This is a genomic window from Cognatishimia sp. SS12 (genome assembly GCF_028369055.1).
In the GTDB taxonomy this organism is placed as follows: Bacteria; Pseudomonadota; Alphaproteobacteria; order Rhodobacterales; family Rhodobacteraceae; genus Cognatishimia.
This window is the reverse complement of record NZ_JAQNCZ010000006.1, coordinates 112953-169667: the sequence shown is the minus strand read 5'-3', so window position 1 is coordinate 169667 and position 56715 is coordinate 112953. Positions and strand designations below refer to the sequence as shown.

Below are 56715 nucleotides of genomic sequence, written 5' to 3'. Positions count from 1 at the left end.
TGCAAGAACACTGTTTCTCAGGGAAAGAAAAACCGCGCTTTAACCATTTTTTGTTCTTTATTGGCAAACGTTGGCAAAAAATTAACCCAAGGACCAATATCCTTGTGAGCAGGTAGCAGAATGCACCTGGAACCTCTCAGAATGGAGAAACAGCAATGGCTGGATCCCTGACGCATCTTGACGGCCATCAGGCCGCCTTGGCAGCGGCAGAGCGGATTTCAGAGCTGCGCGCCACCGCGCAGCGTGATCCGTATCTGCAAGCGGTGTTACACTCCGCGCAGGCCGTACTTGGCACTTTGACCGCAAATTCCGCCGGACCCGCGACGGACTTGCCCCATGGCGACGTATCACAAACAGGTGCGGCGCAGCCCCGGCACGTGAAAAACCGGGCGCATGGCGCGCGCGTTATTCATTGATCTGGGGCACGGGGTCTGACCCCGTACCAAGTGCAACCAAACGCTGAGGAGGCCCGGCGAAACGCTCAACCCCAAGTATTTCTTGAGTTTTTTGCCATCCCGCAACCAAGGACAAACCGCGCTATTCTTGACACATACGCATGTTTCTATATATAGTGCGTCGCGAGACAGGACAAAAACCATGGCTGTAGAAAAGAACATGGATACTTACAACAAAGATATCAGCAACGCTGTTGCACAGGTTGTGGCGGCTTATGCCCAACGGGGGGATGCCTCCACCGAGAATATCGTGGAGCTTGCGCGCCGCCTGATGCCGATTTTTGGCGCGGCCCAACCGCAAGCTGACACCCAAACCGCATCCGCCGCCGTAAAAATCGCGGCAAGCGCCAGCATGACCCCGGCCCTACCGCTGGACCAGGCGGTGACAGAGGACAAAGTGTTTTGCCTCTGCTGCGGGCGTGGTTTCACCATGCTCAAACGCCACCTGAATGCCGAACACGGGCTCAGCGAAGATGATTACCGAAAGGCTTTTGGCCTGCCGGAAACCATGCCGCTGGTTGCCCCCAGCTATTCGGATCGCAAAGCCGCCTATGCCAAAGAGGTCGGCCTTGGCAAATACAGCCGCGACGCCGGCCTGGAAGAGACCACCCCTGCGCGCTAATGCCCGCGCGGGGTTTCCCCTGCCTTAATCTTGACTTAATCGCGCCCTTCTGAGGGCATTGTTGCTGTTCATATCTCATCCTGACCAATAATGCGCAGAAGCGCGTGGGTGGAAAAGCCGGGCCAACCGGCGATCACGAGGCAAGAGATATGGCAGACGCTACAGTTAATATCATTCGCAAAGTCGAAATCATTGAAGCTGGCGGCCACCACGGCGGCGCGTGGAAAGTGGCCTATGCGGACTTCATGACCGCGATGATGGCGTTTTTCCTGCTGATGTGGATCTTGTCTTCTTCGGACGAACAAAAACTGCGCGGCATTGCCGAGTATTTCACCAATGCGACTCTGCCCGGCGGCAGCGGTGTTCTGGATGGGGCCACGCTTGGCCCGCCCGGCACCTTGACTGCTTCCAACGGCTCCACCGTGGCGCGCGGCGCAGAATTTGGTGAAGTGGACGATCCCTCCCCTGCCAAATGGGAAGTGATGGACACCACCCCAACCTCGGACCCTGAACAGACCAAAAAAGGCAGCCAAGAAGGCCACCATGAGAATCCGGCCGGTGGCGCGGCCAGCGCTGTGATGCTGGCAGAAACCAAAGCCGATGCCGTGACCAACGACACCGCTTCGGGTCAGGCGACCGAGGTCAGCGATGGCCAAGACCCAGAGCAAATCGGCGGCGCTGCGCAGCTGCAATCTCAGGCGGAGGCGGCCGCAGACGCGGACAAGATGACGCCCGACGCAACGCTGAACGCAGCCGGGGATGTGGATAACAACCACCCGGACCACGCGGCGGACATCCAGCGCTTTGAAGAAATGAAGGCCGAAATCCTGCAGGCCATGCAGGCCAGCCCGGACCTTGCGCCACTGCAGCAAAACCTGATGTTTGAAAAGACACCAGAAGGCCTGCTGATCCAGATTATCGACCAACAGGGACAGCCGATGTTTGCCAGCGGCAGCACCACGCTGACCCCTGCGACACAGAAACTGATGGCGCTGTTGGGCCAATCCCTCACGGAACTGCCCAACAACATGGTGATTTCCGGTCATACCGACGCTGTGCCATTTAGCAACCGCAAGGCCTATGACAACTGGGATCTGTCGTCCGATCGCGCCAATGCGATGCGCCGGGTGCTGCTGCAAAGCGGCGTGCCCCATGAACGGATCACTCGTGTTTCAGGCATGGCTGACACGCAATTGCTGAAACCCGAGGCCCCCAACGATGCCTCAAACCGCCGCATCGAAGTGCTGCTGGCTTATGAGAAACCCGCTGCGCCCGAGGCCGCGCCGATGCGGGCCGATACCCCGGCCCCTGCGGCAGAGCCGGCCCCGGCCCCGATCGAGGTGGAACAGGCCGCTGCACCCGAAGTGCCCAGCGTTGCGGCAGAGTTGGCGGAAGAAAACACCGTCACGCTGCTGAATGAAGAAGTATTCCAGAACCTGCGCAGCGCCCTGCGCTAAGCACAGCCCAAGACTCTAAAAGCCGCCCAGATCCGGGCGGCTTTTCTATTAAAGACGGTCGCTTTGCATCGACAGGCGGAATTGGTTCCAGTCCACTTTGTTGTTTTCTGATTTCTGCTCACCTGACCCGTTGGGAAAGGCGCTCATGATCAGAAAAATCGCCAATGTCGTGGCGGTTGTCATTGCCAGCAGGCGCATGGCGCGGGTCCGGCGCAAGCCGCCCCAGAAACCGCGCGCCGGCTTTTGCGCCGCCGCGTCCGATTTGGCCGCATCATAGAGCGGCGTTGGCGTGCTGACCTTTTGCTTTTCGGGCAGCGCAACATAGGCGTATCCAGCTTCGAAAGTGACGGTGACTTCGCCCAATGCACCTTCGAGTGCCCCGCGCAGCAGGTCTGGCATGCCCGCGCGGGCCATGCGCAACGTCGCCGGCACCTGCGCTTGTCCGGGCAAGGCTATTGCCACCAATTGGTGATCATCCCGCAAGAAAAGCGTGCGCGCATCGGTAATCTCGACAGCTGGGCCCGCGCCGCGCGACAGGGTGATCCAGCGGTCATCCCGGTGCAAATGATAGGCCCCCGGCGGGGTATCAAGCGCAATCAATTGGTCTGCCGGGATGAACCCGGCGGCCGGCGGCGCAATCGGCGCGGTGCCTGTTTCTGCAAATTCCTGCACAGTCGCGGCGGTGGGGGCATCGGACCGGGCCGCTTCGCGCATCAGATCAAAATGCAATTTCCGCATTGGGGCGGCGGGCACCGCGGGCTTGTGCCGACGTGATGAAAACTGCAGACCGTCCTGCCCTGCTGTCGGCTCTGCCCAGGCAGAGGCAAAGGCCGGCATTTCATCCGCAGCCGTTTCGTGATGTGTAGGCATCAGCTGGCCGCGTTCTGGCGTGCCCTCAAATCCAAGGAAGGCCACGGGGTCCAGCCCCTCTTCCAGCGCATAGGAAAAATTCGCCGAATAATCCTGCGCATCTTCCAGCAAGCCGGGGCTGTCAGCGAGCAAGGCCGCCAGGCTGCGCTCGTCCGAATACTTGAGACCGCGTGATGGAAACCCCGGCACCGGGGGATAGATGCTCAGCTCTTCGGGGCGCAAGCCCAGATGTTTGCGCAAGCGCTGCGGGAAGCTGCTGAATTCTTCCTGACGGAACATCAATAGCTGGCAATCCCCGCTGGGCATCAGGCAAACGGCGAGGCGCATGTTCATCGGCCAGGTGCGATGCACCTGTCGAAGGTCATCTGACTCCAGCAAAACTGCCATGATCTGCTCATTTCCGGCCATGCTCGCCCCCAAGCGTCGCGATTTTTAATCTAATATACTTGAAGTTTATGCTTGCTACGTAAATTTATCCATATCTATTCTTCAATCTAAGATAGTTTTTCCGCACTATCCTGAACAAATCCGCTTTAATTCTTGCTCACACCCCCTCGCTTGTGGCAAAAATATGGCAAGAGAGCAGCCCGACGCGGCACACGTCACAGATAGCGAAAAAACATGAACATCATTATTGGCTTTATTCTTGTTGTGGTTCTCGTCTTTGGGGGCTTTTTGCTGTCGGGCGGCGAAATGGGGCCCATCCTCCATGCGCTGCCCTTCGAGGGCATGATGATCGGCGGGGCCTCGCTGGGGGCGTTTGTTGCCGCAAATTCATTTGGCGACGTGATCGGCACATTCAAGGCGGTGCTGAAATCCCTCAAGGGACCGAAGTGGAAGCAAAGCGACTATATCGATCTTTTGAACCTTATGTACGGGCTGACCAAGATTTATCAGCGCGACGGTATTCTGGCGCTGGATGAACATATTGAGAACCCGAACGAGAGCTCGATCTTTTCGCAATTCCCGCGCATTCAGCACGATCACTTTGCCATTGATTTGATCACCGACAGTTTCCGCATGCTGGCGCTGCAATTTGATGACCCGTTCCAGACCGAAGATGTGATCAACAAGAAACTGAAAAAGCACCACCACGAAGCGCTGGCCCCCCCGCATGGGTTGCAGACCGTAGCGGATGGTTTGCCCGCGATCGGGATTGTTGCGGCGGTTTTGGGGGTGATCAAAACCATGGGCTCGATCGACAAACCCCCTGCCGTTCTGGGTGAAATGATCGGCGGTGCCTTGGTGGGGACCTTCCTTGGGGTTTTCCTCGCCTATTGTTTTGTCGCACCGCTGTCCTCGCGCCTGACCGCCATCGAAGAGCAGGATGGCGCATTTTACAGCGTGATCCGCGATATCTTTGTGGCGCTGCTGCAAGAACATTCGCCCACCATCTGCGTGGAAATCGGGCGCGGCAACATCCCCTCCACCCTGCAGCCATCGTTCTATGAAATGGAAGAGGCCCGCCAGGATCTGGCCGAGGCCTGATGCCGCAACGTCGCCGCATCAAAGCGCTGCAGGTGCTGCAACGCCTCAAAGAACACGAATTGGACCAGCACGCTGCTGAGATGGGCGAGATACGCGCCCACCAAGCGCAGCTTCAGACCGAAATCACGACATTGCAAACACGGCTTGAGACCGAGGCGCAGATCACCGCACCGGAATCCGCGCCTTATCTTGCCGGGTTTCTGAATGCGGTGAACAGCCGCCGCGCGTTTTTGGACGCTGAGATGCACAAGCTGGACCAGAAAGCCGCCCAGATCGAAGGGCGGCTTTTGCAAACCTATACCGAAGCGCGCAGCAACGAATCCGTGCTGAACAAAACCCTGCATACGCAACGCCGTATCGAGGATATGGCAGAAACGACCGCGCTAGAGGAAATTGCCCGCACCCGCTATCTGCGCCAAAAGCGGGGCGACGTTTAGGCCGCGTTGGCCAGACCCTGCGCCCAAAGCTCGCGGATCTGGGTCGACAGGCTGGTTGGGTCAAACGGTTTGGCAATCAGCCCCAACTCCAAAGGTCCAATCAAACTGTCTTTTTCAGATTCGCCCACTTTGGCCGTCATGAAAATCGCCGGGATCGTTTCGTAACCCGGCAGCTTGCGGATTGCTTCCAGCGTTTCCGGGCCGGTCAGGCCGGGCATCTGTACGTCAATCAGGATCAACTCTGGTTTGAAATCTTCGATGATCTCAAGCGCGACAGTGCCCAGCTCGGCCTGCGCCACCTGAAAGCCGCCGATCAGCTCTAGCGCCATATTGGCAATTTCGCGGATGTCCGCTTCGTCTTCGACATGCAAAATTCTGGTCAGTTCACTCATAATCATATCCTCATCTATCTTTTATTAACCACGCGCGCGACGGCGGGCTTTGCCACGCCCTGCCCCGGAGGGCCGCGCAAATTTCGAGACAACGCCGCGTTCCGCTTCGGGGGCTTCGACCTGTGTCACCATCAGGACGATAGGCAGATCGCTGGGCAGATCCCCCTCAAGGGTGGGCACCAACATCAAACAATGGGCCAGCCCGATTTTGTCGAAATGCAGGATGGCCTCGTAAGGAGAGTCATCAACCATCACCAGCGCCTGCGCCACATCCTGCACCTGTGTCAGATCAGCCCCATCAATGCTGAGCGATGGCATGTCGCTGGTGCCGATGCTCAGCATACGCAAGGCGTCGCGATGGCCCAAGCCCGGGCTTTGACCCAACCAATTTGAGGCCATGTTCGCCTTAAGCCCATTGAGCATCAGCGCGTCGGACATGGACGGCTCGGTCGCATTGGCTTGAATCACGGCGACGTTGAGGTTGCCGATTTTCTTACGCTCCAGCAGGTCTGTCACCAATGCGCGCCCAGTATCTGACAGCCAGTTGAAGACAGTGGATTGGCCAACCACGCCTTTGCCACTGACGACCTGACTGACCGAAACGGTGCCAGATTCGATTTCAGCCTCAAACCCTGCGGATTGCAGCTGCGACAACAAAAGACGCAGATCGGCAGAGCCAGAAGCGGCCGGTTGCGCTGCGTGCTGATCGGCATCAAGCCCCATGCCGCTGAACGCCACGTCCTCTGCCTCATCAAACGGCGTCAATGGCACAATCTCTTCGTTGATCAGCCGCGGCAGATCCACAAAGAATTCTGTGCCCACCTCTTCTTGGCTGGCAAAGAAAATTGCGCCTTCGTGACTTTCAACAATCAGCTTGGCAATCGAGAGGCCGAGGCCGGTGCCGCCTTGCGAGCGGGTATCGCCCATATCCGCCTGGGTGAATTTGTCAAAGATGGTGGCATGGGCGGATTTTGGAATGCCACAGCCAAAATCGCGGATCGACAGCCGCATGCGACCACGGTGAATGCGCAGGGCCACGATCACCTCGCTACCCTTTTCAGAGAATTTAGACGCATTGGACAGCAGGTTGTCCATGACCTGCGCCATGCGGTTTTTGTCGCCCATGAAAGAAAACCCATCCGGGTCCTCATCGACATTCAGGCGCAGGGTCACACCGAATTTCTCGGCGTAGAACTTGTTGGCCTCCAGCGCTTTGTCGATCACCTCGGTCAGATCCAATGGCTCCATCTTGAAGTCCATCTTGCCCGCTTCGATTTTTTCCATGTCCAGAATGTCATTGATCAACATCACCAGACGGTCGCAGTTGTTGCTGGCCATGCTGATCATCTTGTTCATCTGCTCAGGCATTTCGCCAATCGCACCAGAAAGGGCCAGACCCAGGGCGCCTTTCATCGACGTCAATGGCGTGCGCAATTCATGGCTGACGGTGGCAACAAATTCATTCTTCGCTTTCTCGGCCACCTTGCGCTGCGTGATATCGCGGTAGATGGCGATAAAGCGCGGCTCATCGTTTTCCGGCTGGACGTATTCAAGGCTGATTTCATAAGGCGTGCCGTTCTTGGCCGTCACCTCCCAGGTGACGCGGCGCTGCGGGCCTTCGACCAAAGCCTTGCAGCGCAGATCCAGCGCATGCATGTCACTTTCGGTGATGAAATCCTTGACCTTCTTGCCCATCCACTCGCCGCCCATGCGTTGGCGAATAAGCCGCTCGCGCGCAGCCTTGTTGCAATAAAGCATTTCCAGCGTATTGGGCCGCATGACCACAACCTGATCTTCGATCAGCTCCAGGCTGTCATGGAACCGCGAATCCGAAATGCCCTTGCGGGTCTGCGTCATGTCGGTGGCGACCAGGGCAATTTCCGACAGCTCATTGCCGGCGCCAGAGACCGGGATCACCGTACATTGTGCCCAGGCGGCTGACCCGTCTTCGCGCAGGATTTTTAGCGGCCCATCCCAGGGTGCGCCGACCTGCATCGCTTTCATGATATCGTCGTGCAGGATCTCTTGTTCGCGCTCATCCAGCAGATCTGCCAAAGGCATGTTCAACAGATCCGCGCGGGCGCGCGCCGTTGTCTTGCAAAAGCTTTCGTTCACATGGGAAATACGGCCTTCCAGATTGATCATGCAGAACACGGTGTGTTCCTCAACCGCGCTGCGATAGAAGATCTTGGACCGGATTTCAGAATCCAGAATATTCTTGCGTTCTTCGGCCAGCATGATGTTCCGGCGCAGCTGTAAGATCAGGAACAGCAGCGACAGGATAATCGCCGAGACAACGCCAATGATGGCCCAGCGATAGGTGCGATAGATGCGGCCCGCCGCCTGCATCAAATAGTTTTCATAGGGGCGCACCCGCAATGAGATCAGAAGATCATGCACAGTCTGATAGTTTTGCGGGGCTTGCCAGACGACGTTGCCGGCATTGCGCGACTCAACGCTACCTGCATCGATGTTGAGAAAAGAGTTGATGATGAGCGCCAGCGCGCCCTCGGGCACATTGGGCTGCGCGGCCAAGACCCACTCCGGGTAAAGCGGGGTCGAGACCCAAAACGGATAGCCCGGATGATCCGCGGCAGAAACCGGGGCAAAATCATCCAGGCGAATGGCCCCTTCGGCGGCCAGCTGTTCCAGCACGCCCGCCGGTACAACGCCCGCATCCACAAGACCGGATTGCACGGCGTAGATCACTTCGCGTTGGTTGCCGCCAGAAAAGATCAATTCGCCCAGCAACGCCCCTGGTTCGGTGCGATGGCGCCGGAATTCCTGCGCCGCCAGCCACCAGCCACTGAAATCATTTTCAGCCACCGCCATCACGCGAGCCCCCTGCATATCGCTGATACGGCGCATGGGGCTATCGGCGCGGACAAAAATCGTTGCGCCAATTTCAGAATAGGTGCGCCCCTGCCAAATCCGTGCCTGGGAGAGCACAGCCCGCACGCCACTTTCGACCTCGGCGGCGACGAAATGCGCGGGGTTTGTCAGCGCCAGATCCAGCGACCCATCAGCGACGCCCTGCGAGAGGCTTTCATGCGACTGCGGCGACATGACAAAACGGTAGGGTGTTTCCAAATAGGCCGCTTCGCGATTGAGGAAATCAATCGTTGGGCGCCAAGCCTCTAGGGCACGTGTGGCCCCCTCGGTACTGAGAACACCCAAAGAGAAAACCTGCGTGCTGGCATCAAACTGGTTGTCCTGCGCCGAGGCCGCCGTGGCGCGCACCACGAGCGTGACGGTCACCGCCGCCAACATGACCCAGAAACCAAACCAGCGGCTTAGGGCTTTTGCGTTCCGCCAAAAATTTGTGTCACGACGCATCCACACTCTGCTCCATCTCATCGAGAAGCGCGTTCAGAAGTTCGTCGACAAAGTCGGTGTTGAGGGGGCGCGGTCCCGCGATCACGGTATCAATGTGCTGTTCCAGCTGTGCCGCAAGGGCACCCATGCGCGGTTGCCCGACGCTGCCACAGATTCCGTGAAGTTTATGGGCTTGTGCGCGAATTTCCAGGCAGGCGGATTCTTCCGTCGCTGGATCTTCTAGCCGTTCCGAGAGAGCGCAAAATTCTTCGATGCGGTCATCCAAAGATGAAATGAACCGCTCACGAATGCGCGCAAGTCCGGCCTGTAAGACAGCCGATTTATCTGCGTCCATTCCCTGCATCATTCCTGCTCTCTACCCAAACGACTTATACCTCAACGCTCTTCTGGCGCTGATTTTTCTTGCCATACCCATCGTTACCACGAATGACGGCAACAATGTGGCAAAATCCGCCGAAGAGATTAACAGGTGGTTAACAATTCACCGTCCGATGCGCTGTTTCTTTTGGTGTGGTGCACCAAGGTCACGCGCAAACCCTTGAAAAATGGTGTCTGAATGCGATGGCCATTCGCAGCTAGGTCACGCCGCGAAGGCCGATCGGCCGTTTCCCGAGCGTTGACCTGTGCTTGAAGAGACTTCGTTCAGCTTTTCCACCGCCCGATCCAGGAAACGCAGATCTCCACGTTTCTCAAACAGCTTGGGCGCTGCAATTTCACCGATCTGCGCCGAGAAGCCTGTCGCCACCTCTTCGCAATAGACCAGATCCGGGTCGTTCAGCATCATCACAAATTCATCATGCATGCTGTCTGCGGTCGGCAATTTGTTCTTGGCACCGACACAGACAAATACCCCACCGCCGATATAGGACAGAAAGGCCTGCGCCCCGACCAGAACATCTGAAATCACCTCTGCCACATCCGTGACCACATAAGTGAATTCTTCGATGTCTGATCCGGCATGCACCTGCTCGAGTTCCGGGATGCGAATGGCGAATGCGCCCATCGCAAATTGTTTCTGTTCCAGCATCAGCAAAACATAATTGTCCAATGCTGCGCTTTTGACCACGCCGCGCACATCTTTGACTGTGACGGGTGTCGCAAATGGCGGCTTGGGCGCAGCCGCAGCAGCCGGCGCAGCCGCCTGCGCCGCTTGGGCCTTGCGCGCCTCTGCCTGCAGGCGATCCGCCAAGCGGATCCGCGTCATCAGTTCGGTGGTGTCAAACGGTTTGGTGACATAATCGGTCGCCCCCGCCATAAAGGCCCGGTCGACATATTCTTTGTTGTTCATCGCGGTGATCATGATCACCGGCGTGTTGCGATAGGCTTCCATTTGGCGGACATGCTGGCACAATTCCGTCCCGTCCATACCCGGCATCTGGATATCGAACATGAACCCTTCGAACGGCGTTGGGGACGCGGCAATTTTCTGCAGTGCATCTTCACCACTCTCCGCCAGGGTCACATCCGTATAGCCATGCGCCTCTAGCGTGGCAGAAAGGATTTCCCGGATCAGTTCGTCATCATCGACGGCAAGGATCTTCATGTTTCTCTCCAGTCGCGTTCATGCGGTTCCGCGCTTCAACGCCTTCTGCGTCTCTCAGCTGTCCCATAACATGCACCATAATCAATGGCATTCAACCGTAGGGACAGAGCTTTTTGTCTTATTGTTCCATTTACCAAGACAATTGTGGCGCAAATGGGGCAAACTTTTGGATTGAATCGATCAAAGGTTAAAAACATTAAGGCAGTGTTAACGCTGGTGCAGCTGCCTTTGAGTTTTACACATGAATATCAGTTGGTTAATGAAAAATGAACTTTGCAGAAACGGCGACGCATATCTATACCAAGGGTTGAATATGTGCCTAATTTCTAGTTTTCCCTGCGCCAGAAACGATTCAGCCAAAGGTTGATTCGTCTCATGATGAGACAAATGCTCTCAAAAAATCCAAATTTCGTTGCCGCGCAGGAAACAATCCACCACGCTTGCACGAGAATTGATTAGGAATCAGCGTCAAACAGACCCGGTGCCAGATCTTCCCAGAACGCAAAGATCGCGCTGGCATTCAGCGCAGAATTCCAGCCGTGGGCGCGAAACGCCTCTCGCGCCAGGTCATCTGGCAGACTGGCCATGAACAAACGTTTATCCGCATCGCGCTGCGTCGGGTTCCGGCGTGCCACGTGATCGGCCACAATCGCAAATTTGCGGCCACGTTCGGCGCGCTCTACACGGCGGTTTTGCAAATCGCGGTCGGCCTCGGCCGCTTGCGCCTTGCGGTCAGCGGCCCGTTGCAGCGCCGCATCCGAGGGGGCGGCGACGGGTTCGACCCCGGAACTGGGGCGATAATCGTCCCTGAGGGCGGCGGTCAAATACCCCACCTTGGATTTCACGGAGCCCTGCCCCTTCATATAGGTCAGTTTTTCGCTGACATAATCCGGGCCATGTTCGGCAATCCACTGGCGCGCCAGACGGTCAGACACGCCCTGCGCGATCAAGGCTTTATATACAGGCAGGTTGCGGGTGCCATCGCTGTCATCAATCTGGAACATAGCCAGTTGCGGATTTTCCTTGATCAGAAACCGGATGTCCGTGACCGCCCTGCCCTTTTTCTGAAACTCCGGCGTGATTTCGATATCGGAACTTTTGTTCACCTCAGCGACGGCGGGTTTGATGATCTTGGCATTCAGATGTTTGAAGCTCTCATAATAACTAGAGCCATCCACCCCCATCAGTTTGCGAAAGGTCTCAAGGCTCCACCAGCCGGTGCTGCCGGTGCGCACGAACCGGTAGCAGTTCTCATAAAGCGCCAGCCCATGGCCGGAGCTGAAATTGCGCTGAATATGCACGTTGATCAGCGCGTAGATCTTCGGATCATGCAGTTTCTGCGCCAGCGCCGGAGAATAGGCATATTCACACACACCGTTTTTCAGCTTGGCAAAAGACAAAAGAGAGCTGACCCCCCACTCCTGTTTACCGTCCTCATCCAGCATATCCCATTCGGCCACCGTTTCGGCGAGGGTGCGCAGGCTGGCGCGCAGCGTGTCAAAATCGTTGGAGTTATACCCGACCATCATTGCCAGCGTGCGCGCGTCAATCGAATGGCTTTGCGCCGAGGTCAGCGCATCATAGGCATTCAGCAACAGCACGTTGGAAAGTTTGCGCTGCAGCAGGCTGAGTTTTCCGCTGATATGAATGGCGGCGACATTCTTTTTCACCGTCTCACGCCGCAGGGGCCCGGTGAGGTTATCCATATCGATCTGGGTCTGTGCCATGATTCTGCGCCACTCGATTTTTGGGTATTATCAATGACACATTAGGTACCCCGCTGCAAGGATAACATGGGTTCTTTAGCACATCCCGCAAACGGGTACCCAAGCGAATCTACGGAGTCGCCACGTTCGAATCACGTCGATATGCGCGCAATTATTGACTCCTCGGCCGCGCTTTGCGGGTGAAATCGGCGTCATTTCGCCCCTGTTTTAGGGTATTCGAGGGAGAAAACCACTAAATATAGCAGTCCTGCGAATCGGATCCCATCATCCTGTAGTCGGGTACCTTAGGTCCCGTAAGCTGGTACCTTTGATCCCGGAATCGGATACCCGTGGTCCTGTTCTAAGGTCCCCAAAGTAATTTAAGCTATTGATACTTAACAGATAATAATAGGCAAACCTCTTAAAGTCCTAAAAGGAATTAAACCTTTTGGTTGCGTGATTTTGAATTGAATAAGGATAATAGAAATAGGTTTCGCGGCGAAACCACCGCATATTCTCTGAAATCAGGCATGCAGGCCAACCTGATGCTGGCTCGATTGAGAAATGTGCGCTATTCTCGTAGATATCATAAAAACAGGCATACATTTTACGAGGCACCGCAAGTGAGCAAAGCTCCCCAACCTCCTCTTCCTCCGTATCTCAATCTTGATCCGGAAGCAGCAGCCAAGAAACTCCCTGATCCTATCGACACCACACGATTCGCAAAAGCGGCCGCGTTTTGTGCCAAAGGGCGCGAAGATATGGCCCGGCGCGGCTATGCGCCTGATGGGGAAAAACGGCTGAGAAAATTCTCGACCTGGGAAATCACCAAATATCTTATCCCGGTCGCCCCCGCGCATCTGCGGCGGGTGCTTAAGGCCCATCCAGACTTGCCGCAGGGCGAAGGGTCTGGCGGATCAAAGTGGTTCACCCTGGAAGAAGTGCTGACCCTGCGCAATCACTTTGCCAACGAAGGTGTCAGCACCAAAGAATACCTGCCCTATAAACCCGAGGGGTTGCCGGCCAAGGTTGTTGCGGTGGCCAACTTCAAAGGTGGCGTTGGCAAAACCTCAACTGCGGCGCATCTCGCGATGTCCGCTGCGCTTGATGGCTATAAGGTGCTGGTGATCGACCTGGACTCCCAAGGATCGATGACCTCGATCCTTGGCGGCACGGTCCCGGATGAATGGTCAACGGTCTTTCCATTGATCGCCAAAGATTATGCCAAGGCCGTGGTTGCCGAGAATGAGGTGCGCGCTGCCGGGGGCCAGGCCGAAATACCCCTGGATGAGACCCTGCAAGAGGCGCTGAAAGTGACCTCCAAAGATGTCATTCAGTCCACCCATTGGCCCAATATTGATCTGATCGGTGCGCAGCTGAATCTCTATTGGGCGGAATTTCAAATTCCAGTCTGGCGCATGGGGCTGCGCAATTGGCCCCTGTGGGACGGGCTGACCAATTTCCTGAACGACGAAAAGGTGCTGGACGACTATGACATCATCTTTCTGGATACCCCCCCTGCCCTCGGCTATTTGACGATCAACGGGCTGGCGGCGGCTGACATCTTGCTGGTGCCGCTGGGGGCCTCGTTTCTGGAATTTGACTCCACGGGCCGTTTCTTTGACATGCTATATTCGACCTTTGCCAGCATCGAAGATGGTGAAAATGCCGCCGCGCGTGCGGCGGGGCTGCCAGAGTTGAAATTCGAATGGGACGTGGTGCGGGCGATTGTCACCCGCTTTGACGCCAGCCAGCAGACCGATATGGCCAATGTCATTCAGGCCTATTTCGGGGATTTCATGAATGCCTATCGTCAGGACTATACCGCGCTGGTTGGCCAGGCGGGCGAGCAGGTGAACGGCATCTACGAAGCCGACTATCGTGATTTCAACCGCGAGACATATGTGCGTGGGCGGGAAACCTTTGATCGCACCTATGCGGAATTCAAAGAGTTGCTGATCGGCAGCTGGTGGCGAGATGCACATATGGAGGGTGAATAATGGCACGACGCAGACGGCTGGAGGCACCAGACCAATCCGAACTTGCGAAACTGAATGAGGGTTTCGCTGCGAAACCTCCGCTTGGGCAATCCATGACTCCGCCCATCGCCCAGGTCGCGGGAGAGGCCGCGGCACAGGCCGCAATGGGCGCAGTGACGGATCGTGTGGCCGCCGCAAAAGAGGCATCAGACGCGAAAAAATGGCGCGCAGCGGAAACTGGCGGTCATGCGGCTGTACAGATCAGCATTGATGATATCCAGAGCGGCTATCTGCGCCGCGATCGTTTGCATGACAGCGCAGAAGAGCGGCAGGAATTGCTCGGCTCCATCCGGCAGAATGGGCTGCGCACGCCCATTGAGGTCATCGCCACGGATGACGGCTATGGTTTGATTTCCGGGCATCGTCGGCTTCAAGCCTTTCGCGCGCTGGCGTCAGAGGATGCGGCGTTCCGCGAAATCCCGGCATTTGTGCGCCGGCCAAGAGACAGCGCAGCCGCGTATCTGAACATGGTTGAGGAAAACGAAATTCGTGCCAACCTCAGCCACTATGAACGTGGCCGCATTGCGGCCCTTGCAGCGCAGGGTGGGGTGTTTGACAGTGTGGATGCCGCTGTATCCGCATTGTTTGAGCAGGCGTCAAAATCCAAGCGGTCAAAAATTCGCAGCTTTGCCGCAGTGCATGAGGCGTTGGGGGATCTGTTGCAATTCCCGACTGAGATGACAGAGCGCATTGGCCTCAAGGTGGCCGCCGGGCTACGCGACGGGGCGCAGGGGCAGTTACGCGAGGCACTAAGTGCGGGCACAGCGCAGAACGCCAGTGCAGAGCTGAAGCTGCTAGAAAACGCGCTGACGGAGGTGCCCGCCGAAAAAGACCCGCGGCGCGGGGGGCGTCCGTCTGAGGTGGTGAAACTGGAGCCTCTGATATTGGCGGACGGCGGCATGCTGCACGCACAAGTGACGGCGCAGGGCCTAAAGCTGGAGCTGAAGGGCCGGGCGCTGGACCCAGACGAGGCGCGCCAACTGTTGACGACGATACAAGAGGCGGTTGAGGCGATGGGCTAATTGTAGGGGGTTTCGCCGCGAAACCCCCAGCTTCTCTCACAGTACCCCCAAGTGGCGCACATTTAAGCCGTTTTTTGTTCTTTAAAAGCGCAACTGATTGACCACTAATGACTAAAGCGGCTGCACAAAAATCCTTGTCAGCCGGGGGCCCGCCGGATGGTGGCCACCAGTTCCGCGACTTTGACGCCAAATTTCCGCATATGGGATCGGTTGAGGATGGTGCCATTCTCCGTCAGATACATCCAATCCGTGACCGACAACACATGACCGCCAGCATCCGCTTCAAGGCGAAGCCGGTAATCCATACGCGCGGTGGCCCCTGAGGTCTCTCCGGTCATCTTGCCAACAATATCCGCCGCAGTGCCCCAGAACCGCCCGTCATTGCCTGTCGAAAGTTCCCAGCGGCGGGTCTGCGTGTCGCCACTGGAAAAGGCGAAAGCTTCGTTCAGAGTGCCCCTTGATCCATCCCAAGTGCCCTGCATATCAGCCACAAAGCGCGACACCACCGTGCCGCGGGGGCCAAAAATCACCCCCTCGGAAATGAGATTGCCCGACAGGTGTTCCCGCAATTGCAAATTCGGCCCTGTGTCTGCGTAGTCCGCGCTGCGCTGGTTGGTGAAGCCGAAGGAGGGCAGGCGGTTCGTCAAACAATTAAGCATGGGCCAGCTCCACTTGTACGACATCGGTTTGGCCGACGGCAAAGGATGCGGCGCAGATCTCTAGGTAAAATTGCCAATTGCGCAAGAACGCCTGATCATGGCCAAGCGCCAGCACCTTTTCGCGCTGCGCCATCAGCCGTTCGGCCCAGACCCGGCAGGTGCGCGCATAATCCTGCCCGAACGCAAAATTGTCGCGCACCTGAAGCCCAGCGGTGCGGGCCTGATCGGCAATCACGGCATCAGACAGCAACATGCCGCCCGGGAAGGTGTATTGCCGGATATAGTCTGATCCGCGTCGATAAAGATCGAAATAGGAATCTTGGACCGTAATCGCCTGCACCAGCGCACGGCCCCCCTCAGCCAGCCGCGCCTTGAGGGTGGCAAAATAACTGGGCCAATACCGCTCACCGACCGCTTCGATCATTTCAATAGACACGATGTTGTCAAAGGTGCCCTGGATGCTGCGATAGTCCTCAAGCCGGATATCGGCGCGGCCATCAAGCCGCGCATCGGCATAGCCCTTCTGGCTGGGCGAGAGGGTCAGGCCTGTCACATGATGGCCTTGATCAGCCGCGCGTTCGGCAAACCCACCCCAGCCGCAGCCGATCTCAAGGATGCGTTCGCCATCCGCCAACCTGCTGAGCACGCGGTTGTTCTTTTTGGCTTGCGCGCGCTCTAAATCAGTCTCTGTTCCGGCGAAAAGCGCTGATGAATAGGTCATACCCGGGTCGAGCCAGAGCTGGTAAAACTCATTGCCTACGTCATAATGCGCACGAATGTTGCGCGAGGCCCCGCTTAATGAATTCGCCCGCAAGAGCCGATCAACCACCAGAAACTTGAACCGGTTGAACGCACTTGGATTGGCGAAATCGGAAAAGGTATCAAAATTGCGCAGCGCAACAGTGACGAGTGTTTCGATGGACGACGTTTCCCAGAGGCCGGCAACATAGGTTTCGCCAAGTCCCACATCACCACGTGCCGCCATGGCGGATATGACGGACCAATCCCGGATATCCATATCCGCAACCGGGCCGGTGGTGCCGAACCTGTGCAGGGCTCCATCAGGCGTTTTGAGAGAAAGCTGCCCATAGGTGATCCGGTCACAACAGCTGAGAAATTCGCGCTTTACCGCGTCGGTGAGTAGGGTCATCAGCTTAGGTCCTTTTTCGGCGGGGTGGGGCGTGTGCGATAGCGCGCGCCCTGTCGTTTCAGTTTGAGGGCTTGCCAATAGATCAGCGCGATGGTGCGCACGGGCCCGAGCGGGCGGCGCAAAAGCGCGCCCAATATGGCCCGGTTGTTCAGGGGGCGGCGCGGCCCGGTCAAATGGGCATAAAGCGTTTCTGCGCCGTTGTAATGGATGATCTGAATTCGGATTTTTTCATCTAATATACTGAATTTAAATGAATATTCGCCCGCCACTTCTTGAAACGGCGACACGTGCATCTGTTTTTTGGCCGTCAGGGTCATGTCCGGGGTGATGTCTGCGAAATCTGGCGCGTGGCACAGATATGAATGCCGGTCGCCAAAGGTGTTGTTCACCTCGGCGATTACGGCGCGCAGGGCACCGTCCTGATAGGCCAACCAAAAACTGATGGGGTTGAACACATATCCCAGAAAACTTGGCTGGGTCAGCAGAAGGACCTTTGCATCCGGCAGCCCGGCCGTCGCCAAGACCTGCTCTGCCCAGGCAGCGCCGGTGCCGTTGCCCCGCGGACCACCATGATTACGATCGCTCACACCTACCAAATTTGCCCGGTTGCGCCCGAACAAAAGTGGAAATTGCGCTGCGTTAGGGTCGATTAGGACGTAATCGACACTATAGGTGAAACTGCGCGTCAGCGCGCCTTTACGGCTGTGCGTCGTGCGCGCAGGGATGTGCTGCGGACCCATCATGCGGCAAGCATCCCGTGTCGCTGCGCTGTGATCATGCGGGCCACGCGCACGGCGCTGGCAAAGCCGTCTTCGTGAAACCCATGCCGCAGATAGGCCCCGGCAAACCAGGTGTTGCGTGTCCCTTGCAGCGCGGCAATCTGATCCTGCGCGCTGAGCGCTGCGCGATCAAACACCGGATGGCGGAAGGTCTTTTCGTCGTAAATCAGTCTCTGATCCACGGCTTTTACGGGGTTCAGAGAGACAAACAGCGGATCGCTTTCCGGGATATTCTGTAACCGGTTCATCCAATAGGTCACGCCGATAGCCGGGCGCTGATCAACGGCGTCGGCTTTGTAGACCCAGCTGGACCAGCAAGCTTTGCGGCGGGGCATCTGCCGGGTATCGCGGTGCAGGATTATGTGGTTGTCCTGATAGCGCAAATCGCTGAGGGCAGCGGTTTCGCGCGGACTCGCGTCTGCGAGCAGGCGCAGCGCATCATCAGAATGGCAGGCCATGACAATGTGGTCGAAATGTTCAGGCTCGGCGCGCGCCGTGTGGACACGCACCCCATGGGTTTCACGCCGCACCGATGTGATCGCCGCGCCTGTGCGCAGGGTCACGCCGGAATTTTCCAGATGACGAGCCAGGCGGGTGACATATTCGATACTGCCGCCTTTCACCGTCCACCATTGATGTTGGCCCGATGCGCTGAGCAGGGCGTGGTTTCGGAAAAACCGCACCAGCGAGCGCGCCGGGAAGGATTGGATTTCTTCGGGTGGGGTTGACCAGATCGCACCGCAGATCGGGGTTAGGTAATAGCGGCGGAACCAGTCGCCCAGCTTCATGTCCTCGATTAGCTCGCCGATGGTGGTGCTGTCGCTGTCTGCCCGCGCTTCTGCGCCGTTGTTGAACCGCATGATATCCCGCAGCATGCGAAAATAGGCCGGGCGCAACAGGTTGCGCTTTTGTCCCATCACTGCTGACAGATCACGCAGCCCGTATTCCACGCGGCCATCATCCACGGTGGCACCAAAGCTCATGTCGCTCTTGGTGACGGGCACGTCAAGCTCGCGAAACATGCGCGTCAGATGCGGATAATTCACATAGTTGAAAACGATAAAGCCGGTATCCACGGGCTGATCGCCACGCAGCCCGGCCATGACGGTGCGGGCGTGACCGCCCAGACGCGGGGCGGCCTCGTAAAGGGTGACGGAATGATCACGTGACAGCAGATAAGCCGCCGCCATACCGGAAATGCCGCCACCGACGATTGCGATGCGCTGCGGCTGACGGGACGGGGTATCAAATGACATAAAGGCTCCTGCTGTTTTATTGAATCTACGGCAAAAAATTTATTTCGGATCAAAAAAATGATCCAAATCTCGACGGGTCGCGTAGAGAAGGTATGCTGACCTTAGAACAAAGCCACCAAGAGACGTTGCAAACTGAGCCTGCGGTGCTGGCTCGGGCGCAACAGAACCGGGAAAACGTGGAGCAAAAGACACAGCAGGGATACTCTGAACAGACCGTGTGGATGCTCGCGGTCAAGATGCAGCGTGATCGCGCGGCTTTCTGCAAGCTGTTTGATTATTACGCGCCGCGTCTAAAGGGGTTCGTGATGCGCTCTGGTGTATCTGGGGCCCAGGCCGAAGAGATTGTGCAGGATGTGATGCTGACGATCTGGCGCAAAGCCGGGCAGTTTGATCCGCATCGCGCGCAGGTCAGCAGTTGGATTTATCAAGTGGCCCGCAATCGCCAGATTGATGTGCTGCGACGAGAACGCAGGCCGATGCCCGAAGACTTGGCAGAGCCTGATCAAGCAACAGAGGATGCCAGCCAGATCCTCGCATTGGAACAAGAGGCGCAAAGGTTGCGCCTGGCGCTTTCCCGGCTGAAGCCGCGGCAACGTGAGATGGTGGAAAAGGCATATCTTGGGGAATTGTCCCATGCGGAGATTCAGGAAGAAACCGGCCTGCCGCTTGGCACCATCAAGTCGCGGATCAGGCTTGGCCTGGAAAAACTGCGTCATGAGCTAAAGGAACTTAGATCGTCATGAGTGAGATCAGACATCATATCTCAGAGCCGCTGATTGCCGCTTATGTTGCGGGCAATGTGGCACAACCCTATGCGTTGGTGATCGCGGCGCATGTGTCCATGTGCGAAGAATGCCGCGCCCGGATGGCGGCGCATGAAATGGCGGGCGGTGCTGTGCTTGAGGCGACCGATGGTCATGTGATCTCCACCGATCTCAGGGCGCAGGTGCTTGACGCATTGGATCATGCGGCCCCGAATGAGGCGCAGGCCTATCAGCGGTCGGGCATTTTTCCGGCGCCCGTGATGGAGGCCCTCAAGGGCAAGCCACCCAAGTGGAAATCGCTGGGCTTTGGTGTGCGGCAGTCGATCTTGCAGTCTGGCGATGACGGGTCTGTGCGCCTGCTTTACATCCCGGCGGGGCAGGAAATGCCCAACCACAGCCACGATGGGCTGGAGTTGACCTTGGTTTTGCAGGGCGCGTTCAGTGACGAAGATGGGCGGTTTGGTGTCGGCGATGTTGAGGTGGCCGATGATGACGTGGATCACGCCCCGGTGGCCGAAGCCGGCGAGGCCTGCATCTGCCTCGCCGCGACCGGCGCGCCCTTGAAATTCCGGTCATGGATGCCGCGTTTGTTGCAGCCTTTGTTCCGCATCTAAGCTGGTGCAGACACAAAAAAAACCCGCAGCGTCCGCTGCGGGTTTTTCTTTGGGATTGTGGCGCTGATTTACAGCAGCGCGCCCATTGCACGACCGGTGTCGATCATACGGTTGGAAAAGCCCCATTCGTTGTCATACCAGCTGACCACGCGGATCAGACCCTCTGACGTCACAGAGGTCTGCGGTGCTGCAAAGGTCGAAGAATGTGGATCGTGGTTAAAGTCGATCGAGACCAGCGGGCGATCTTCGTAACCCAGAACGCCCTTCAACGCGCCTTCGGCAGCTTCTTTGATGGCGGCATTGATTTCTTCGACGGTTGCGGATTTCTCAGGCACAAAGGTCAGGTCAACCAGCGATACGTTCACGGTTGGCACGCGAATGGCGGACCCTTCCAGGCGCCCCTTCAGATGCGGCAGCACTTCGGAGATTGCACGCGCTGCGCCAGTTGAGGTTGGGATCATCGAAACCGCCGCCGCGCGAGCGCGGTAGAGATCTTTGTGCGCGGCGTCGTGGGTTGGCTGATCACCGGTATATGCGTGGATGGTGGTCATGTACCCGGTCTTGATACCAAAGGTGCTGTCCAGAACCTTGGCCACAGGCGCAAGGCAGTTGGTGGTGCACGAAGCGTTTGAAACGATCACGTCGTCTGCGGTCAGATCCTGATGGTTCACGCCATAGACAACAGTGCGGTCAACTTCTTTGCCCGGGGCAGAGATCAGCACGCGCTTGGAGCCGTTTTTCAGGTGTTTGGCCGCTGTGTCGCGGGAGGTGAAAATGCCGGTGCATTCATAGGCGATGTCGACACCGTCCCATGGCAGTTCTTCGGGGTTGCGGATCGCTGTCAGTTTGATGGTCTGGTTGCCAACGGTCAGCGTGTCGCCATCGACAGTGACCTCGGCATTCAGGCGGCCATGCACGGAATCAAAGCGCAACAGATGGGCCAGCGTCTCGGCAGGGGCCAGATCGTTGATGGCCACGACTTTCACGTCGTCGACGCCATTTTCAATGATAGCGCGCAGTACATTGCGGCCGATACGGCCAAAACCGTTGATAGCGATGTTCAGGGTCATTTTAGTCCTCCGAAGTGTTCCAATTCGTCGTGCGCACAGCCTGCGAGACATGTTAGCGTTAACGTCGCTGCACCGTTATCGCTAACGGGTGCATTTTGCAAGATGTATTGCGCCGGGCAGAGATTTCCAGTGTTGGCGCGAAATGCGCCTTGATGTTTTGGTGCCGCTCGCAGACGATGCCCGCATGACAAAACGGCTCAACCTCAAGGATGTCGCGCAGCTCGTCGGCGTCAGTGAAATGACGGCGAGTCGCGCTTTGCGTGGGGCCCCAGACGTTTCACCCAAGACACGCCAAAAGGTCGAAGAGGCCGCGCGCTCCATCGGCTATGTGCCCAACCGCATCGCGGGTTCACTGTCGTCTCAGTCCGTCAATCTGGTTGCAGTGGTGGTTCCGTCGCTCAACAGCTATGTGTTTCCCGAGGTTCTGTCGGGGATTTCGTCGGTTCTGAAGTCCACCGCGCTGAAACCAGTGGTTGGCGTTTCGGGCTATCGGCTGGATGAGGAAGAAAGCGTGATCCGCGAGATGCTCAGCTGGCGGCCTTCGGGCCTGGTTGTGGCGGGGCTTGAGCATTCAGAAAGTACGCGCAAAATGCTGCGCAACGCGCATTGCCCGGTGGTTGAGGTGATGGACACCGACGGCACCCCGGTCTGTCACTGCGTGGGGGTGTCCCATATTGATGCCGGCCGCGAGATGGCAGAGCAAATTCTCGCTCGGGGCTATCGGCGTATCGGCTTTATCGGCACCAAACTGCCGCAGGATTTCCGCGCCTTGAAACGCCTGAAGGGCTTTGAAGAGGCTCTGCAGGCGGCCGGTGTGCACCTGGCGGACAGGCAGCAGGTGTCTGGGGATTCGACAATACAAAATGGCCGCAGGCTGACAGCCGAAATGTTGGCCCGCACCCCTGATTTGGACTGTGTCTACTATTCGAGCGATGTGATGTCGGTGGGCGGCTATATGCATTGTCTGGCCGAAGGGCTGTCGATCCCGGATGATTTGGCCCTCGCCGGGTTTAACAATCTGCAAATTCTCGAAGGGTTGCCCCTGTCGCTGGCGACAACAGATGCCTGTCGCCGCGAAATTGGCGTGCGCGCCGCAGAGATTATTCTGTCGCACAGCGATGCGGCGGCATCTGGATGGGTGTTTGAAAAGCTGCAGTCCAAAATCACGCTTGGCGGATCGCTGTAAGCGGAAATTGAGCGGTTCGCAATTTTCGGGAATCATCCTAGGCTGAAGATGATATGACGGAACCGCCCGCCAAAAAGCAAAACGATCCGAATGCGGCCCAGGATGGTCCGGATGCCTATGAGGATGGGATCCTGCCGCCGCCGATATACGACGCCCCTGTGACGCCCGAAGAAGACCTTTGGTTTCTGCCGGGTCCCATCGAAGAATTTGAACCCGGCGCAAGCCCGTTGTTGTATGACCGGCGGGACACTCAGAAGGGACTGCAAAAATGGCATCTCGCCGAGGCGGCGCATTATCGCGCTTTGGTGCGGGCCGCCGAAGCTCTGGCCCGTTATGCCGAACGGCTGAAAACGTTGCCCTCAGATCTGGTGGAGCGTGTCGCGCTGCAGAGCGTATCGGCGATTTTGCGCAGCGAAGGGGTCTGGCAGGCACCTGAACATATCGCGCTGTTCCGGGCACTTCGAATCGGCTCCCAAGAGGAAACGCGCGACCTGGAACGGGCGTCTTGGGCGGTCAGGCGGCTGGTCGCGGGGCGTCGTGATGACCCGTTTGATGATGGTTTGCATCGGTTTTTGGGGCGCAAAGCACTGGAGGATCCCAGTGATTTGCCCGGTGAAGGCCAAGCGGCCGGGCCGGAATTGGCGGCGCTTGGGGCCACGTGGCAGCGGCTTTTGCAAGGGGCAGGGGAGTTGCATCCGCTAACCCGCGGGGCCTGTGGTTTGTTTTTGTGGCGGCGTTTGAGTGTCACATCAATCGACATGGCGCTCGAGCCGATGGTGGCCATGTCTTTAATGGCGGCCGGATCGCAAGCCCCCTTTGCGCCAATGCCCGATTCTTTGCCGCAATTGCATGCGCGCGCGCAGGATCCGGAAATATCATTAGGCCTTTATTATCAAACGGTTGAACAGGGCGCGCTTGCGGCGCTGCTAGAATTGGACCGTTTGCAGACATGGCGCGAAAAAGCGCGCGCCGAAACTGCAGATTTGCAAGGGCGGACGCCCGCGCGCATGATTGATGCGGCGCTGCGATTTCCGGTGTTTTCCGCCGAGCTGGCAGCGCGCATGGCGGGCTGTTCCTTGATGTCGGCGCGGCGCAATCTTAACCTTTTTCAGGCGCGCGGGCTGATGCGCGAAGTGACCGGCCAGCAGCGCTATCGGTTCTGGGCGGCGCAGCTTTAGGTGATCGCCCACTTGACGGATCGTTTTTCCTGCCCAACAATCTAGGAGTCGCGACTCTCGCCGCTGCAACGACTGGGGCGAAACGCGCACAGCTGCTGAGGCAGAACTATTTCACAGGCATAGGCTGCGCTATTTGCGCTGACTTCCTTCGGGCATGAGATTTAGCCGGGGAGGGAAGGACTTGCGTGTTTTTACCATTATCGGGCCGTCTCAAACAGGTAAGTCAACTTTGGCCGCGGCATTGGCGGGGCTGGAGGGAACCCAGAGCAAGAAGTTTTCGGTAGAGGGCGTCGGTACCATCACGCCATTTACCTATATGAACGACGAATGGGCCGTCATCGACATGGATGGCGGTATCGAGAATCTGTCACACGCGGGTCCCACGGTGGCCTGCAGCGATGCTGCAGTCCTCTGCGTGTCGGCAGATGCGGACGCGGCTGATCTCGCTGCACCCTATATGCGCCTTCTCGAAGAGTCCGATGTCCCCAGCATCCTCTTCGTAAACAGGGTGGATACGGCCACAAGCCGGATAAGCGAGATCGCCGCGGCCCTGCAAACCTATTGCAATCACCACATTCTGTTGCGGCAGGTCCCTTTGCGGTCCGGCGATGCAATCACGGGGACCGTTGATCTGGTGTCCGAACGCGCGTGGAAATTCCGTGACGGGCATCGCTCAGCCTTGGTTGAAATTCCGGCTGAAATGCAGGCGCGCGAAAATGAGGCGCGCACCGAAATGCTGGAGACTCTGGCGGATTTTGATGACGCCCTGCTGGAGCAGCTGATTGAAGACAAACAGCCCCTCCCCGAAGAGATCTATGACGTGGCAAAACAGACCCTGCAACACCATGATTTGGTGCCTACGCTGATCGGATCTGCAACCCATGGCAATGGCATTCAGCGGTTGATGAAATCGCTGCGGCACGAGGCACCGGATGTGGGCCGCGCCTGGGCGCGGCTCTCCACGAAAGGTCAGGCGGTGGCTGTGCCGATCATGGCGGATCAGGTGAAACACCTAGGCAAAACGGTGATGTTGCGCGTTTTGCAAGGGCAGCTGGCAGCCAGCGATCAGCTGGGCGGCAGCGCGCTTGGGGGGTTGACCCATATCGGCGCGCAATCCCAAGCCGACACGCAAGGGTGCCTCAAACTCGCTGTGAAATCGGATCATCTGAATTTGGGTCAGGTCTATGATCAGGACGGTAAGGCCCCGTTGCCCGGTTGGGCGCGGCCACATGTTGCCAATTATCGGCGGGTGATCACACCGGACCATGAAAAAGACGATGCCCGGCTTTCCGGTGCGCTTGAACGCCTGCGCGAAATAGACCCTGCGCTGCGGATAGATGTGGATTTGGGCACCGGACATGCGGTGCTGGCGACGCAGGGTCCGCAGCATATGCGCCGTTCGTTGGCGCTGCTGGAGGATCGGTTTGGCATCAAAGTGTCGACGCGCAAAGTGCCGCCTGACCTGCGCGAAACCGTGCTGCGCCCAGTCCGACAGTCTTATCGACACCGCAAACAATCTGGCGGTGCAGGGCAATTTGCAGATGTGCAGGTTGAATTGCGCCCGCAGGACCGCGGATCTGGCTTCTTTTTCAGCGACCTCGTCAAAGGCGGCGCGGTGCCGAAGAACTATATTCCGGCGGTCGAAGCCGGCGCGATCGAAGCGCTGGACGAGGGGCTGCATGGCTATCCGGTTGTGGATGTGGCGGTGACATTGCTGGACGGAAAACACCATGCGGTCGACAGTTCCGACTATGCCTTTCGGCAGGCGGGCAAAAATGCCGTACGCGCGGCCATTGCCAAGGCGGGCACCGTGGTCTTGCAGCCCATCATGGAGGTGCAGATTCATGTGCCGTCGGTTTTCTCGGGCGGATTGGTGCCAGTGATCAGCGGCCTGAAAGGGCAGGTCCTGGGGTTTGAAGCCCATGAATATTGCGCTGGGTGGGACGTATTTCGCGCCAGCTTGCCGATGGGCTCGCAAGATGCTCTGGCCCAAGCCTTAGCCGCGGCAACCCGTGGGACGGCCTGGTTTGAGAGCGCATTTCAGCATTACACAGAAGTTTACGAGAAGGACGCAATTGTCGCCTGAGCCCTTGTTTTCGGGCCGCCGCGACAAAGCGTTGCAACCTGATTGATTGCAGCGAAACTCTGTTCTAAAAGGGCGGCAATGAATCTCCGTGTCAGCTGCGTGTAAGCCAAGCGGCATAGGAACTCTCTGAACCTGCGCGACCGGAACTCCGGACAGCGCAAAACCTCTCTAAGACCGGTGAAAGGCGAATTTCATGACCGAAACATCGAAACCAGACGTATTGTATACAATTGTAGACGAAGCACCGGAGCTGGCCTCTGCCTCGCTTCTGCCGATTGTGCGTTCCTTTGCTGCGGCGGCCGGTCTGGACGTCGGCACGAAGGATATTTCCTTGGCGGGCCGGATCATTTCGACCTTCCCTGAATTCCTGACCGAAGCGCAGCGCCAATCTGATGATCTCGCCGCCCTGGGTGGTCTGGTGAAAACACCGGATGCCAATGTGATCAAACTGCCGAATATTTCGGCCTCGGTGCCGCAACTGGTCGCGGCCGTGACCGAATTACAGGGCAAAGGCTATGCGCTGCCAGATTACCCGGAAGAGCCGAAGACCGACGAAGAAAAAGCGATCCGTGCGCGGTATGACAGCATCAAAGGCTCCGCGGTGAACCCGGTGCTCCGCGAAGGCAACTCTGATCGTCGTGCGGCCAAAGCCGTTAAGAACTATGCGCAAAACAACCCGCATTCGATGGGCGCATGGTCATCTGATAGCAAGACCAAGGTCAGCTCCATGCCGGGCGATGACTTCTATGCCAACGAAAAATCCGCGACCATCACCGCAGATCAGGCGGGCGATGCGAAAATCGAATTTGTGGCAGCAGATGGCTCTGTCACTGTTCTGAAAGCAGGCTGGCCGCTGGAAGAGGGCACCGTGGCTGACGCGACCTATATGTCGGCAGCGGCGCTGTCGTCCTTCCTGACGGATGCGATCGAGGACACCATTGCCGACGGCACCATGTTCTCGCTGCACATGAAAGCCACTATGATGAAAGTGTCTGACCCGATCATCTTTGGCCACGCCGTCAAAGCATGGTTGGGCCCGGTCTGGGACAAGCACGGCGCGGCAATTGCCGCTGCGGGCGGGTCGCCAAACTCCGGTCTGGCTGATGTTCTGGCTGCGATTGAAACGCTGGGCAATGCCGCTGAGATCAAAGCGGACATCGCAGCGCTTGAGCGCCCATCCATGTATATGGTCGACAGCGACAAGGGCATCACCAACCTGCATGTGCCTTCTGATGTGATCATTGATGCGTCGATGCCAGCGGTCATCCGTGCCGGCGGCAAGGGTTGGGATGAAACCGGCAGCAAAGGTGACACCAACTGTGTGATCCCGGATCGCTGCTATTCGACTGTCTATGATGAGACCATCAATTTCTTCAAAGCCAATGGCGCGCTCGATGTGACCACCGCAGGCGCTGTGGCCAACGTGGGCCTGATGGCGCAGAAAGCTGAAGAATACGGCAGCCACCCCACCACGTTCGAAGCGCCGGGCGCGGGCAGCATTCGCATTGTTCTGGCCAATGGCGAGACGCTGCACAGCCACGAAGTGGCAGCAGGCGATATCTGGCGTGCGTGCACGGCCAAAAAAGCGCCGATCGAAAACTGGATCGAACTGGCGCTGGATCGCCAGCGCCTAACCGGGTCTGAAGCCATCTTCTGGCTTGATGCCAACCGCGCGCATGACGCCGAACTGATCGCCTATGTAAAGCCAGCGCTGGAAGCGGCGGGTGTGGCTGACAAATTCTTGATCATGGCACCGCGCGAAGCGACCGCCCAGACGCTGAAAACCATCACATCGGGCCAGGACAGCATTGCGATCACTGGCAACGTGTTGCGTGATTATCTGACCGACCTGTTCCCGATCCTGGAATTGGGAACATCGGCCAAGATGCTGTCGATTGTTAAGCTGATGAACGGCGGTGGCCTGTTTGAAACAGGTGCCGGCGGCTCTGCGCCAAAGCACGTGCAGCAGCTGATGGAAGAAAACCACCTGCGCTGGGATTCGATGGGGGAGTTCTGCGCGCTTGGCGAGAGCTTCAACTTCCTTGCGGACACGCAGGGCCACGCCAAAGCCGGTGTGCTGGGCACTGCCGCCGAGGCCGCGACCCAGGGCATTCTGGATAACAACAAGTCGCCGTCGCGCAAAGTGGGTGAACCGGACAACCGTGACAGCCACTATTGGTTCGCGCGTTATTGGGCAGAGGCTCTTGCGCAGCAGACCGAAGACGTGGAACTGGCCACGCATTTCTCTGAAATTGCAGAGCAGCTGGCACAGAACGAAGCGAAAATTGTTGCAGAGCTGGCCGCGGTTCAGGGTCAGCCGGTTGATCTGGGGGGGTATTTCAAGACCGACCCAGAGAAGACCGCAGCAGTGATGCGGCCAAGCGCGACGCTGAATGAAATCATCGGTTAATCACCGCTGAGCAAGACTGAAAAAACCGCCCGGGGGGAACCTCGGGCGGTTTTTCCTTGCTGTGCTGCGCCATGATCAGGAGTTGGCGACAGACTTTCGATCTTCGATTTCCTGCTTCAGTAGCGTTTCGTAAATATGGCGATCTTGCATGTCCTGCGTGTTGGCCGCTTCCAGGCTACGACGGGTGGCCGACATCTTGAGGATCTTGTGATAGCTGTCAGAGCGCGCCTCGACGCGGGCGACGGCGTTCTGCAATGAGGTCAAACTGCCAGCGCGGGTCAGCGAGATCAGAGATACAGGTTCCCCGGCGCAGATCTGAATGGGGTGCTCCGCGTCCTGCACACTGCGCAAGTCGCGCAGTTTGCGGTTCAATGCTTTTTCCAGCTCAAACTGCGAAAAGGGTTTGCGGCTGCTGGACGCGATGGCAAATACGCCATTGCCGCGATATGTCACAAGGTCGCCGTCACTGCCGTAATCTTGCGCCAGAAGCTGACTGATGTCGCCCAAGAGCGTGCGAAATTCGACGCGCGACATGTTGCGAAAGATTTTTTCGACGTTCAGGATTTTGATGGCGAGGACGCTGGTCAGCAGCATCCGCATCCGCGAGAGCTGCAGCAGGTAGTTTTCGAACGAGACATAGCCCACGACACGTTCGATGCCGAGTATTTCAACTGGTTCGCTCAGACTGTGCTCGACGCTGCGCGCCAGATCATGTTTCAACGAATTGATCTCGGCCCGGCGGCGTTGTGTTTGGCTTTGTTCTTCAATCAGCCGTTCGGCGTTTTTCAGGCGGCTGAAGAGTTCGAGAAACTCGAAGGGCTTGGAAATATAATCGGTGGCCCCGGCCTGAAACGCACGGTCGACAAATTTCTTTTGCGCCATCGCGGTCAGCATCAGGATGGGCGTTTTCTGATAGGCCGACATCTGGCGCAATCTTTGGCATAATTCGATGCCATCCATGCCGGGCATCTGGATATCAAGCAAGAAGCAGTCAAACTCTGGGTCGACGTGGCCGGCCACGGCCAGCGCCTTTTGTGCGCTTGGAACGGTGGTAATGTAATGGCTGGTCTCTGCCGCAATCGAAGCGGAGAGAAGTTCGCGGATATTTTCGTCGTCGTCGACCGCAAGAATGCGCATGTCTGATCCCATCTCGTTGCTTCAACTGACGCGGGTGATCGCCCTTGGCAATCGGCGCAGCAGCGAAACCCAATCATTCAACTGGATTATGAAAAGTTTAGATATCTGGGCAGTTTGGCAGGAAGTGGGCGAATTAAGGTCAAAATAGGGCCGATATCCCGTAGGTTGATCAACAATCCAATTGCAATTTTGAAACAATGCCGGCTAATCACCCATAAATTGTAAAAATTGCCAAAGAATTAAACCGGCTTTAACCTCATATAGATACTTTGTTCATGTGAGGCAGAAAAAAATAGTTCGGAAGAAACTGAATGAGCATTACTGCGTATAAGCGGACGATTACCGAAACGGAATCGCCGCGGCAGATCGAGCGTCGCATTTTGTCAAATGTGACAGCCGACTTGGAATCCCGCCATCTGGCCTTTGATCAGGCCGCAACCTCTGGTGACAAACTGGCGCTTTTGGCGGATGGGCTGCGTGACAGCCTTTGGCACAATGAACGGATATGGATGGCGCTGCGCAATGATCTTGCCGACAGTGGCAATGCGTTGCCTCCAGATTTGCGAGCGGGGTTGATTTCGCTTGCGCTCTGGGTTGAAACTCATACCCAGAAGGTCCTCGCGGGCCAGCAGAAAATTAAGCCGTTGCTGGACATCAACCGCAGTATCATTCGCGGTTTGGAAGGCAATCCGATGCATGTGATGGAATAAGAATTGGCGCTACGTCTGACTCTGAAACCCAATGAGAAAATCGTCATCAACGGCTGCGTGATCCGCAATGCCGATCGGCGACAGTTGCTGACGATTGAAAACCACGCCGATATCGTGCGTGGGGTGGATTTGCTCGACGATGACGAGGCGGGTACGCCGGTCAAGAACGTCTATTTCTTTATTCAAACCGCCTTGCTCAACCCGCCTGTGCGGGATGAATTGGTGCCCGTGATCCAAAAGGATTTGGCGGCTTTGGTGCCGATCTTCCATGAGGAAATCGGCGGCCATATCTTTGAAGCGGCAAACCACGTGTCATGCGGGGATTACTATAAGGCCATGCGTGCGTTGCGCCCGTTGATGAAATACGAAGCGGACTTGCTGGAGATGATCAACGGCAAAGCCGAACGCGCGGCGGCGGAGTAGGGCCATGGTTCTCAGCATCAATGGACTAAGCAGTCAGCTGGCGCTGAACCTGATTGATCGAACCCGCGACCGGCAGCTCGAAGTGCTGCGCAACGAGGTCGGGCATCAACGGGCCGCAGATACATTCCGCGAACGCATTGGGGCGATCACCACCCCGGAAGAATTCGTCAAGGATTTCGAAGTCTATTCCTTTGTCATGCGCGCCTTTGATCTTGAAGATCAGATTTTCGGCAAGGGCATGATGCGCAAGATTCTGGAAAGCGATCCCAGCGATGATGAGTCTCTGGTCAATCGCCTGACCAGCGAAAGCTTCTCCGAGATTCACGAGGTGCTGGCCTTTACCACCGAGGCCGGGCCCCAGGTGCCGAATTTCAACAATGTCGCCTGGCAAGAAGCCATCGTGAGCCGTTATTTTGAAACGGTGTACCAAAATGAATATGACGCCCAGAATGACACAGTGGGCACGGTGCTGGAGTTTCGCGGGCGTCTTGGCGAAATCGACAATTGGTTTGATGTCCTGAAAGACAAAGAGATGGGCGAGTTTTTCCGCACCGCTCTGGGTCTGCCCAAAGAAATGGGCACGCTGGACATTGATATGCAGGCGGGCATCTTTGAAAAGAAATTTGACCTCGCCAAACTGAGCGATCCGGATGAGGTTGAGCGGCTGATCACCCGTTATGTCGCGATTTCCGATGTGCTCAACCCGCCGCAGACTCAGACCAGCAGCATCGCCGTTCAATTGCTCAGCAATTCTGCCAGTGGCCAGTTTGTGCCGATCACCATCGACATCCCCAGCATCACACCGTCTGGCGCGTCAATTTACGGCTGATCAGTCGATCATCTCTTCTTCGTCGGTCTCAGGCAGCTCGATCTCGCCCGCTTCGGCCAGTTGAATGGCCGTTTCCACCATTTCCGACTGTGCCTGTTTCACGTCGCGTGATTTGACCGGGCCCATGGCCTTCATTTCATCCACCAGCATATCGCGCGAGCGCGCAGGCATGGAGGCCAGGAAGTGGTCTCGAATTTCCTTTTCGGCCCCGCGCAGGGCAAGGGGCAGGGTATTGCCGCTGACTTCACGCATGACGCGGGCCAAAGCGTTGGGCTTCAGCTGGGTCAGATCATCGAACACAAACATCTTTTGTTTGATCGCCCGCAGTTTTTCCGGGATTTTTTGTTCCAACTCGCGCGACAGGCCCTCGAACAATTTGGTGTCCAGCTTGTTGAACACTTTGACCAATTTCTTCTCGGCCTCAGCTTCAGCGTTGTGTCCGGCCTTGGCCAGGACTTCGCGGCGCAGGCTGTCCTCGATGGCGCGGATCGCCTCGACCGGCAGCTCTTCGATGGCGACCATCCGTTCGACCAGATCCACGGAGCGATCATTGCCAAGCAAAGGCAGGACCTTGGCCACCGCATCTGGGCTGATCCGCGACAAGATCACCGCCACGGTCTGGTTGTGTTCCTTGCGCAGATAATCGGCAAGCATCTTTTCATCCAGCAACGACAGGTCTTTCCAAAGATCACCGGTGCCGCTGCCTTCGATTTCCTCAAGAATCTCGGCCACCCGGTCCTCGGGCAAGAACCCTTTCAGCAGCCCGCGCGCCGCCTCGATGGAGCCGGTGATTCCGCCGTAGCTGGACACTTTCTGCCCAAATTCGCGCATGACCTCTTCGACGATCTCAGCCTGCACTTCACCCATCGCAGAAATGGCGCGGGTGATCTGGGAGATTTCCTTAGTGTCCAGCTGCTGCATCAGCGCGCTTCCCCGTTCTTCCCCCAGACACAGGAAAAGGATCGCCGATTTCTCGGGGCCGGTCAGGCGCTTGGCGCGGCGGAAAGATGCAAACTGGTTCATGCAGCGGCCTTGGCTTTGGGTGTATCAAGGATTGTTTCCATGAATACCCATTTTCTATTCTTGTATATCAACAATAGCACTGTTGGCGGCGTAAAAACAATTGTGTTTTCAGCGTGCCTAACCGCCGCCTGCATAGGGCAGATAGGACTCCATAAGCGAGCCGGCCAGCATGTACCAGCCATCAATCAGGACAAAGAAAATGACCTTGAAGGGCAGCGATACGATGACCGGCGGCAACATCATCATGCCGGCGCTCATCAGCACCGATGCAACGATCAAATCAATCGCGATGAAGGGCAAATACAGCAGAAAGCCAATGGTGAAGGCCCGCCGCAATTCCGAGATCATGAAGCTGGGCACCAGAATGCGCCATTCGACATCATCCGGGCTTTCTGCGGCCACCTCGGGGTCGGTTTGACCTGCGATATCGCGAAACAGCGCCATATCCTTTTCGCGGGTATTGGCGAACATGAAGGATTTGAAGGGGTCTGACATCGCTTCGATCGCCTGTTCTTCGGTGATCGAATTCTGAATGAGGGGCCGCAAACCGGTTTGGAATGCGTCGTCAAACACCGGCTCCATCACGAAATAGGTCATGAAGAGCGCCATGGCGTTCAGCACCATGTTGGGGGGGGTCTGGTTCAGGCCCAGAGCAGAGCGCAGCATCGAGAACACGATGACAAAGCGGGTAAAGCTGGTCATGACCACCAAAAGACCCGGCGCGATGCTGAGCACGGTGATCAGCGCAAAAAGCTGAATGATCCGGCCCGACAGGCTGGCGCTTGTGTCGCTGCCAGGTTCGGCATCGCTGAGGGAGGTCGACAGATCGCGGATCAGACTGCCAATATCCGCGTCTTGCGCCATCGCCGTTGGCACCGCGCAGCACAGTGCCAGCACCAGCGCGGTGCCCAAAACGGTCCAGAATTTGCAGGGCTGTGTCACAGGGGTGCCGCTTAGTTGCCGGGGATGAAATCCTTGACGATTTCACGCAGCGCGACGCCGATGAAATCGCCATTGACCTTGACCAGATCGCCGCGCGCGACCATGCGATCATTGATCATAATGTCGATCGGGTCGCCGACCTTGCGGTCAAGTTCGATCACGGATCCGCGCGTCAGCTCCAAAAGATCAGCGATTGACATGCGGCTGCGGCCAAGCACCACGCGCACATCCAGTTTGACGTTATAGAGCGCATCAATGTTGCGCCCATCCTGCCCCTCTGCGATGGCGGCTGACAGCGTGGTGGCATCCAGCTTGCTCTCAAGCGCCTCAGTCGCTTCGGGGGCGCGGGGCGGGTCCAGATCGGGGCCGTTTTCTGGGGTGTCTTCTGACATGATTTAGACCTTTTGGTTTTCGTTTTGCATCTGCGCCGAGGCGCTGCGAAGCGCGCTAAGCACCCCGTCACACACGCGATCAAGACTGTAGGACAGGAACCCGTTTTCCCAGCTGACGCGGGCTTCACCGCGCGCCAGGCTGTCGTCTTCCAAGAAATTGGGCGCTTGGATATTTTCGCTGCGCGCAAGCTCCGCCAATGGGCGCTCGAGCGCGGCTTTCGTCTCTGGGCAAAGGCGCACGGTGATCTGGGCTTGGCGGCCGCCGATGTGCAGGGCTTCGGCCAGTTTGGCGTGCACCAAAGGGTGCGAATAGTGCTGCAACAGCTCTGGGACCACGCGCTCTGCGATGTCCAGAACCATATCGATCAGATCTTGCTCCAACTCGGCGCGGTGTTGGGCATCTCTTTGATGAATATCGGAAATTTGCGTTTTGATGGCGGCAAGCGCAGCGCAGCGCAGTTTTTCTTCGGCGTCCAGCGCCATGCGCTGACCTTCCTCAATGCCCTGCGCCAAGGCGGCCTCACCGGCGGCCTGCCGTGCGTCAGAAAGGAGTTTGGCAAGTTCGGATTCGGTGAAGGTATAGACTGGTTCCGCCGGTTCGCCGGTGGATGACGCGCCGTTTCTCATCCGGTCCTGTTCTGCATCAAAATCGCGCAGGGTAAGGCCCATCATGCATCCGCCTCCGAACGCAGCCAGGTGCGCAGAACGCGCAGTACGTCATCGGGTTTTTCTTCGGCCATATTCTGGATCGCTTCGACCCGCGCCTTGATCAGATTGCCGCGCACACCCAATGTTTCGATATATTCATGCGGGCCATCTTCTTCATCTAGTTCAAAGATGCTGGTGACGCCTGGGGCCTTGGGATCAAAACTCAGCCCGCTGGGTTTTGTCCGCGTGATGTCGCGGTCCGGCAGCGGCGCGGCGTTGGTGCCGGTGGCATCGGGCATCGGTTGGTTGGCCAGCGTTGGCAAAACTTCGGGCGTTTTGTCCGCACCGACAGAGGCTGCGCCTTCTGGGGCCGCCAGCGCGGCAGCGGCATCGCCAGCGGGCGGCAGTTGCGACTGAGGTTTTTCCAACAGGGTCCGCAGGGCAGGGCGCACGCCTAGGATCATGACCAGCGCCACGATCATCAGGCCCAGCAATCCGCGCAGGATCGGCACGATATTACGGGTCAGCTGTTCGCCCATCGACAGGGTGATCGGGTCGCCGACCTCCATCGAATAATCCATGAAACGCAGGCTATCGACCGAAACATTATCGCCGCGACCAGAATTAAAGCCGACAGAGGTTTTCACCAGCTCGGTCAGGCGCTGAATTTCGGCAGCTTCGCGATCGGAATAGATCACCTCGCCGTCTTCAACATTATAGATGCCGTTCACAAGGACCGCGACGGAAATGCGTTTGATTTCACCGGCTTCGCGCACCACCTCGCGGCGGGTATTGCCGATTTCATATTGTACGGTTTCGCCGCTTTTGGATTGCGACGACGAGGGCGCGGCGGTGCCGTCACCCTGTAGCGCGGCCGGAATATTGTTTTCAACCCCGACGCCGCCACCGCCACCTTCGGTACCAGCCTGTTCTTCGGCGCGACTTTCGGTGGAGCGGACGACCTGCTGATCTGGGTTATAGCTTTGTTCAATCACCACTTCGCGTGCGGTGGTCAGCTCGACGTTCACCCGCACCCGTGCGTTGCCGGCACCAACCCGCGCGGTCAGCATATTGCGCACTTCTTGGGCCAGCCGTTCTTCGATGCTGGATTTGGTGGATTGCAGCGTCACCTGCGTGTCGCCCTCGCCCGCTTCGGCCAAGATGACCTCGCCGCTGGCTGACAGAACCGTCACGCGGCCGAGTTCCAGCTCTGCCACAGACGATGCCACCAGATTGCGAATGGCCGACGCTTGTTTGCGGCTGATGGTGCGGCCCGGCACCGGGCGCACAATGATCGAGGCGCGCGGATTTGGCCGCTCGCGCGAGAAAGCTTCGCGTTCCGGTAGCACAAGATGCACGCGGGCGCTTTGCACCCCTTCCAAGGTCTGGATGGAGCGGGCAAGTTCACCTTCCATCGCGCGTAGGCGGTTCACGCGCTGCATGAAGGTGTTCATCGCCAGACCTGAGGCTTCGTCAAACAATTCCCAGCCGGGATCGCCCTCAATCGGGATGCCGGTTTCCGCAAGCACCATGCGCGCCCGCGCCAGCGCATTAGAGGGCACCATGACCGTGGCCCCGTCTTCGGACATGCGGGCGTCAAATCCGGCGTTGGCGAGTGTCGCCTCAACCGAGGTGGCGGTGGCAGGCGACAGGTTTTTGTAGAGTGCGGCGTAGTCTGGTGTCGTGATTGCGCTGATTCCGAGAATCAGGGCCGTCATGACGCCTGCCCCCACACCCCCAAGGATCATCAGGCGCTTCTGGCCGAGGTCCGTTAGGTTCTGGATCACATTTTGCATGACAACTCCGCTGCGCATAGGCGATTAAAAACAACGTAAACTATTTTTGCAGACCAAGTAAATAACCATGTCTATACTTGCAATCTTTATGAATAAATAGGAATATAGTTCTTGTAGAGAAACGGGAAAATCATGGCAAAAGCGCCTCAGAAAGCCAAAGACGCGCCCGCCGCAGAGGCAGACAAAGCCGCTGGGGATGCACCGAAGTCCAGCAAGAAGCTCTTGCTGGCAGCGGTCGCGCTGTCTTTGCTGTCGCTGGGCGGCGGGTTTTTTCTGGCGCGCATGGCGTTTCAGCAGGACGCCAAACAATATGAGCCTGATTATGTCGAAGAGGTTGAGCCTGTGGCGGCAGACTCTAAGGATGCCAAAGGCAGCACATCCGCGGATGATCCCTATGCGGTTGAGGAGGCTTCTGCCAAGGGAGAAGGCGAAGAGGCCGCCCCTGACGTGAACGAGGGCATGCTGAGTTTTGATGAAATCCTCACCAATATCACCAGCGTGAACGCGCAAGGTGTGCCGCGCAATGCCTTCCTCAAATTGAAGCTGACGCTGGTCTATCGCCCCGACGAAGGCGCGCAGGCGCTGATGGAAAAACGCCAGCCCTTTATGCGCGATCTATTCAACGGCTATGCGCGCAGCCTGACCGAAGCGGATGTGCGCGGTATGGCCGGCATATTGAACGTGAAGGCAGAGCTTCTGAAGCGGGCCCGCGCCGCAGCGGGCAGTGATTTGCCACAAGAAATTCTGATCAGCGATCTGATCGTGCAGTAAGGACCGGCATGAACAAGGTAATGACACCTGAAGAAATCAAGGCGCAAAGCGGCAATCTCATCGACGAGATTATCCGCATGTCCGATTTCTCGTTCGAGCGCCTGCCGATGCTGGACATCATTGGCGAGCGCCTGGCCGATTCGTTGTCGGTTGTCATGCCCGAGGTCACGGGCGTGCTGTGCGAAGCGTCACTCAATCAGCTGGATTACCTGCCGATGGCGCAAGCGGCAGAGGGGCTGAACATGCCCGCGCTTTTGGGTATTGTTGCGGCGCAAAATCTGGATGGTGAAATTCTCATCGCAATGGATGCGACCTTTGCGCTGACCGCGATGGAGCTGATGCTGGGCGGCAGCGCCAAAGGCGAAATGGTGCGCCAGTCTGATGAATTTACTGCCATCGAACGCGGGTTCGGCCATCGGATCGGCGATGTCGTCACGGGCGAATTGCGCCGTTGTCTTGCGATGGTGGGGGATATTGATCTGGAGCTTGACCGGGTTGAAATCGACCCTGATTCAGCCTCTGTCACCCAGCCTGCCAATCTGTGCGTGCGGATGCGTATCGCCATTGTGCTTGCAGGGCGCACAGGCTCCATCGATGTGGTGATCCCTTATGATGCGCTCGAGCCGATCCGGCCAAAACTCGGCAAGATTCACTTTGGCGAACCGTCTGAGGACGGCAACCCGTGGAAAGAGCAGCTGGGTGGGCAGATCGAACGATCAACCGTGGAGCTTGAAGCGGTGCTGACCGAGGTGAAAGTGCCGATCAAAAGCGTGATGAATTGGAAGCCGGGCGAGACCATCAACCTCTGGATCGACGAAGATCACGAGGCCACTGTGGTCTGCGCAGAAACTGAGATGTTCAAGGCCGTGATGGGCAAGCGCACCAATGGCAATACGGCGATCCGCATCACTGAACAGATAGAAGCAGAAGAGGAGGCCGAAAATGGTCGCGACCCTTACTGATATCCTGATTATCACCTTGCTTGCGGGCAGCATTGGCTATGGCTGGTATGTCTCGCGCAAGGTGCAGATCCTGATGGCGGCGCTCAAGGATATGGAGCCTCTTGTGCAGCAGTTTTCCATGGCGGTCGACAAATCCGAAGAAAGCGTGAACCAGCTGAAGCTGAACCTGAATGAACCGCCGCAGCCTGCGCCCGCCGTCGAGGAGGATGAGGAGGACGAACCAGTCTTCAGCACGCGGCGCTATCCGGCCCAGAAAATTCCGGGCGTTCAAGTCGTGCGCAACAAACAGGATTTGGTGCGCCGCTTTTTTGAAACCTCGCGTACAGAAACAAGGGCCTGACCGATGGCAAAATTCCTGGTTGGAAAACTTTTGATCGGCGGCTTGGTGGTCACTGCCTTTGCCAAGGCTGCGGTTTCCTTCCCGGAATTGCCTTCGGTTCTGGATACGCCGCCGCCCGCAACATCGGCCGTCGTATTGGCCGCAGGCGAGGCAGAGCCGATTGCCGAAGCAGAAGAAGATGATGATGTTCCGCCGCCGGTGGTCGCCGGGTTGGGGCAGACCTTGGGGCAATGTGAGACCCCCGAAGAAGTGCTGCGCGCCCTGTCGCTGGAACGCGACCTGATTGCGGATCAACGCAAGGCGCTGGACCTGCGCGAATCCGAACTGGCGCTGGCCAAGGAAAAGCTCGGCATTGAAAAAGCGGCGCTGACCGAGCTGAAAGACTCGATCGAAACCCTGCTTGGAAAAGTCGAGGCGCAGCAGACCGCTGACCTGGACCGCCTGATCGATTTTTACAAAAACATGAAGCCCGCCGAGGCCGCGAATATCATGGATGAAATGGATATCGAGGTCACGATTATGGTGCTGGGCACGATGAACCCCCGTATCGCCGCGCCGATCATGGCCAAAATGTCCCCGGTGCGCGCGCGGGCTGTGTCCAAGATCATTTTGGAACGCGGCCAGTTGCCCGGTGATCAGGATCTGAACGGCATTCGCCTGAACTGATCACGCCGGTCTGCGCCGAATTGTTCTACTATGTGCTTTTGCATGGCCGCTCGTGAGCGAACGCGCTAGGTATAGTCACGTGATGTTTCACCTCATTCGGTGCTGGTATTGTGTTTGAATTTCGCCCTCGGGTTTTGACGCTGGTTTTCACAGCTTTCTGCGTGCTCTGCGCCGCGCCACTATTTGCCTATGACGCGCTGTCTTTCACCGTGCGCGGGGCGGATGATGATCTGCGCGACGAATTGCGCGCCGCCTCATTGGTTGTAACGTTGCAGGGCGACATCAGCAAAACATCGCGAGATATCCTCGCGGCCAGTCAGGCCGATTATGCGCGGTTGCTTGGCGTGCTTTATGGGCGCGGGCGGTACTCTGGGGTCATCCGCATCCGGCTTAATGGGCGCGAAGCCAGTACCATCCCAACCTTTTCTGTTCCAAAGGTCATTCAGCAAGTCTCGGTTGAGGTGGAGCCCGGCCCGGTATTTCGGCTCGGATCCGCCCGCGCCGCGCCTTTGGCGCCCGGCACCGCACTGCCAGAGGGGTTTCGTCGTGGCGCTGTGGCCGAAAGCCTAGTCTTGCAAGAAACCGCGGACGCTGGGGTGGACGGTTGGCGGGATGTGGGCCACGCCAAAGCACGCCTTGAGGCGCAGCGCATCACCGCCAATCACGCAAGTCAGCAGCTGAATGCCGACCTCAGTTTTGCGCCGGGGCCGCAGGTGCGGTTTGGCAATCTGGTGTTGCAACGCGAGTCTGCGGTGCGGCCCGACCGTATCCGCCGCATCGCGGGCCTGCCTGTGGGCGAAGTGTTTTCGCCAGACGAGCTGGACAAAGCGGCAACCCGCCTGCGGCGCACGGGGGCCTTTTCTTCTGTTGCCCTGCGCGAAGCGGAAACGCTTGGCCCGAACAACACCATGGATATTAACCTGACGGTGGCGGACCAGAAACCGCGCCGATTTGAGTTTGGCGCAGAGCTGTCCTCCATCGAGGGGCTGACACTCTCCGGGGCCTGGATACATCGCAACCTGCTGGGCGGGGCCGAGCGGCTGCGCTTTGATGCTGAGGTGGCCGGGATTGCCGGGGAAACCGGCGGCATAGACTATACAATTGACGGGCGGTTTGAAATTCCGGCGGCTTTTGGCACCGATACCAAGGCGATCTTCACAGGCAAGCTGGCTTATGAAGATGAACCAAGCTTTACCTCTTCGCGGATCGAACTTGGGGCCGCTTGGGCTAAGATTTTTTCTGATACCTTTGAGGCGCAGCTGGGGGTCGGCCTGCGGTTTTCCGAAACCCAGGATGCCATGGGCACGCGGACATTTTCGCTGCTGACCTTGCCGGCGTCGGCGACCTGGGACACGCGCGATGATCCGCTATCGGCGACCAACGGCTATTATCTTTACGCTGATGCGACGCCCTTTGTCGAAATGCGCGACGCTGCGACCGGATTGCGCCTAAATGCTGATGCGCGTGCCTATCGCGCGATCGGCGGTGCCCGTGATGTTGTGCTCGCCGGTCGCTTGCAACTCGGCAGTGTGGTCAGCTCGGATAGTGCGTCTGTCCCGCCTGACTTTCTCTATTTCTCTGGCGGCGGCGGCACCGTGCGCGGGCAGGGGTATCAGTCGCTTGGCATTTCCTCTGGCGGTGGCACCGTGGGCGGCGAAAGCTTTTTGGGCGGCTCCGCGGAAGTCCGTGTAGGGCTGGGCGAAAAATTCGGACTTGTCGGATTTGTCGATGCGGGCCTCATCGGGGCCGACAGCACCTGGGGTGGCGGCGATTGGCACGCCGGGGCTGGGCTGGGCGTGCGCTATAAGACGATTGTTGGGCCGATCCGATTTGACCTGGCGGTGCCTTTGCGTCGCAACGCGGGCGGCGGCGTGCAGTTTTACATTGGCATTGGGGAGGCGTTCTGATGCGCCTGCTTTTTGCCCTGACGCTGTGTCTTTTGTGGGGGCTTTTTGCCACCGCAGAGGCGCAATCCACGCAAGAAGAAGCGCGCGACCGCAGCTATCTTCAGGGCCTGCTCGAAGACAACCTGTCCGCTGCGGGCCGCGATGTGCGCATCACCGGGTTTTCCGGTGCCCTGAGTTCACAGGCCAGCCTGCAAGAGTTGACGATCGCCGATGATGACGGGATCTGGTTGACCCTGCGTGACGTGGTTTTGGATTGGGACCGCTCTGCGCTGTTTTCGCGCCGTCTGGATGTGACTCAGTTGACCGCAAAAGAAATTGTCTTGGCGCGCCTGCCCGCGCCAGAGGGCGCAACAACCCCAAGTCCGGAGGCGCGGCCTTTTGCCCTGCCCGAGCTGCCGGTAGCCATCGAAATTCGCAAACTTGAGGCCGAGAAAATCACCCTGGGCGCCCCGCTGTTGGGCGATGAAATTGCGCTGAGCCTCGAGGGCGAGATTGCTTTGGCAAACGGGGAAGGCTCGGCCGATATTTCGCTGGCGCGGATTGATGGGCCAAAGGCTGAACTAAGTTTTCAGGCCAGCTATGCCAATGCCACCCGCAACTTGGCGCTTGCGCTTGAGCTGGATGAAGCGGCCGACGGTATCGCTGCGCGTCTTCTCAACCTGCCCGGCGCGCCGTCGGTCAACTTGTCGATCGAGGGCACGGGTCCACTGTCGGATTATGCCGCAGACGTGCGTCTGGCAACCGATGGGCAAACGCGCCTGGCGGGCCGCGTGCAACTGACAGAACCGGCAGCCCCGGGGGATGAAACGCCTGCTGATCCGGCGATTGTCGTGGCCCCGAAACGGATCTTTAGCGCTGAGATCAGCGGCGATATCGCGCCGGTCTTTCTGCCGGAATATCAGGATTTTTTTGGCGATACCGTTGCGCTGACAGTCGCAGGCACCGTGTTTCAGGATCAAAGCCTGACCATCAACGCGCTGGATCTGCGCACGGCAGAGATGGTGATAGCCGGCGCGCTGTCATTGGACGCGACAGGCTGGCCGGTCGTCATCGACGTGACCACACGTATTGCAGACCCCGAGGGCGGCGCTGTTTTGTTGCCGTTGCCCGGCCTGAAAACACGTCTCACCCAGCTGGCGTTGGATTTTGACTATGACGCTGCCGTCAGCGACAGTTGGACGTTCACTTTGGCATTGGATGCCTTGCAGCGCGATGACTTAAAGATCGGACGTGCGCAACTGACCGGGCAAGGCGCGCTTGAAAAGGGCGACGCGACCCTTGTGAGCCAAGTCTTGGGGGCGACGGAGTTTGTGATCGCGCAGATTGCGCCGACCAATGAGAAGCTGGCCGAAGCCTTGGGCACTGAGCTGACCGGCACGCTGGATTTCGCCTGGGCCGAGGCGGTGCCCCTTCAGCTGACCAATCTTGCGCTGCGTGGCGCGGATTACCGGCTGACTGGGGTGGTGTCGCTCGACAATCTCGAGGATCCGCTCAATCTTTTGGCGCGCGGAGATCTGGCGTTTCAAGCGGATGACCTGACGCGATTTTCCGCTTTGGCCGGCCGTTTGCTGGCTGGGCGAGCAGAGCTTGCGGTCACGGGAAACATCGCCCCATTGAGTGGCGCATTTGATGTTGAGGTCACCGGCGATACCTTAGGGTTGGCGGTCAACCATCCGCAAGTTGATCCGCTGATCGCCGGACAAAGCACGCTTGACCTCGCTGCGCAGCGTGATGAAACCGGCCTCACCGTGCCGCGCTTGGTCATTCGAAATGACGCCGCCAATATCTTTGCCAACGGGCGTCTGGCGACCGGGGCAAGCCTGCTGTCTGCGCGGGCGCAGATCACAGAACTCGCGCCGCTTGATCTCGGTCTTGCCGGCAGTGCCACGGTCACGGGGCAGTTCAATCAGGAAGGCGAGAATTGGAAATACGAAGTTTCTGGCACTGGGCCGGGCGGCGCGGTGGTGCAGGCAGACGGCGCGCTGAACTTTGATGAAACCATACTGCAGCGTATTGTTTTTGATGCCCGCGCCGAGGTCGACAGCCTGCGCCCCTATGCTGCGCTTGCCAAGCGCGATCTGGCGGGCGCTGCCGCGCTGACCGCGGAGGGCTGGTTTGAACCGCAGGACCGCCGCTTTGTCCTCGCGCTCGATGGCACCACGGACGACATTCAGATTGGCAGCACAGTTGCTGACCAACTGCTGGCTGGGGCTGGCAATATCACCGCTGAACTGCGTGGGGCGGGGGGCAATGTGTTTGCGCTGGAAAATCTGCGCCTAACGACCCGGGAGCTGACCGCCACTGTGACGGGGGATGCGGATGGCCCGACCACCGATTTGGATATTGCGCTGCGATTGCGCGACTTGGGTGTGTTTGCGCCGGGCTTTTCCGGGCCGGTCTCTGTGCAGGGACGCGCCCTGCAGCAAGCGGCGCTGTGGCGGCTGGATCTTTCGGGAGTTGGCCCCGGAGGCACAAATGCCGAGGTGCGCGGCACCCTGGCCGAAGACGCGAGTGGCGCCAATCTGTCGATCACCGGGGGCGCACCGGTGGCGCTGGTGAATAACTTTATTGGGGCCAATGCCGCCTCGGGCCGGGTCAGCTATGATCTTGCGCTGACAGGGCCTTTGGCGCTCTCTTCGCTATCGGGCCGAGTCAGCACAACCGATGCGCGGCTGTTCATTCCGGCGCAGCAAATCACGCTCAGCCCGATCAGCGGAGATATCCGTCTGTCTGGTGGGCAGGCCGTGCTGGATATCGCGGCGCAGGTGACAGATGGCGGGCGTTTGACCGCGCGCGGACCAGTGGCGCTCTCTGCGCCGTTTTCTGCGGATCTGGAGATCACTTTGGCGTCGGTCGCCTTGAGCGACGATGCGCTTTACAGCACCACCATCAGCGGGCAGGCCGATGTGTCAGGGCCATTGACGGGCGGCGCGCGGATCAGCGCAAATCTGGAGCTTGGACCGACCGAGCTGCAGATCCCCGACGGCAGCGCGCCCAATCTGGCGGTTCTGACGGATATGCAACATGTAAATGAGCCCGCAGATGTGCGCCGGACTCGCGTGGCGGCGGGGTTTGTGACTAGCGGGCAGGGTGGTTCCGGTGGCGCACAGCGCGCCTATCCGCTGGATATTCTGCTGCGTGCCCCATCGCGGATCTTTATTCGCGGGCGTGGGCTGGATGCGGAACTGGGCGGGCAGTTGCGTTTGACGGGCACCAGCGCAAATGTGATCCCGCTGGGGCGATTTGATCTGATCCGTGGTCGGCTTGATATCTTGGGTAAGCGGCTGGTGCTGAGCCAAGGCTCAGCGCAGCTGCAAGGTGGGCTGGACCCCTATATTCGCCTTGTTGCAGACACCGAGGCCGCGGGCACTGACATCCGCATTGTGGCCGAAGGGCTTGCCTCTGCGCCGAGCATCACCTTTACGTCGTCTCCGGAATTGCCCGAAGACGAAGTGCTGGCCCTGTTGTTGTTTGAACGGAACCTGAGCGAGATTTCACCTTTGCAGGCGCTGCAATTGGCGGCGGCCGTGCAAACCTTGGCGGGGGGCGGCTCTGGGTTGCTCGGCCGGTTGCGCACGGAATTTGGCCTTGATGATCTGGATGTCACCACTAGTGACAGCGGCGCGACCGGGGTGCGCATTGGCAAATATATCAACGAGAACATTTACACCGATGTGACGGCGGGATCTGACGGGACAAGCGAAATCAATCTCAACCTCACGGTCACACCGTCGGTCACCGCGCGCGGCAGTGTGGGATCAGATGGTGAAACCCGGCTTGGCATCTTTTTTGAGCGCGATTACTAACATCGTGACACCTGCGATAAATCTTTGTGTTGTATTGTCTTTTGGCGCTAGGGTTCTGTCATGATAGCCACGCAGATCATGCCCATCGCGGCCTATGATATCTCCGACATCGGCAGCAAAGCCGTCAGCGCAGCCTGGCCGCAGCCAGTGCCTGAGGCGGGCCATCGCTATCGCTGGCTGCACTTTGACGTCGCTGATGCGGCGATGCGTAGCTGGGCTTATCAGCATCTGCCGGATATCGCCGCTGGGGCGCTGGTGCAGCCGGAAACCCGCCCGCGATGTGAACGACATGACGCGGGGCTGATCCTGAACCTGCGCGGCGTGAATCTGAACCCGCAATCCAGCCCCGAAGATATGGTATCCCTGCGCATGTGGGTGACAGAGGGCGCGGTGGTCTCGGCGCGGGTGCGCAAAGTCTTTGCCATGGACGCCCTGCGCGAAGCGGCAGAAGGCGGCACGGCCCCGCAGACTGTCGGACAGTTTCTGGTCGCGCTTGTGCATGGGTTGACCAATCGCATCGAAACCGTGGTGTTGGATCTCGAAGAAAAGACAGACGCGCTGGATGATCGCGTTCTAGAGGGGGCCTCTGCCACAGGGGCGGATCTGACCGGCTTGCGCCAGACCGTTATCAAACTGCGCCGCTTTCTCAACCCGCAGCGCGAGGCGATTACCGCGATGGCGGGTCTGCGAGATTGGATTTTGTCACCCGATGAGCTGGCGGAACTCGGCGAGGCCAGCAACCGAACCCGGCGCATTGTCGAGCAGCTGGACGCCCTGCGCGAGCGGTTGATGTCGTTGCAGGATCATGTTGACGCTGAGCGCGCGCAAGCGATGAGCCGCAACAGCTATATTCTGTCCATCATGGCGGCGATCTTCTTGCCGCTCGGGTTTTTGACTGGATTATTCGGGGCCAATGTGGCGGGCATGCCGGGCACGGCCACGCCCGCGGCCTTTTGGATCTTGGCGTTTGGCTCGGTTGCGACCGGGCTGCTGCTGTTCCTGATTTTCCGATGGACCAAACTTCTTTAGTGCGACGGACGACCTGATGATACGAAGCCTTTTGCCGCTTTCGGCCCTTTTGCTCGGTTCTGCCTTCTTGCTGTTTGCAGGCGGCATTAACGGGCTGATCTTGCCTGTGCGCGGAGAGTCCGAAGGATTTAGCGCCGCGTCGCTGGGTCTGCTGGGCACCGGCTGGGCGCTGGGGTATGTCGCGGGCTGTCTGCGCACGCCGGCACTTGTGGCGCGGGTCGGGCATATTCGCGCGTTTGGCAGCCTCTGTGCTTTGGCGGCCATTGCAGTTCTGCTGAGCCTTCTCTTGATCAGCCCTTATGTTTGGGTGCCGGTGCGGGCGCTCTCGGGGTTTTGCTTCGCTGGGGCGGCGATGATTGTGGAAAGCTGGCTCAATGAACGCGCCGATGCGAAATCGCGGGGCAAGGTGTTTGGCATTTACACAATGGTGAACCTTGCGGCCTCCACTGCCGGGCAGATGGTTCTGATCCTGGGGGATGCGCGCGGATTTTTCTTTTTTGTGCTGGCGGCCATTATCTATTGTCTGGCGCTGTTGCCGACCGCCATGTCCGCCACGTCGACGCCCAAACCGTTGACCAATGTATCGCTGGACCTCAAGGGTCTTTGGGTCAATTCCCCGATTGCGCTTTTTGCGGTGTTCATGGTGGGTATTTCCAACAGTTCTTTTGGCACGATGGCGGCGGTTTACGCGGCGCGTCTGGGGCTGCCGATCACCGAAGTGGCGCTGTTTGTTAGCATCGCCATTCTTGCGGGTGCCGTGATGCAGGTGCCGGTGGGCATCGCATCTGACAAGATGGATCGCCGCTGGGTGCTGATCGGCATGGGGGTGCTGGCATTGATTGCCGACGCGCTATTCATTTTCATCGCCGCAGATACCGCTGCGGTGCTGCTGCCGCTGTCGGCGGTCTTCGGTGCGGCGGTGTTTTCGATGTATCCCATCATCGTGGCGCATGCCAATGACCACGCCGCGCCGGGGACCTTTATTCAGGTGTCAGGGGGCCTGTTGCTGGTGTTTGGCATTGGGTCGATCATCGGGCCGACCATCGCCGGTTTTGCGATGAGCAGCCTGGGCGAGTTCAGCCTGTTTCTGACAACCGGGGCCGCGCATGTGATGCTGGTGCTGTTTGCGGCGGTGCGCATCAAGCTGAAGGCCGCGCCCGAGCACAAAGGCAGTTTTCAGGCCGCTCCCATGGCGCGGGTGTCGACACCTGAAACCGTCGCCATGGCCGCCGAGGAGGCCGAACTTCAGGGGCAGGATCGCGAAGGGTATCCAGCCGATGAGCGTGAGCCGCAGGGCTGACGTGACATATAAAAAGACCGGCGCAGGGCCGGTCTTTTGCTGAATTCGTCTCTGATTTTCAGTTTAGACGCAGGCCTGTATCGGGCGCGAAATAGGACACTTTGCCAAGGTCAAAGCTCAGCCGCTGGGTTGCGCCCGGTGTGGCCGTGGTTTCGGCATGCAGCCGCGCAGTAACATGTTTGCCCCCCAGTTGCATGACCGCATAGGTGTCTGCGCCTGCAGGCTCGATCACGTCGATCAGGCAGTCGGCTTCTTGACCGGCGCTGCTGCTGGCGCGGGCCGGGTCGGCGATGTCTTCGGGGCGCACGCCAATAATCACATCTTCTGGCAGATCGCGGTTGCGCCGATCTTTCAACACGATTTGCGATCCATCTCGCCGCGCGATTTCGATATGGGTGCCATCCCCATTGGAGCGGGTTTTGGCGGGGATCAGGTTCATTGCCGGGCTGCCCATGAAATCTGCCACAAACAGGTTGGCCGGGCGATTATAGATTTCAGCGGGGGAGCCGACCTGCTGAATCACGCCGCCTTTCATCACCACGATTTTGGTCGCCAATGTCATCGCTTCGATCTGATCGTGGGTCACATAGACCATCGAAGCCCCAAGGTTCTGATGCAGGGATTTGATTTCTGTGCGCATCTCAACGCGTAGCTTAGCGTCAAGGTTGGACAGGGGTTCATCAAACAGAAAAAGCTTGGGGTCGCGCACCAGCGCCCGCCCCATGGCGACCCGCTGGCGCTGGCCCCCAGACAGTTGGCCCGGGCGGCGTTTGAGCAGCGGTTCGATCTGCAATTGCTGCGCAACTTGTTGCAGCTTGCGCTCTTGGGTCGCCGGATCGACACCGCGCACCTTCATGCCAAAGGTGATGTTCTTGGCCACCGACATGGTCGGATAGAGTGCGTAGGATTGAAACACCATGGCAATGTCGCGGTCTTTCGGGCTGACATTTGTCATATCCTGCCCGCCAATGTTCAGCGTGCCGCTGGTGATGGGTTCCAGCCCCGCGATGCAGTTGAGCAAGGTGGATTTACCGCAGCCCGATGGGCCGACTAGCACCAGAAAGTCGCCCGCATTGATCGACACATTGATGTCTTTCAGGATCTCTGTGGATCCGTAATTCTTGTAAAGATTGCTGATTTCAAGGATCGGAGACATTGGGTTTATCCTTTCACGGATCCCGCGGTCAGCCCGCGGATAAAGTATTTGCCAGCGACGACGTAGACCAGAAGCGTGGGCAGGGCGGCGATGATCGCAGCGGCCATATCCACATTGTATTCTTTCACGCCCGTGGTGGAGTTGACGATATTGTTGAGTGCGACAGTAACGGGTTGGGTGCCGGCCTGACTGAATGAGACGCCAAAGAGAAAGTCGTTCCAGATCTGGGTAAACTGCCAGATGACGGTGACAACAATGATGGGCAGCGACAGTGGCAGGAAAATCGACCAGAAGATCCGAAAGAACCCGGCGCCATCGACTTTGGCCGCTTTGGTCAGTTCCGCAGGAATAGAGACATAGTAGTTGCGGAAAAACAGCGTGGTAAAGCCAAGCCCGTAGATCACATGCACAAAGATCAGCCCCGGAATGGTACCCGCGATGCCCATCATGCCGAGCAGCCGCGCCATAGGCAGCAGCACCACCTGAAACGGGATAAAGCAGCCAAACAGCATCAGTGAAAAGATCAGGTTGGCCCCGCGGAACCGCCATTGCGCGATCACATAGCCATTCATCGCCCCCAGCAGGGTCGACAGAGTCACCGCAGGGATCGCGATCAGGACCGAATTCCAGAAAAACGGCCGCACCCCTTCGCATTGGATGCCGGTGCAGGCACTGGACCATGCGGTGCGCCACGCCTCAAAGGTCACTTCGCGCGGCAGGGCGACCAGATCGCCGGTGCGGATTTCTTCCAAGCTTTTGAGCGAGGTTGTGACCATCACAAAAAGCGGCATGAGATAAAAGAGCGCAAACACTCCAAGCAGGATGTACAGCGACCAGCGCAGCACGGCTTTGCCGATGTGGGATTGCCGCGTTTGAACCGGGGTAAGGGTAAGATCAGTCATCTTTGGACCTCAATTCAGAATAGAGGTAAGGGACGACGATGGCGAAAACGACCATCATCATGATCATGGCGGAACTGGCCGCCTGTCCGATGTCGCCGCGCGAAAACGCCATGGCGTACATATAAGTCGCAGGCAGATCGGTGGCGTAGCCGGGGCCACCGCCAGTCAAGGCGATCACCAGGTCAAAGCTTTTGATCGCGAGGTGCGATAGGACAATGAAGGCAGACAGGAAGATCGGGGCCATCGACGGGATGATAATGGCGGTATAGACCCGCCAAGTCGGGATGCCATCCACCTGCGCGGCACGAATGATCTCTTGATCAACCGACCTGAGCCCAGCCAGAAACAGCGCCATCACAAAGCCCGAGCTTTGCCAAATCGCCGCTATGACAACCGTGTAGATCGCCATATCAGGGTTCACCAGCCAGTCGAAGGTAAAGCTTTCAAACCCCCAGCCTCTGATCATGGCTTCCAAACCCAACCCGGGGTTCAAAATCCATTTCCAGGCCGTACCCGTCACGATCATCGACAGGGCCATTGGGTAAAGATAGATGGTGCGAATGGCGCCCTCGGTGCGGATGTTCTGATCCAGCAGGATCGCCAGCAGCAGACCCAGCACCATCGCGATGATGATGAACAGCGCCCCGAAGACAAACAGGTTGTTCAGCGCGGTTTCCCAGCGGGGGGAGGCCATGAGCCGTTCATATTGGATCAGCCCTTCGATCTCGTACTTTGGCAGCAACCGCGAGCGCGTGAACGACACCCATGCGGTCCAGGCGATAAAGCCGTAGACGAATATCATGATCGCCACAAAGGAGGGGGCCAGTACCAACTTGGGCGTGTGTTCTTCCAGCCATTTGGTCATTGGAATATTCCTAAATGTGCCTGCACAGGCGCAAAACCCGTGCAGGCGCTTGCGTTACAGGCTGTTGGCGACCGCGTTCGCCAGCATCTCAACCGCCTCTTGCGAGGACATGTCAGAGTTGAAATGCGCTGTCACCACATCGGTGATCGCACCGGCTTGCGCGCCGCGCATCGCCATGCCGTGGGCATAGCTTGGCAGCAGAGAACCGCTGTCGGAACTGGCTTGCATATCGTCGGCAGACAGCAGGGCGCAGCTGTCAAATTCATCCAGCGAAACATCGGTTCGGGCCGGAATAGAGCCTTTATTGAGGTTGAAAACCTTCTGGAAGTTCTGGCCTACCACAAGTTTGGCCAATAGTTCCTGACCGGCTTTCTTGTCATCGCCGTCCACGTCAAACATGGCAAAGCTGTCAACGTTGTAAAGGAAGCCTTCGCCCGGCGTCGAAGCACATAGGAAATCTTCGCCCGGTGCTTTGCCTGCGGCAAGGAATTCGCCCTTGGCCCAGTCACCCATGATCTGGAAGGCCGCTTCGCCATTCATGACCATCGCGGTCGCAAGGTTCCAGTCGCGCCCCGAAAAGTTGTCGTCCACGAAGCCGCGCATCGTGCGCATCTGGTCAAAGACGGCAACCATTTCGTCAGATTTCAGCGTGTCTATATCCAGATCAACAAAGGCTTTGCGGAAGCCATCGGCCCCCAGAATGCCAAGCGCGACGGCTTCGAACACCGTGGCGTCCTGCCAAGCCTGGCCGCCATGCGCCAAGGGGATGATGCCTGCGGCCTGCAGCTTTTCGGCTGCGGCGTTGAACTCGTCCCAGGTGGTTGGCATCGCGATGCCATTGGCATTCAGAACGTCGGCGTTGGCCCAGATCCAATCCACGCGGTGCACGTTGACAGGCGCGGCGCACCAGGTGTCTTCGCATTTCATGTGACCTGCGATCGAGGCGGGCAATACGTCGGCCCAGTTGTTGGCCTCTGCCACGGCCGTGATATCGGCCAGCACGCCTTCTTCGTACCATTCCTGAATGGCGGGGCCTTTCAGTTGCACAGCGGTCGGCGCGTTGCCGGACAACACACGTGCCCGCAGCGCTGTCATCGCGGCATCACCGCCGCCGCCCGCCACGGGCATATCTGTCCAGGTGCCACCGTTGCTCGCAAATTCTTCCTGCAAAACGGCGACGGATTTTGCCTCGCCACCGGATGTCCAATAGTGCAGCACCTCTGCTTCAGGGCCTGCGCTTGCGGCGGTTGAGGCCACAATGGCCAGGCCCGAAACCGCACCCAATACATAAGATTTCATCTTTGATATCCTCCCATTTCGGATCACACCTGTGATCGCATGGGCCTAGTCTTCGCGATCTCATTGGCGTGCCGCAACAGGCCAGCGGCCTGTTTTCATAAGCGTTTTGCAGAAAATCGGGCGGGCCGTTACACGATGTTACTTTCCCCTCGATTTTGTTGCATGGTGTTACATAAACTGCCTGCAAGACAAGCGTGTTGCGCCCGTTCAAGGAGGAGAGCTGGTGACGATTCCCCGGATTCTGGTCGTGGATGATGACGCCGACATGCGTCAGATGTTGACCCAATTCTTGCGGCAGCAGGGGGTGATTGCTTTGCCTGCTGCCACCGAAGAAGAGGTGCGCGCCCATCTCGCCCAAGGGCGGATTGATCTGATCTTGCTGGATGTCATGCTCGGGGACGAAAACGGGCTTGAGATTTGCAGCCGCCTGCGGCGCGATCAGGCGGTGCCCATTATCATGGTTTCAACGCTGTCGGCGGATCATCAGCGCATGTCAGGCTATGATGTTGGGGCGGACGATTATATTGCCAAACCCTTCAACCCCCAGCTTCTGCTCGCCCGGATCAAGGCGGTGCTGTCGCGCACGCGGCGCTCGGCCTCATTGGCGCATCGCCGAAACACCAAGACATTTCGGTTTGATGGCTGGACCTATAACGCAAAACGAGACGAGGTGCTTTCGCCGGCGGGCGTGCATGTGGCCCTGTCCAAACGCGAAACCGCATTGCTTCAGGCGCTTCTGGCCAACCCGCATATTCCATTGTCGCGCGAGGAAATTGCAGCCGCTCTGGATGTTTCAGGGGAAAGCACTGCAGAGGCCTCGGGCCGGGCGATAGATGTGCTGGTCGGGCGCCTACGGTCCAAGATCGAGGCCCAGCCGAAAGACCCTCGCATTCTCAAGACCGAACGCGGCTTTGGCTATGTTTTGGCAACAGATGTCACGGTTGACGATACATGAAGCACCGCCTGCGCAGCCTTCAGGTCCTTGGGCCCAGTCTGATGATCGCAGCGCTGCTGATTGGGGCGGCGGCGGCTTGGCTTTGGATGCAATCAACCGCAAATTGGCGCGATTTTCGCAATCAGGCCTATGCCTCAGGGATCACACTTTACCATGCGCTGCAGGACGGGACAGCCGTGCCCGCCGGCACAAACGTGCTGCCATTGCCCGCAGAGGATCAGATTTTGGCCAAAACCGGTGCCTTCGCGCGCCTCTCCATTGCTCCGATGGCCGCGCGAGATACGATTGTGCCGATTTCTGTTGATGCCGAGAACATCGGGCGCCACCGGCCACTGACCTTGGTGATCCTGTCGCCGGATCTGACCTATCCGCTGGCGCGGCTGTCGCTGCGCGACAATCACACTGCTGCGGAAATCACCGGCGCGGTGTTTCGCTTGATCGCCTCCTATTGCAGCGCGCCGGTGGTCTTGGCCCGCGTTGGTGGCGCGCCATGGGTGGAATTGCGGGGCGACGAAATCTGGAGCTGCGCGGCCGCCCCGCGAGATCTGCGCTTGCCTGCCGCGCTGCTGCTGGTGCTGGCGGCGGGGGTGCTCGTGACGCTCACACTGAATACCACCGCGCATTTCAGTCAATTCGCCGAAGAACTGCGCCGCCGCCGCCGGGTTGGCGGCCCGGAGAGCTATGCCGCCGCAGGCCCGCAGGAATTGCAAGAGATCATCGCAGCTGTGAACAGCTATCTTGAGACGGAGCGCGCGCAGCTTGAAAGCCGCGCCGCCATTCTATCCGGCGTCAGCCATGATCTGGGCACCCCGGCGACGCGGCTGCGCTTGCGCAGTGCGCTGATTGCCGATGCGGAACTGCGCGAAAAACTCGAGGCGGACATTGATCGCATGACCGAAATGATCGAAAGCGTTCTGACTTATACGCGCGCTGAAATGAGTGTCGAAGCCCCGCGCAAGCTGTCGCTGACGGCCTTGGTGGATTCCATCGTCGCGGATTATCAGGACACCGGCCGCGCGGTGGAATTGATGCCGGTTGAGGATGTGGTGGTGCAGGGCGCACGCTCGGTTTTCATGTCGCGTCAGGGGCAGGGTGTTCTGAGCAAGGATCAGGATGTCATCGTGATCGCGCGGCCCGTTTCGCTGCAACGCGCGCTGAGTAACCTGATCGACAATGCGCTGAAATATGGCCGCCGCGCGCATGTTTCGCTGACCAGTGATGCCACCACGGCCACGGTGATTGTCGAAGATGAAGGCCGCGAGAATACCGCGCAGGATATTGAAAAGCTGATGCTGCCGTTTCGGCGCGGGGATAACACGCAGGCCATCGATGGCTTTGGTCTGGGGCTGACGATCGTGGCCACGATTGCCGGGCTGCATGGCGGCGCGCTGTCGTTTGAAGACGGTCGCCGCGGCCTGCGCGCCTGCCTTACAATCCAGCGCCAGTAGCAAAGCCACCCGCCCGCAAGAACAAATGCGCGAAACTGCAAAACCACTCTTGCACCGCGCCGCGCCATCGTCTAAATCACCGCGCAGTGCCCCTATAGCTCAGCTGGTAGAGCAACTGATTTGTAATCAGTAGGTCCGCGGTTCGAGTCCGTGTGGGGGCACCACTTCAAATCATTGAAAATAAACGTATTTTTCGAAAGCGCCAAGATCGGCTGCCTCGAATTTTCAAACGTTTTTCAAACGCCGCGGTGATTTGTGCCTCGCCTTGTTTAAACGGGCACTCGACTCACCCACTGTCGCCAAATTCGCGCCAAAGTGCTGCCACATATGGGAAATAGCGTCCTCGCGAAAGGGGGCGTGATCGCTGAAACACGTTGCAGACATAGAGCCAGTAACGCAAAGGGCATTCACGCTGCCTCTAGAGGAGTGGCAAGGCGAACTACTGTCATTTGAGCAGCCTACAGAGCCTCAAGAGTGGCACGCTTTGCCAGAGCGATTCCTAGTAGGCATCGAACGTGCTTCAAAATTCATCGGCAGCGCAAAAGGGCGCAGCCCTAAGTTTTCGAAAGTCGAGTATGCCCACGTGCTCGACGGCAAGGTGATTGCCACGAACAATGTCACAATCGTCGAACACGACATTGGCAGTTGCGATCTTGCCTGCGCGCTGACGGTCAAGCAGTGCCGAGTTATCAAAGCGTTTGGCGCGACACCGACTCATGCGGCAGTTAGTGGAGATTCCTCTCTTGAGCGAAATCTCGACCTTAAATGGGACAACGGAAACCGCCTCTCACTTAGCCATGCGCGCGACCCATCCTCTGATCTCTCCGATCTGTTCGGTTCTTACGATTGGGAAGGTTTCACCCCAATTGATGAAGATTGGCGGGCGCAGGTTGTCGGTCACTTTTCCTTCAAACCCCTTCGGGGCAACGAAGGACTTCTGACAGTGTACCCAGATCGCATCGCCGGAGGTATCTTCGACAACCGCCCGGACACTGAACTCCGCATCGAAACGCATTCGGGGCGTGAGGTTGCTTTTGGACAAGCTACGTTACTGAACGTCCTGAAAGCCGCATCTGAAATCAAATTTGTCCACGACGGCGACCATTCGCGCTTGTTGTTCAAAGGAGAGAATATTCGCGGCATAGCGGTTTCAAGACAAAGGGTCTCGTCATGAAAACCGTTGCCGACGGATTGCTTTTTCACCCGGATGGCTCAACGGGTGCTGATGTGCTTAAGCGCATGGTCGAGGGGACAACCAACTACAACCTTGATGATCCGTTTAAGCCCGCGATTGACGAAACCGAGCAAGAGGTCGCCAAACTGGACGAGCAGATTTTTTGTGCCGAGCAGCGGCTAATTGCCCTGCGCCATGAGAAGGTCCGCGCCCAGCAACGCCTTGAGCAGCAGCAGACAGCGAAAGAGCGATTTGCCGAAACCGGAGAGATTGACGAGGCGCTGTTGCCTTGTACGGAGGTTCTCGCGAAAGCTGAGGCGGCTCAACAGCGTGAAGAGATCAAGGAGGCAGAAGCCGCAAAGTTTCTCTTACCTGTAGAATTGCGCGATGCTGGGTGGATAGACGATCCTGTTCGTGTAACCGAAACAGAGGTCATCATTACGATCCGAAAACGCCGAACCGATGAACCTGTCGATGTCGAGCAAACCGAAAAACGGATTGCGAAAGTCGTTGAGAATGCCATGCAGCCGTTCCGCGTGAACGACTCCCACTATCGGTGTGTACTGCGCGAGCGCATTGCAAGACGCCCTCAACAACCGAAAGGGCCGCCTGATGACTGAAATCGCAACCGAGGATGACCTGTGGAAACTGTTTTCAAAGAAGCCAAAAGACCACCGCATAAAGGGTGAAGGTTTCATTCTTTGGGAAGCAATCAGCCAGGTACTTAACGCGAAATCCTTCGGAGACGGCAAGAGCTTTCTCGAAGTGCATAATGAAGAACGGTTTTATTTGGTTGCAAGCAGCCAAGCATCCGCAGTCGTGCGCCAATGCGACCTACGCAGTGTCGGCCATGCGTTCAAAAGCAACGCAGGGCATACATTCGTTGGGTATTTGGGTACAATTCATCCCACAGGGGAAGCGCTGGCAGTATGATAAACTGTGGCGTAGCTGCGCGGGTGTACTCGCGTTGTTGACGACACTCAGCCGAGTGTTGTGCAGAAGAAAAGAAGTAGGCCCTTCTGTACGGTTCCGAAATCGAGATTGGAGCGCACGCTTCGCGTGTATTGTTGCTTGCCGACAAGGCGCTGAATGGATTTAACTGTAGGCGACAAAATTGAATTTTCAGACGACTCGATTTAGCGGAAAAAATAATGATCGAAGGCTTCAACCTACTTAGGAACATTGGTCAGTTTGACTCAGTAGCACCGGGCGCAAGTGTTGGGCTAACCCCCCTTTCCCTGATCTATGCGGAAAACGGGCGTGGCAAAACTACGATTGCCGCCATTCTGCGCTCACTTTCGTTAGACGATCCTTCGCTAGTTATGGAGCGCCAACGGCTTAGTGCACAACATCCGCCGCATATTGTCGTCAGGAATGGTGGGCAAGCTATCACCTTCCAAAACGGGGCGTGGTCTCAGGCACTTCCCGAAATCGCGATTTTCGATGATGCTTTCGTCGCAGCCAACGTCTGCTCAGGCATCGACTTGGTTACATCGCACAAGCAAAACCTTCACGAATTGATACTTGGCGCACAAGGCGTCACGCTAAACATGCAACTTCAAATGCTTGTGGCGAAGATCGACACCCACAACAAAAGCTTGCGCGAAAAAGGGGATGCCATACCTGCAACCGCAAGGGGACCATTCAACGTTGCCGATTTTTGCGAGTTGGAGGCTGATTCAAACATAGACTCCAAAATTGAAGACGCCCAGCGTC

Annotated in this window: 52 protein-coding genes and 1 tRNA gene (1 of these 53 cut by a window edge); 32 read left to right on the top strand and 21 right to left on the bottom strand. The window is 57.9% G+C overall.

The genetic code is table 11. The annotated features are described in order from the left end of the window. The first annotated feature begins 155 nt into the window (after nt 1-155). From N6L24_RS14240 to N6L24_RS14230, 3 genes are all read left to right on the top strand, one after another. Nucleotides 156-416 carry a hypothetical protein gene (locus N6L24_RS14240; protein WP_271845367.1) on the top strand — a complete coding sequence of 87 codons (261 nt, stop codon included), beginning with the start codon at nt 156-158 and terminating at the stop codon, nt 414-416. A 181-nt stretch (nt 417-597) separates the two neighbouring features. After that, nucleotides 598-1077, top strand: a complete 480-nt coding sequence (locus N6L24_RS14235) for a MucR family transcriptional regulator (RefSeq protein WP_271845366.1) — start codon at nt 598-600, stop codon at nt 1075-1077. Nucleotides 1078-1226: 149 nt separating this feature from the next. Continuing rightward, nucleotides 1227-2534 carry a flagellar motor protein MotB gene (locus tag N6L24_RS14230; protein WP_271845365.1) on the top strand — a complete coding sequence of 436 codons (1308 nt, stop codon included), beginning with the start codon at nt 1227-1229 and terminating at the stop codon, nt 2532-2534. Between the two features lie 48 nt (nt 2535-2582). Here the strand turns inward: N6L24_RS14230 and N6L24_RS14225 are convergent, their stop codons facing one another. Beyond that, complete coding sequence (locus N6L24_RS14225; protein ID WP_271845364.1) at nt 2583-3791, bottom strand: hypothetical protein; 1209 nt, start codon at nt 3789-3791, stop codon at nt 2583-2585. A 234-nt stretch (nt 3792-4025) separates the two neighbouring features. Between N6L24_RS14225 and motA the strand changes: the two genes are divergently transcribed. Beyond that, nucleotides 4026-4892 carry a flagellar motor stator protein MotA gene (gene motA / locus N6L24_RS14220; RefSeq protein ID WP_271845363.1) on the top strand — a complete coding sequence of 289 codons (867 nt, stop codon included), beginning with the start codon at nt 4026-4028 and terminating at the stop codon, nt 4890-4892. Continuing rightward, on the top strand, nt 4892-5329 hold the full coding sequence (locus tag N6L24_RS14215) for a hypothetical protein (protein ID WP_271845362.1): 438 nt from the start codon (nt 4892-4894) through the stop codon (nt 5327-5329). Before motA ends, N6L24_RS14215 begins: the two co-directional genes overlap by 1 nt. On the opposite strand, the gene N6L24_RS14210 is transcribed toward N6L24_RS14215, so the two are convergent. The 5 genes from N6L24_RS14210 to N6L24_RS14190 form a co-directional block, all read right to left on the bottom strand. Then, nucleotides 5326-5721 (bottom strand): response regulator, encoded by a 396-nt coding sequence (locus tag N6L24_RS14210; protein ID WP_271845361.1) that lies wholly within the window; start codon nt 5719-5721, stop codon nt 5326-5328. The genes N6L24_RS14215 and N6L24_RS14210 overlap by 4 nt on opposite strands. Nucleotides 5722-5745: 24 nt before the next feature. After that, the gene (locus tag N6L24_RS14205; protein ID WP_271845360.1) at nt 5746-9057 is read right to left on the bottom strand and encodes a PhnD/SsuA/transferrin family substrate-binding protein; all 3312 of its coding nucleotides are present in this window, start codon (nt 9055-9057) and stop codon (nt 5746-5748) included. After that, a complete protein-coding gene (locus N6L24_RS14200) occupies nt 9047-9391 on the bottom strand; it encodes an Hpt domain-containing protein (protein WP_271845359.1) in 345 nt (114 codons plus the stop codon). Before N6L24_RS14200 ends, N6L24_RS14205 begins: the two co-directional genes overlap by 11 nt. Nucleotides 9392-9637: 246 nt before the next feature. Then, nucleotides 9638-10600, bottom strand: a complete 963-nt coding sequence (locus N6L24_RS14195; RefSeq protein ID WP_271845358.1) for a response regulator — start codon at nt 10598-10600, stop codon at nt 9638-9640. Nucleotides 10601-11055: 455 nt separating this feature from the next. After that, entirely contained in the window at nt 11056-12327 is a 1272-nt protein-coding gene (locus tag N6L24_RS14190; protein WP_271845357.1) for a replication initiation protein, read from the bottom strand. A gap of 602 nt (nt 12328-12929) precedes the next feature. Here N6L24_RS14190 and N6L24_RS14185 point away from each other — a divergent pair. Next, nucleotides 12930-14306 (top strand): AAA family ATPase, encoded by a 1377-nt coding sequence (locus tag N6L24_RS14185; protein WP_271845356.1) that lies wholly within the window; start codon nt 12930-12932, stop codon nt 14304-14306. Further along, complete coding sequence (locus N6L24_RS14180; protein ID WP_271845355.1) at nt 14306-15367, top strand: ParB/RepB/Spo0J family partition protein; 1062 nt, start codon at nt 14306-14308, stop codon at nt 15365-15367. The genes N6L24_RS14185 and N6L24_RS14180 overlap by 1 nt, the downstream gene beginning before the upstream one ends. 137 nt (nt 15368-15504) lie before the next feature. Here the strand turns inward: N6L24_RS14180 and N6L24_RS14175 are convergent, their stop codons facing one another. Genes N6L24_RS14175 through N6L24_RS14160 form a run of 4 tightly spaced genes read right to left on the bottom strand, consistent with a single transcriptional unit; the run spans nt 15505 to nt 19211 of the window. Further along, complete coding sequence (locus N6L24_RS14175) at nt 15505-16026, bottom strand: DUF3833 family protein (RefSeq protein ID WP_271845354.1); 522 nt, start codon at nt 16024-16026, stop codon at nt 15505-15507. Next, a complete protein-coding gene (locus N6L24_RS14170; RefSeq protein WP_271845353.1) occupies nt 16019-17176 on the bottom strand; it encodes an SAM-dependent methyltransferase in 1158 nt (385 codons plus the stop codon). Before N6L24_RS14170 ends, N6L24_RS14175 begins: the two co-directional genes overlap by 8 nt. Then, nucleotides 17176-17916, bottom strand: coding sequence for a DUF1365 domain-containing protein (locus N6L24_RS14165; RefSeq protein ID WP_442872608.1), 741 nt, complete (start codon nt 17914-17916; stop codon nt 17176-17178). The genes N6L24_RS14170 and N6L24_RS14165 overlap by 1 nt, the downstream gene beginning before the upstream one ends. Continuing rightward, a complete protein-coding gene (locus N6L24_RS14160) occupies nt 17916-19211 on the bottom strand; it encodes an NAD(P)/FAD-dependent oxidoreductase (protein ID WP_271845351.1) in 1296 nt (431 codons plus the stop codon). Before N6L24_RS14160 ends, N6L24_RS14165 begins: the two co-directional genes overlap by 1 nt. A gap of 92 nt (nt 19212-19303) precedes the next feature. Here N6L24_RS14160 and N6L24_RS14155 point away from each other — a divergent pair, with 92 nt between their 5' ends. Then, nucleotides 19304-19954 (top strand): sigma-70 family RNA polymerase sigma factor, encoded by a 651-nt coding sequence (locus N6L24_RS14155; protein WP_442872606.1) that lies wholly within the window; start codon nt 19304-19306, stop codon nt 19952-19954. Continuing rightward, on the top strand, nt 19951-20589 hold the full coding sequence (locus tag N6L24_RS14150; protein WP_271845350.1) for a ChrR family anti-sigma-E factor: 639 nt from the start codon (nt 19951-19953) through the stop codon (nt 20587-20589). Before N6L24_RS14155 ends, N6L24_RS14150 begins: the two co-directional genes overlap by 4 nt. 68 nt (nt 20590-20657) lie before the next feature. On the opposite strand, the gene gap is transcribed toward N6L24_RS14150, so the two are convergent. Beyond that, on the bottom strand, nt 20658-21659 hold the full coding sequence (gap, locus tag N6L24_RS14145) for a type I glyceraldehyde-3-phosphate dehydrogenase (RefSeq protein ID WP_271845349.1): 1002 nt from the start codon (nt 21657-21659) through the stop codon (nt 20658-20660). Between the two features lie 184 nt (nt 21660-21843). On the opposite strand from gap, the gene N6L24_RS14140 reads away from it, so the two are divergent. From N6L24_RS14140 to N6L24_RS14125, 4 genes are all read left to right on the top strand, one after another. Beyond that, on the top strand, nt 21844-22845 hold the full coding sequence (locus tag N6L24_RS14140; protein ID WP_271845348.1) for a LacI family DNA-binding transcriptional regulator: 1002 nt from the start codon (nt 21844-21846) through the stop codon (nt 22843-22845). 53 nt (nt 22846-22898) lie between these two features. Further along, nucleotides 22899-24023 (top strand): hypothetical protein, encoded by a 1125-nt coding sequence (locus N6L24_RS14135; RefSeq protein WP_271845347.1) that lies wholly within the window; start codon nt 22899-22901, stop codon nt 24021-24023. A gap of 181 nt (nt 24024-24204) precedes the next feature. After that, complete coding sequence (locus N6L24_RS14130) at nt 24205-26109, top strand: elongation factor G (RefSeq protein WP_271845346.1); 1905 nt, start codon at nt 24205-24207, stop codon at nt 26107-26109. Nucleotides 26110-26302: 193 nt separating this feature from the next. After that, complete coding sequence (locus tag N6L24_RS14125) at nt 26303-28519, top strand: NADP-dependent isocitrate dehydrogenase (RefSeq protein ID WP_271845345.1); 2217 nt, start codon at nt 26303-26305, stop codon at nt 28517-28519. A gap of 75 nt (nt 28520-28594) precedes the next feature. Here N6L24_RS14125 and N6L24_RS14120 read toward each other — a convergent pair whose 3' ends face one another. Further along, the gene (locus N6L24_RS14120) at nt 28595-29656 is read right to left on the bottom strand and encodes a response regulator (RefSeq protein WP_271845344.1); all 1062 of its coding nucleotides are present in this window, start codon (nt 29654-29656) and stop codon (nt 28595-28597) included. Here N6L24_RS14120 and N6L24_RS14115 point away from each other — a divergent pair. From N6L24_RS14115 to N6L24_RS14100, 4 genes are all read left to right on the top strand, one after another. Next, nucleotides 29655-29804: a hypothetical protein gene (locus N6L24_RS14115; RefSeq protein ID WP_271845343.1), complete on the top strand. Its 150-nt coding sequence runs from the start codon at nt 29655-29657 to the stop codon at nt 29802-29804. The genes N6L24_RS14120 and N6L24_RS14115 overlap by 2 nt on opposite strands. A 163-nt stretch (nt 29805-29967) precedes the next feature. After that, nucleotides 29968-30366 carry a flagellar biosynthesis regulator FlaF gene (locus N6L24_RS14110; RefSeq protein ID WP_271845342.1) on the top strand — a complete coding sequence of 133 codons (399 nt, stop codon included), beginning with the start codon at nt 29968-29970 and terminating at the stop codon, nt 30364-30366. Nucleotides 30367-30369: 3 nt separating this feature from the next. Continuing rightward, nucleotides 30370-30789, top strand: coding sequence for a flagellar biosynthesis repressor FlbT (locus N6L24_RS14105; RefSeq protein ID WP_271845341.1), 420 nt, complete (start codon nt 30370-30372; stop codon nt 30787-30789). 4 nt (nt 30790-30793) lie between these two features. Then, the gene (locus N6L24_RS14100) at nt 30794-31618 is read left to right on the top strand and encodes a DUF1217 domain-containing protein (protein ID WP_271845340.1); all 825 of its coding nucleotides are present in this window, start codon (nt 30794-30796) and stop codon (nt 31616-31618) included. Here N6L24_RS14100 and N6L24_RS14095 read toward each other — a convergent pair whose 3' ends face one another. The 5 genes from N6L24_RS14095 to fliF form a co-directional block, all read right to left on the bottom strand. Further along, nucleotides 31619-32641, bottom strand: coding sequence for a flagellar motor switch protein FliG (locus N6L24_RS14095; RefSeq protein WP_271845339.1), 1023 nt, complete (start codon nt 32639-32641; stop codon nt 31619-31621). 117 nt (nt 32642-32758) lie between these two features. Further along, nucleotides 32759-33505, bottom strand: a complete 747-nt coding sequence (gene fliP, locus N6L24_RS14090; protein WP_271845454.1) for a flagellar type III secretion system pore protein FliP — start codon at nt 33503-33505, stop codon at nt 32759-32761. 89 nt (nt 33506-33594) lie between these two features. Continuing rightward, nucleotides 33595-33975, bottom strand: a complete 381-nt coding sequence (fliN, locus tag N6L24_RS14085; protein WP_271845338.1) for a flagellar motor switch protein FliN — start codon at nt 33973-33975, stop codon at nt 33595-33597. A gap of 3 nt (nt 33976-33978) precedes the next feature. Further along, entirely contained in the window at nt 33979-34647 is a 669-nt protein-coding gene (locus N6L24_RS14080; protein WP_271845337.1) for a FliH/SctL family protein, read from the bottom strand. Then, nucleotides 34644-36419: a flagellar basal-body MS-ring/collar protein FliF gene (gene fliF / locus N6L24_RS14075; RefSeq protein ID WP_271845336.1), complete on the bottom strand. Its 1776-nt coding sequence runs from the start codon at nt 36417-36419 to the stop codon at nt 34644-34646. The genes N6L24_RS14080 and fliF overlap by 4 nt, the downstream gene beginning before the upstream one ends. A 132-nt stretch (nt 36420-36551) precedes the next feature. Here fliF and N6L24_RS14070 point away from each other — a divergent pair, with 132 nt between their 5' ends. From N6L24_RS14070 to N6L24_RS14035, 8 genes are all read left to right on the top strand, one after another. Further along, entirely contained in the window at nt 36552-37190 is a 639-nt protein-coding gene (locus N6L24_RS14070; RefSeq protein WP_271845335.1) for a flagellar basal body-associated FliL family protein, read from the top strand. Nucleotides 37191-37210: 20 nt separating this feature from the next. Continuing rightward, a complete protein-coding gene (locus N6L24_RS14065; protein WP_271845334.1) occupies nt 37211-38152 on the top strand; it encodes a flagellar motor switch protein FliM in 942 nt (313 codons plus the stop codon). Beyond that, entirely contained in the window at nt 38133-38492 is a 360-nt protein-coding gene (locus N6L24_RS14060) for a flagellar motor switch protein (RefSeq protein ID WP_271845333.1), read from the top strand. The genes N6L24_RS14065 and N6L24_RS14060 overlap by 20 nt, the downstream gene beginning before the upstream one ends. 3 nt (nt 38493-38495) lie before the next feature. Continuing rightward, nucleotides 38496-39158 (top strand): MotE family protein, encoded by a 663-nt coding sequence (locus N6L24_RS14055; RefSeq protein WP_271845332.1) that lies wholly within the window; start codon nt 38496-38498, stop codon nt 39156-39158. 110 nt (nt 39159-39268) lie between these two features. Beyond that, complete coding sequence (locus N6L24_RS14050) at nt 39269-41065, top strand: autotransporter assembly complex protein TamA (RefSeq protein WP_271845331.1); 1797 nt, start codon at nt 39269-39271, stop codon at nt 41063-41065. Then, nucleotides 41065-44871, top strand: coding sequence for a translocation/assembly module TamB domain-containing protein (locus N6L24_RS14045; RefSeq protein ID WP_271845330.1), 3807 nt, complete (start codon nt 41065-41067; stop codon nt 44869-44871). Before N6L24_RS14050 ends, N6L24_RS14045 begins: the two co-directional genes overlap by 1 nt. 60 nt (nt 44872-44931) lie before the next feature. Continuing rightward, complete coding sequence (locus N6L24_RS14040) at nt 44932-45900, top strand: zinc transporter ZntB (RefSeq protein WP_271845329.1); 969 nt, start codon at nt 44932-44934, stop codon at nt 45898-45900. Nucleotides 45901-45916: 16 nt separating this feature from the next. Continuing rightward, a complete protein-coding gene (locus N6L24_RS14035; protein WP_271845328.1) occupies nt 45917-47200 on the top strand; it encodes an MFS transporter in 1284 nt (427 codons plus the stop codon). 58 nt (nt 47201-47258) lie between these two features. Here N6L24_RS14035 and N6L24_RS14030 read toward each other — a convergent pair whose 3' ends face one another. Genes N6L24_RS14030 through N6L24_RS14015 form a run of 4 tightly spaced genes read right to left on the bottom strand, consistent with a single transcriptional unit; the run spans nt 47259 to nt 51422 of the window. Next, nucleotides 47259-48356, bottom strand: a complete 1098-nt coding sequence (locus tag N6L24_RS14030) for an ABC transporter ATP-binding protein (RefSeq protein ID WP_271845327.1) — start codon at nt 48354-48356, stop codon at nt 47259-47261. 5 nt (nt 48357-48361) lie between these two features. Continuing rightward, nucleotides 48362-49258, bottom strand: a complete 897-nt coding sequence (locus N6L24_RS14025; RefSeq protein WP_271845326.1) for a carbohydrate ABC transporter permease — start codon at nt 49256-49258, stop codon at nt 48362-48364. Then, nucleotides 49251-50123 carry a carbohydrate ABC transporter permease gene (locus N6L24_RS14020; protein ID WP_271845325.1) on the bottom strand — a complete coding sequence of 291 codons (873 nt, stop codon included), beginning with the start codon at nt 50121-50123 and terminating at the stop codon, nt 49251-49253. The genes N6L24_RS14025 and N6L24_RS14020 overlap by 8 nt, the downstream gene beginning before the upstream one ends. A gap of 54 nt (nt 50124-50177) precedes the next feature. Further along, nucleotides 50178-51422: an ABC transporter substrate-binding protein gene (locus N6L24_RS14015; RefSeq protein ID WP_271845324.1), complete on the bottom strand. Its 1245-nt coding sequence runs from the start codon at nt 51420-51422 to the stop codon at nt 50178-50180. A 223-nt stretch (nt 51423-51645) separates the two neighbouring features. On the opposite strand from N6L24_RS14015, the gene N6L24_RS14010 reads away from it, so the two are divergent. The 7 genes from N6L24_RS14010 to N6L24_RS13980 form a co-directional block, all read left to right on the top strand. Continuing rightward, on the top strand, nt 51646-52377 hold the full coding sequence (locus N6L24_RS14010; protein WP_271845323.1) for a response regulator transcription factor: 732 nt from the start codon (nt 51646-51648) through the stop codon (nt 52375-52377). Next, nucleotides 52374-53825: a sensor histidine kinase gene (locus N6L24_RS14005; RefSeq protein WP_271845322.1), complete on the top strand. Its 1452-nt coding sequence runs from the start codon at nt 52374-52376 to the stop codon at nt 53823-53825. The genes N6L24_RS14010 and N6L24_RS14005 overlap by 4 nt, the downstream gene beginning before the upstream one ends. Before the next feature lie 88 nt (nt 53826-53913). Continuing rightward, nucleotides 53914-53989, top strand: a tRNA-Thr gene (locus N6L24_RS14000). A gap of 320 nt (nt 53990-54309) precedes the next feature. Further along, nucleotides 54310-54999 carry a hypothetical protein gene (locus N6L24_RS13995; protein ID WP_271845321.1) on the top strand — a complete coding sequence of 230 codons (690 nt, stop codon included), beginning with the start codon at nt 54310-54312 and terminating at the stop codon, nt 54997-54999. Next, nucleotides 54996-55619: a hypothetical protein gene (locus N6L24_RS13990; protein ID WP_271845320.1), complete on the top strand. Its 624-nt coding sequence runs from the start codon at nt 54996-54998 to the stop codon at nt 55617-55619. Before N6L24_RS13995 ends, N6L24_RS13990 begins: the two co-directional genes overlap by 4 nt. Beyond that, nucleotides 55612-55932 carry a hypothetical protein gene (locus N6L24_RS13985; RefSeq protein ID WP_271845319.1) on the top strand — a complete coding sequence of 107 codons (321 nt, stop codon included), beginning with the start codon at nt 55612-55614 and terminating at the stop codon, nt 55930-55932. The genes N6L24_RS13990 and N6L24_RS13985 overlap by 8 nt, the downstream gene beginning before the upstream one ends. A 218-nt stretch (nt 55933-56150) precedes the next feature. Beyond that, nucleotides 56151-56715, top strand: partial view of an AAA family ATPase gene (locus N6L24_RS13980; RefSeq protein WP_271845318.1) — the start only. Its footprint extends 1718 nt past the window's final position; only the first 565 of its 2283 coding nucleotides appear in the window; its start codon is at nt 56151-56153; its stop codon lies beyond the right edge, outside the window.

What these genes read in the sequence shown, in the direction of transcription:
- N6L24_RS14240 (WP_271845367.1), top strand. Translation starts at nt 156, where the DNA reads ATGGCTGGATCCCTGACGCATCTTGACGGCCATCAGGCCGCCTTGGCA.
- N6L24_RS14005 (WP_271845322.1), top strand. Translation starts at nt 52,374, where the DNA reads ATGAAGCACCGCCTGCGCAGCCTTCAGGTCCTTGGGCCCAGTCTGATG.
- N6L24_RS14200 (WP_271845359.1), bottom strand. Translation starts at nt 9,391, where the DNA reads ATGGACGCAGATAAATCGGCTGTCTTACAGGCCGGACTTGCGCGCATT.
- fliP (WP_271845454.1), bottom strand. Translation starts at nt 33,505, where the DNA reads ATGGCGCAAGACGCGGATATTGGCAGTCTGATCCGCGATCTGTCGACC.
- N6L24_RS14190 (WP_271845357.1), bottom strand. Translation starts at nt 12,327, where the DNA reads ATGGCACAGACCCAGATCGATATGGATAACCTCACCGGGCCCCTGCGG.
- N6L24_RS14055 (WP_271845332.1), top strand. Translation starts at nt 38,496, where the DNA reads ATGGCAAAATTCCTGGTTGGAAAACTTTTGATCGGCGGCTTGGTGGTC.
- N6L24_RS13990 (WP_271845320.1), top strand. Translation starts at nt 54,996, where the DNA reads ATGAAAACCGTTGCCGACGGATTGCTTTTTCACCCGGATGGCTCAACG.
- N6L24_RS14065 (WP_271845334.1), top strand. Translation starts at nt 37,211, where the DNA reads ATGACACCTGAAGAAATCAAGGCGCAAAGCGGCAATCTCATCGACGAG.
- N6L24_RS14215 (WP_271845362.1), top strand. Translation starts at nt 4,892, where the DNA reads ATGCCGCAACGTCGCCGCATCAAAGCGCTGCAGGTGCTGCAACGCCTC.
- N6L24_RS14035 (WP_271845328.1), top strand. Translation starts at nt 45,917, where the DNA reads ATGATACGAAGCCTTTTGCCGCTTTCGGCCCTTTTGCTCGGTTCTGCC.
- N6L24_RS13985 (WP_271845319.1), top strand. Translation starts at nt 55,612, where the DNA reads ATGACTGAAATCGCAACCGAGGATGACCTGTGGAAACTGTTTTCAAAG.
- N6L24_RS14030 (WP_271845327.1), bottom strand. Translation starts at nt 48,356, where the DNA reads ATGTCTCCGATCCTTGAAATCAGCAATCTTTACAAGAATTACGGATCC.
- N6L24_RS14230 (WP_271845365.1), top strand. Translation starts at nt 1,227, where the DNA reads ATGGCAGACGCTACAGTTAATATCATTCGCAAAGTCGAAATCATTGAA.
- N6L24_RS14040 (WP_271845329.1), top strand. Translation starts at nt 44,932, where the DNA reads ATGATAGCCACGCAGATCATGCCCATCGCGGCCTATGATATCTCCGAC.
- motA (WP_271845363.1), top strand. Translation starts at nt 4,026, where the DNA reads ATGAACATCATTATTGGCTTTATTCTTGTTGTGGTTCTCGTCTTTGGG.
- N6L24_RS14115 (WP_271845343.1), top strand. Translation starts at nt 29,655, where the DNA reads ATGTCTGATCCCATCTCGTTGCTTCAACTGACGCGGGTGATCGCCCTT.
- N6L24_RS14095 (WP_271845339.1), bottom strand. Translation starts at nt 32,641, where the DNA reads ATGAACCAGTTTGCATCTTTCCGCCGCGCCAAGCGCCTGACCGGCCCC.
- N6L24_RS14080 (WP_271845337.1), bottom strand. Translation starts at nt 34,647, where the DNA reads ATGATGGGCCTTACCCTGCGCGATTTTGATGCAGAACAGGACCGGATG.
- N6L24_RS14150 (WP_271845350.1), top strand. Translation starts at nt 19,951, where the DNA reads ATGAGTGAGATCAGACATCATATCTCAGAGCCGCTGATTGCCGCTTAT.
- N6L24_RS14125 (WP_271845345.1), top strand. Translation starts at nt 26,303, where the DNA reads ATGACCGAAACATCGAAACCAGACGTATTGTATACAATTGTAGACGAA.
- N6L24_RS14110 (WP_271845342.1), top strand. Translation starts at nt 29,968, where the DNA reads ATGAGCATTACTGCGTATAAGCGGACGATTACCGAAACGGAATCGCCG.
- N6L24_RS14060 (WP_271845333.1), top strand. Translation starts at nt 38,133, where the DNA reads ATGGTCGCGACCCTTACTGATATCCTGATTATCACCTTGCTTGCGGGC.
- N6L24_RS14165 (WP_442872608.1), bottom strand. Translation starts at nt 17,916, where the DNA reads ATGGGTCCGCAGCACATCCCTGCGCGCACGACGCACAGCCGTAAAGGC.
- N6L24_RS14205 (WP_271845360.1), bottom strand. Translation starts at nt 9,057, where the DNA reads ATGCGTCGTGACACAAATTTTTGGCGGAACGCAAAAGCCCTAAGCCGC.
- N6L24_RS14070 (WP_271845335.1), top strand. Translation starts at nt 36,552, where the DNA reads ATGGCAAAAGCGCCTCAGAAAGCCAAAGACGCGCCCGCCGCAGAGGCA.
- N6L24_RS14155 (WP_442872606.1), top strand. Translation starts at nt 19,304, where the DNA reads ATGCTGACCTTAGAACAAAGCCACCAAGAGACGTTGCAAACTGAGCCT.
- gap (WP_271845349.1), bottom strand. Translation starts at nt 21,659, where the DNA reads ATGACCCTGAACATCGCTATCAACGGTTTTGGCCGTATCGGCCGCAAT.
- N6L24_RS14140 (WP_271845348.1), top strand. Translation starts at nt 21,844, where the DNA reads ATGACAAAACGGCTCAACCTCAAGGATGTCGCGCAGCTCGTCGGCGTC.
- N6L24_RS14180 (WP_271845355.1), top strand. Translation starts at nt 14,306, where the DNA reads ATGGCACGACGCAGACGGCTGGAGGCACCAGACCAATCCGAACTTGCG.
- N6L24_RS14100 (WP_271845340.1), top strand. Translation starts at nt 30,794, where the DNA reads ATGGTTCTCAGCATCAATGGACTAAGCAGTCAGCTGGCGCTGAACCTG.
- N6L24_RS14170 (WP_271845353.1), bottom strand. Translation starts at nt 17,176, where the DNA reads ATGACCCTACTCACCGACGCGGTAAAGCGCGAATTTCTCAGCTGTTGT.
- N6L24_RS14195 (WP_271845358.1), bottom strand. Translation starts at nt 10,600, where the DNA reads ATGAAGATCCTTGCCGTCGATGATGACGAACTGATCCGGGAAATCCTT.
- N6L24_RS14210 (WP_271845361.1), bottom strand. Translation starts at nt 5,721, where the DNA reads ATGAGTGAACTGACCAGAATTTTGCATGTCGAAGACGAAGCGGACATC.
- N6L24_RS14045 (WP_271845330.1), top strand. Translation starts at nt 41,065, where the DNA reads ATGCGCCTGCTTTTTGCCCTGACGCTGTGTCTTTTGTGGGGGCTTTTT.
- N6L24_RS14225 (WP_271845364.1), bottom strand. Translation starts at nt 3,791, where the DNA reads ATGGCAGTTTTGCTGGAGTCAGATGACCTTCGACAGGTGCATCGCACC.
- N6L24_RS14135 (WP_271845347.1), top strand. Translation starts at nt 22,899, where the DNA reads ATGACGGAACCGCCCGCCAAAAAGCAAAACGATCCGAATGCGGCCCAG.
- fliF (WP_271845336.1), bottom strand. Translation starts at nt 36,419, where the DNA reads ATGCAAAATGTGATCCAGAACCTAACGGACCTCGGCCAGAAGCGCCTG.
- N6L24_RS14120 (WP_271845344.1), bottom strand. Translation starts at nt 29,656, where the DNA reads ATGCGCATTCTTGCGGTCGACGACGACGAAAATATCCGCGAACTTCTC.
- N6L24_RS14175 (WP_271845354.1), bottom strand. Translation starts at nt 16,026, where the DNA reads ATGCTTAATTGTTTGACGAACCGCCTGCCCTCCTTCGGCTTCACCAAC.
- N6L24_RS14020 (WP_271845325.1), bottom strand. Translation starts at nt 50,123, where the DNA reads ATGACCAAATGGCTGGAAGAACACACGCCCAAGTTGGTACTGGCCCCC.
- N6L24_RS14025 (WP_271845326.1), bottom strand. Translation starts at nt 49,258, where the DNA reads ATGACTGATCTTACCCTTACCCCGGTTCAAACGCGGCAATCCCACATC.
- N6L24_RS14235 (WP_271845366.1), top strand. Translation starts at nt 598, where the DNA reads ATGGCTGTAGAAAAGAACATGGATACTTACAACAAAGATATCAGCAAC.
- N6L24_RS14015 (WP_271845324.1), bottom strand. Translation starts at nt 51,422, where the DNA reads ATGAAATCTTATGTATTGGGTGCGGTTTCGGGCCTGGCCATTGTGGCC.
- N6L24_RS14160 (WP_271845351.1), bottom strand. Translation starts at nt 19,211, where the DNA reads ATGTCATTTGATACCCCGTCCCGTCAGCCGCAGCGCATCGCAATCGTC.
- fliN (WP_271845338.1), bottom strand. Translation starts at nt 33,975, where the DNA reads ATGTCAGAAGACACCCCAGAAAACGGCCCCGATCTGGACCCGCCCCGC.